The organism is Halalkalibacter alkalisediminis (genome assembly GCF_028610705.1).
GTDB lineage: Bacteria > Bacillota > Bacilli > Bacillales > Bacillaceae_D > Halalkalibacter > Halalkalibacter alkalisediminis.
In genome coordinates this window covers 1-51,837 of record NZ_JAQQWT010000004.1, presented here as the reverse complement: position 1 = coordinate 51,837, position 51,837 = coordinate 1, and the positions used below count along the sequence as shown (strand labels likewise).

Below are 51,837 nucleotides of genomic sequence, written 5' to 3'. Positions count from 1 at the left end.
GTGAGCGAAGCCATTGCAAACACCATAAGTACAGGGCGAATTAGGAGAAAGAAAAAAGGTCGAACTTTACCTTTTTTATTTCTATCTAAGCAATGAGCGAAGCCACTGCAAACACCATAAGTACAGGGCGAATTAGGAGAAAGAAAAGAGGTCGAACTTTACCTTTTTTCTTTCCATCTAAGCAGTGAACGTAGCCATTGCACCCTTAAAACGACAGACTTGAAGCGGGGAAGGAAGTGTGAACAGGTGGATGTCATCCCATTTGTAAATACCTGGCCATATGAGCGCCTGTTTAATGATATATATGTGCAAACATGTCCTTTCTGTGGGGCGGAAAATGTGTTAACCAATATGAAAAAATCAGAATTTAAGCGAGCGCAGGAAAGTATAAAAACCAATTTAATTATGCCGTGCTGCAATGGGAAAATGACCATTCTTGAAGCGGATGAAGATTACTTTTGGACTGATAAGAAGTTAAGAAAGGATTGAACCAATTTGCAATTCACAAAAATGCACGGATTAGGAAATAGCTATATTTATGTTGATATGTTTAAACAAACGCTTGATGAAGATAAATTGGCCTCATTAGCGATTGAAGTTGCTGATAAAAATAAAGGAATTGGTTCCGATGGAATGATTTTGGTTTGTCCATCTGACGTCGCGCCTGTTAAAATGCGTGTTTTTAACAACGATGGATCTGAAGCAAAAAATTGTGGAAATGGCTTGCGCTGTGTTGCGAAATTTGCTTTTGAGAATGGGTATATTGAAAAAGAAACATTTAAAATTGAAACAGTAGGTGGCTTGGTTGAAGCGACGGTTCATGTACAAAACGATAGAGTTCATACAGTGAGTGTCGATATGGGGCATCCTATCCTTGCGAGACAGGCGATCCCGATGCTAGGCGAAGAACAAGAGCAAGTAGTCGGAGAATTATTTACATTTGAGGATCAAGAATTAAAAGTAACTGCTGTTTCAATGGGAAATCCGCATGCGGTCATGTTTGTGGAACATATTGAAGAGGCGCCAGTGGAAACAATCGGACCTAAAATGGAAAAGGATGAGCGTTTCCCTGAATGGGTAAATGTCGAGTTTGTTGAAGTGGTATCCGAAACGGAGCTTCATTTTCGCGTGTGGGAAAGAGGTTCTGGTATTACACAAGCTTGTGGAACAGGAGCATGTGCTGCGGTAGTTGCTGCGGTTCTTAATGGTCACTGTCAAAAAGGGGAAGAAGTCATTGTTCATTTGCTCGGAGGAGATTTAGCGATCACTTGGCAAGAAGATGGGAATGTCCTTATGAAGGGGGCGGCTGAAGTGATTTGTGAGGGAACCTTTGAAAGAAAATAAAGGTTCATTTTGATGTATTTAGTTAACAGGAGAAAGGTAACCTTCATCGGTTACCTTTTTTCTTTATTCGCCTTCTTCTTCCTCAGCAATTCTATTGGTTTGGAAAGGTAATATTTCCCAGAAACTAGTATCTACAGATTCGATCGAACCGTCAGCAATGGCTCTAACCGTAGAATCAAGCGTCGCAATGGATTGTTTGATTAAATAACCATTGCTTTTTTGCCCTAATACATATGGTTCGTAGGAGTGGTCAGACATCCCACGCATTTCAAATAAAAGTGTGGCAATATCGTATCTTTCGGCAATTCCGTTTCGACCAATGTTTAAGCCTGTTCCTCCGTTGTATTTACCTAGATGGCCCCACCCTTTTGATTCAATTTCGTGATAAACAACGGCACCCAATTTCTTAGAGTTTTCAACTACTTCAGGGTTAATAGATGAATTAGTCGGATATAAAATCGAGCCAGATACATATTTTCCGTTTATTTCACTTTGGGTTCCTTGATGATGTAAATCAATCAAGTAATCAATGTCATATTTCTCAAGAACATTTTTGTGTAACGCATATGCTTCAGGTTGCATAGAAGAAACTTCTTTATCATGTTCACGGTTTAAGTCAAAGTTATTCGCATTCGTACGAGTAAGATGACGACCACCATCAGCAACATAATTCTCAGTAGAGAAGTTAACGTCTCCCATTGCACCATCAGCGTTTTGCATTGGAACGATTAGAACGTTTACATTCTCTAATACGCCTTTTGTTTTACCAGTACCGAGGTGTTTAATGAACTCCAAAGCGCCTTCAGTAGCTAGTTGCTCGTTCCCGTGCTGTTGAGTCAAAAAGAGGATCGTTGGATTAGCAGGATTCGAGATGTATTTAGCTAAATAAATATCGCGCCCTTTTACTGTTTGTCCAATAACCTCGAGTTCTAATGCTTCTTGCATTTTTTCTTGTTTTTTTAGATAATCAACCATTTCATCATATGTAATAAGCATGGAGGTCCGTATGGATTCGTTTCCGTTGTAATTTGGTCCATTTCCTACAGCTCCCACAGGAATTGCCGCCGTTGCAAGAGCACCAAACGCCATAGCACTTGCTAGAGAAACAGTAAGAATTTTTTTACTCATCTTCTTCATAAAACTCCTCCTCGTTAATAGAATTGCCTACAACAATATTGTAAATAAAGGAAGATAAGCTTGTAAGATTAGAAAAACCTATCTTCTGTAAATGTTTCGTATTACTAAATAACTAGGGTAAAAAGAAGAATGAAGTCGATCATTGTCGGGAGTAGAGGGGCTGTAGAGAAAAAGGAGGAAGTTGTCAGATAAAGCATTTTGAATAAATATCGCTAATAGGAGAGAAGTAATAGAGTGGACATGTTATCTTTTTTTCTTTTACAGGAGGAAAAAAGAAAAGCTAGGAGCGTTTTCTCCTAGCTTTTCTTTGATTATTAATAAGTCTTAATCACATTATAAAACGTATCGCGCTCAACTGGTGTTTTCCCGGCGCTCTTAATAAGATAGATGAGCTCTTCACGAGTAATTCCTTGCGAGGTTAACGCTCCAACAGCATGTGAAATACGCTCTTCGATTAACGTACCATGAATGTCGCTTGAACCAAATGTTAAAGCCATTTGTGTTAGCTGAACACCAATGTTAATCCAGTAAGCTTTGATGTGATCAAAGTTGTCTAACATTAAACGACTAATCGCCAATGTCCGCATATCATCATAGGCAGTTGTACGACGCTTAATTCCGGCATTGATACTACGTGGTTGCATGGCTAGTGGGATAAAGACCATGTACCCATTCGTGCGGTCTTGAAGCTTGCGAAGGCGATCCATATGAATAAGGCGCTCTTCTTTTGTTTCAATGGAACCATAGAGCATTGTTGCATGCGTCTTTAATCCTAGGTTGTGGGCAATTTCGTGAGCCTCTAACCATTGGTCCGTTGATGCTTTGTCTGGACTCATTTTTAAACGATAGCGCTCTGTTAAAATTTCAGCACCACCGCCAGGTAGAGTATCCAAACCAGCTTTCATTAATTCTTCAAGAACTTCTTTCATCGATAAACCTGAAATACGTGAGAAGAACTCAATTTCAGCACCCGTATAAGCTTTTACCGTAACTTGAGGGTAGTGCTTTTTTAACGTACGAATCGTGTTCAAATAATAGTCAAAAGGAACCTCATGATTATGTCCACCAACAATATGGAATTCACGGATGTTATCATTCCATCTTTTCTCCACATATTCAAGTAATGCGTCACTATCCATTGTATAAGCGCCTTCTTCACCTGGCTTGCGCTTAAAACCGCAAAAACCACAATTGGCTTCACAAACATTAGTCGGATTGATGTACATGTTTTCAATAAAGTAAACATGGTCTCCGTTTTTCTTATGGTTGACTTGGTTTGCTAACTGAGCAATACCAAGTAAATCAGGACTATCGAATAAGTATAAGCCATCCTCTATCGTAAGACGTTCGTCGTGGTTGACTTTTTCTGCAATGGTTTGCAGTTTTGTATCGGTTAACATAATTCCCATCAACTTGTCCTCCATTTCGATCTAAATAAACCGTTCATATTCTATATTGAAGTTCGAATTACAAGAAGGATTTTGCTTCTTTTTATAGAACTTAATAAAAAAGGTTTATATTCTTTCGTATTTGCCTACTATTATACTATCAGAATAGGATTAAAGAAAGAAATAGCATTTTTATGGGAAATCATCGGCATTACAAATTTCATAAATTTGTAAATTTTAATAAAAAAAACCTATTTTTAATAGTTAGCATATTGCATTAATTTCCTTTTGTTTGGTACTATTACTTTAATACTAAACTGAGGTGTGCGAAAGAGATTAAAAGCTGTCTGTGGAGAGGGTGATGGAGATGAACAAAGTATTGAAACAAGAAGCATGTCTGGAAAAAATTGAGGAACTACGTAACAAAATGGTTAATGCAGCAGGACAATACGGAATGAGTCATCCTATCGTACTTCATTATAGTCAAGAATTAGATCGTGCACATAATAAAATGATTCTGTTAGAAGTACCCAATAGATCAACTAATTGGCAACGTTCGTTTTCTTACTGAAAGAATTCCGCGAGTGGATCACTTGAGGTTCAAGGTCTGAAGGAGTATACTAATCGTAACAGCGATTAGGAGGGATGTTCGTGATTACATTAACGGATGCAGCAGTAAGCCAAATTAAAGACATGATGAAAGCTGAAGGTGAAAACAACTTAATGCTTCGCATTGGTGTAAAAGGCGGCGGCTGTAGCGGACTTTCATATGGAATGGGTTTTGATTCAGAGAAACATGATGAAGATACACTGTTAGATATAAATGGACTTTCTGTCTTAGTTGACAAAGAAAGTGAGCCAATCATTAATGGGCTTGTTGTTGATTACAAGCAGAACATGATGGGTGGCGGATTTACGATCGATAATCCAAATGCTATTGCATCTTGTGGATGTGGCTCGTCGTTCCGGACAGCAACGAATACAGGAACACCAGAAGAGTGCTAAATTTAATTTTATCAAGTCCTTGTAACGAGTCGTCCTCGTTATGAGGCTTTTTTTGTTTGAAAGGAACTATTCAGGTGGTGAAGGCTTTTGGCATTTATTTCGCGACTGAAAAGTGGATATTCACCATTTAACAAGCTCATATGATGAACTCTTCGAAATTATGAGCCTCAGGTTGGCTCCCTCTGGAATGCAAGAACCTTGTTAGACTGCCACTTATAATTGTAATGTCGTCATTATAAGTATATCTCATTGTTGAAACGGCTGACGAATAATAAAATTGTTTTCGTTTACATTAACAATAAGAAAATGTCAACAAGCTACATTCATTTGAAAAAAAAGCTTGATAAAATAAGAAAAGATGTTGAAAAATAAGAAGAAAAGCCATATTATTAGATGTGTATTTGTGAATTTTTTGCGAAATTATCATTTTTACTTACGTTTTACTATATCTTGGTTCGTGAAAAGAATCACAATGTTTACGGGGGAGCTTTAAAAAATAAAAAGAATATGGAAGTGATTGATTTGAAGAAGCCGAATATCGTTATACTTGGTGCCGGTTATGCAGGCATGATTACAGCATCACGCTTGTCTAAACAACTAGGACACAATGAAGCAAACATTACATTAGTGAATAAGCATGACTACCACTATCAAACAACATGGTTACACGAGCCAGCTGCGGGAACTTTATCCCCAGATCGTACTCGTATGCCAATTAATAGTGTTTTGGATTTGAATAAGATTAAGTTTGTGAAAGACAGTGTCGTTGAAATTAAGCGCGAAGAAAAGAAAGTTGTTCTTGAAAATGGAGAACTTGAGTTTGATTACCTTGTAGTCGGACTAGGTTCTGAAGCTGAAACATTTGGCGTACCTGGTGTTCACGAATATGCATTTAGCAAGTGGACTGTAAACGGGGCACGTGAAGTGAAAGAACATATTGAGTATATGTTTGCAAAATACAATAACACACCTGAGCCACAGGACGAGCTTCTCACGTTCATCGTTGCAGGTGCTGGATTTACAGGTATCGAATTTATTGGTGAGCTATCTGAGCGTCTACCTGAATTATGTGCACGCTATGATGTACCGCGTGAAAAAGTTAAAATGTATGTCATTGAGGCAGCTCCAACTGCTTTACCAGGTTTTGATCCAGAATTAGTTGAATATGCAATGAACCTTCTTGAAGGTCGTGGTGTTGAATTTAAAATCAACTGCCCAATTAAAGAAGTTACAGAAACAGGTGTTACGCTTGCAAGTGGCGATGAGATCAAATCTGAAACAATCGTTTGGGCGACGGGTGTTCGTGGTAGTGCGATCATTGAAAAGTCTGGTTTTGAAGCGATGCGTGGACGTATTAAAGTCGATCCTGACTTACGTGCACCTGGTCACAATGATATTTTTGTTATTGGAGATTGTGCGCTTCTTATCAATGAAGAAATCAATCGTCCATACCCTCCAACTGCTCAAATTGCTATGCAAATGGCAGAAGTATGTGCAAATAATATCAAGGCCCTTATGAAAGGTGACTCGTTAAAAACGTTTAAACCGGACATTAAAGGAACTGTTGCTTCGCTTGGTGGTAAAGAGGCAATCGGTGTTGTTGGAACAAGAAAATTATTTGGTTCTTCAGCTAACTTTATGAAGAAGATGATTGATAACCGCTACCTGTTCTTATTAGGCGGACCAGCACTTGTTCTAAAGCGTGGAAAGAATCCAATGTAATAAAAAAAGTAGAGGATGTATACTCTGCACAAAAAGCGAATGCATGTATTGCATTCGTTTTTTTGTACATGAAAAAGTAAGAATACGGACATAATTAAAAGAAATAACTTCATGTTTGCGCTTACATGAAAAAGTAAGATTATTTGACGAACTTTTATTTTTTGAATTATTCTGATAATATTTCTTTATCACTTTAAATGAAAATAAGGAGTGTTATAAATGAATCATTCATATACACAGACTAAAGCGGAACATTGTCCGTATTGCGAAGGAACGGGTTACTTTCAACTTCTTCTCGGAGGAAGTGAAACATGTAACCAATGTAAAGGGAATGGGCAAGATCATCAATCAAAGTAAGCGAATGTAGAGAGGTACCAGGTCCATAATGGATCTGGTCCTTTTTATATATGTTTATTTAAGAAAATAAATTGACACAAAGATTTCATGACATACAGTTGACTTAAAAGTCCCGTGTTAAGTAAACTTATAAAGAATACGGGGGTGCAAGACGTGAATTTACCGCAATTAGTTATTTCGATGGTTCTGTTTTTGATATTATTTTTTGGAATCGGTTTTTTGCTGAATATGGTTTTGCGATCAACTTGGATTATGGCCTTTGCCTATCCGATTATTGTTATATTAATCGTTGATAACGTTCGATTTTTTGATTATTTTACTGCACCTGTAACATCGTTCGCTTTGCTAGGAGCTGATTTGATGGCACTTCACTTAGTAGATATCTTAGTTCTAACGTGTGGTTTTATTGGAGCGATTATCGCAGGAGTCGTCATAAAGATGTTACGTGTCAGAGGTTATCAAATGTTTTAAGGAGTCTTCCAGTAGGAAGGCTTTTTTTTGTTATGGTTGGAATGAAAAAATGGTAAATAGTGAAACTGTCCGATCTTGTCGAAATTTATCGATATAATTATGTAAGAATATGTTAAAATTAAAAAATCATTAAAAAAGTACTAGAAAGGGATGCGGCCTTTCAGGGAGAAAAAATAAAAGTAAATACGAAGGATGAAATTGGAAGTCTTACCTCTTCTTTTACGAAAATGGTTCAACAGCTTCAAACTTTACTCTTTTCATTGCGTCAAGCGAGTGAAGAAATGACGAATTTCAGTTCGAATGTAAAAAGAGATACCGCTCAATTATTTGATACAAGCAAACAAGTGATGATTTCGATGGAGGAAATGGCTGCTGGAACAACAAAGGTGTCTGAAAACTTGCAAGATGCAGTCGTTTATGTGGAGAACTTGGAAAAAGTATTTGACGTGAATGTTGCATCCGTTGACCATGCTGTGAATTACGGTCAGGAAGTAGCTTCCTCCGTAAAAGAGGGAGAAGAGACGGTAGAGGAGCAGAGAGAGCTCTCAAAACAAAGCCTGGATGCAACCAAGTTCATATCTAGTTCGGTTCAGTCTCTTTCCGACAATCTTCAATCCATTCAAGATATGGCTTCGCTTGTAGCTGGTATTTCAGAACAAACCAATTTGCTTGCTTTAAATGCCGCAATTGAAGCTGCACGAGCTGGTGAGGCAGGCAAAGGGTTTGCCGTCGTCGCTGATGAAGTTCGTAAGCTTGCTGATCAGTCAGCTGAAGCAACTCGTTCGATTTTCTCGATGACAGCGGCGATTGAAACGAAAATGGTTGAAGCGAAGAAAGCAGTTGAAAATGGAGAATGGATTCAAGGAAAGCAACTGGCCATAACAGAAAGAACGGAAAGCGTCTTTCGTTCGATCGAGCATGGTGTGAAACAAATGACTGAACTTCTTGATCAATTGAGTGCAACAACAATAGAATCGAAAACAAGTGCTCAAAATGTATTAGAAGTAGTTGAAAGCATTAGCGCAGTGACGGAGCAAACCGCAGCTGGAAGTGAGGAAATATCAGCATCTAGCACGGAACAGCTAAAAATCAACGGAGGAAATTGTTGAAAATATTAAAAAGCTAGCTGAAATCAGTGAGCAACTAGATAATCAAATGAGACAATTTCGAACGGAATAAATCAGAGAGAGCTCTCTTAGTAAGGGGATATTGAATGTCGATAGCCTTTATTCTAAAGGAGCTTTTTCGCTTTTTGCTTCTATTGTTTAAATTTTCCATCAATTAATGCGTATATTTTCGTTTCTCTCTGGAAATGCTGTTTTCATGAGAGGAGTGAAATTTGTGGTAACTTTGAAAACTTTAAGTCGTAGAGTTTTTATGAGCGGCTTATTTATGATCGCGTTGTTTACAACGTTCCATACTTTCTCAGGAGTAAGTGCTGCTGAACTTCAAAAATGGATGATTGAAAATATCGAGACTAGCTCAGAAGAGGTGGTTAATACGGCTCGTGACAGTGCGTATAAAGGAACCTCTTTACGATCTAGATCCTTACCTATCATGCGGACGGAAGAACAATCGATGTCCCAAGACATTGTTGAATCAGAACCAGTTGCCCTAGAGGAAGCAATTGATTGGTCCATCTATCCTTCTCAAACGGTAGTCGCAACCGGCTACACAGCGGGTTATGAGTCAACAGGTAAAAATCCAGGGCATCCAGGTTACGGAATTACATTTTCAGGTGTGCAGGTGAAGCGTGATTTGTATTCGACGATTGCAGCTGATCCTAGTGTCTATCCAATTGGAACGGTATTGTTTATTCCTGGTTATGGGTATGGAGTTGTAGCAGATACTGGTTCTGCTATAAAAGGGCATAAAATTGATTTATACTATGATACTGTCAGTGAAGTCTTTAATGAATGGGGTAAACAGGAAGTGGAAGTCTACCTCGTAAAAAAAGGTGACGGAAGTTTGACGGAGGAAGAATTAAAGAGTTTAAATGAAGACGATGCTGTACAAGTGTTTCGAAATCAGATGAGTAATTAAAAAAAGAAAGTGACGTGCGTTCTGTATTGACAGTTCTGCACGTCACTTTGCGTTAGGTCAAACTTATTTTTTTTCTAGTAGTGGATCAAGACCATCGTTCTCAGGCATGATATCTGGGTGAAGGATGGCTGCCAATTGTTTTAATCCTAGAAGCAATCTCGGTGACGGACGGCAATATAGTTCTTCTTCTAAAATGTGTATCTGATTCATTTGAAGAGCCTCTAGCTCAGGCCAATTTGGTCGTTTCCAAAGTAATTCTGGCTTGACCTTTTCAGTTTGTACACCGACCCAAGCAAGGCAGATATGATCTGGGTTTTGCTGGTAAACATCTTCCCAGTCGGTTTGAACACTTGCAAGGTCGACATGATCGTACGCATTGCGTCCACCTGCTAACTGGCTAATCTCCGTTAACCAATTTCTTTTACCGGGTGTGAAAATGGGCTTAGGCCACCATTCCCAGTACAGTTTAGTAGGATTTACTTGGTAACACTTTTCCTCGTATGTATGTAAAAAGTGATCGTATTTCTCTAATATTTGTTTGGCTTCTGCTACTTTATCTGTTCGCTTTCCTAAATCAAGCAAATTCTCTTTAATATCTTTTAAAGAATTGGGGTTATAGACAACATGAGGGATCTCTCTTTTTTTGAGTTCATCCACATTCTTTTCCATGCCTGGTACACTTAAAGAAGCAAGAACAAGGTCTGGTTTTAACGCTTCGACTTCATCCATCCGAATGGAAAGATCAGGACCGAGTCGAGGTAACCCTTCAATGGATTTAGGCCAGTCAGAAAAATCATCCACACCAACTAATTGATTGGTTAATTGTAAATAAGCAAGGAGTTCTGTGTTACTTGGACAAATAGAAATAATCCTCATAGGGTATCTCCTTTCGATTAGATTAATGATTGGCGAAGCTTTAGTGAATAGCAACGTGAAGAATTAAAGTGAGGATGATCCCAAGTAAGGCACCAAAGAACACTTCAATCGGTTGGTGACCCAAAAGCTCTTTCAGTTCTTTTCGTTTTTCTAATTCTTCCTTTTTAGGCCAAGACTTTACTTCATCAACTAGCTTATTAAAATCAGTGACAAGTTGGTTGATAACAGTTGCATGGTAACCAGCATGACGTCTAATTCCGGTTGCATCAAACATGACAATGATTCCAAAAATGGCTGATATAGCAAAAAAAGAGGAATCTAGGCCAAATTCAAGTGCTATGGCTGTTGATAAGGCGGTCACTGCTGCTGAATGTGAACTTGGCATGCCTCCTGTACTTGTAAGTAAAGCCCATTCTAATTTTCGTGTTGCAATAAAGGCGAGTGGTACTTTGACAAATTGAGCAAATCCAATCGCAAATAACGCGGCCCATAAAGGGAAATTTTGAAATATTTCCATTGTTGATTATAACGTCCTTTCCAAACAAGTAAGAGTACTCTTTTAGTCCTTTATACCTTATAAAGTGGTGTTCAAAACGGAAACAAAAGAAACAACCTTTTAGCAAAAATGACTGTTTAGATTGTCATTCATTATAACATAAAATGAATTGTTGTTATTAGTGTTCGTTTTGCATTCGTGTTTTATCGGCAAAAAAATCATTTCGTTTATCGAAATAGATCGTAAACCGTGTATAATAAAAGAAGTACGTAATCTAAAGGAGCGAAAAAAATGTTTACCATTTTACCAAAGTTTGATGTAAGCAGCGAGCATGATGCCGTTGTGGTTGGAGTTTTTAACAATGAATCTTTCGGGCAAGATGTACAAACGATTGACGATGGATTAAAAGGTCAATTAACGAAACTAAAAAAAGCAAAAATTAAAGACGTAGAAAAAGTTTATACGCTTGGATTGCTACATTTTGAAACCGTGTACGTTATTGGGTTAGGTAAAAAGGGAGAGTGTACAACAGAAACATTGCGTGAAAACATGGCACTTGTCGCAAAACAAGCAAGAATCGATAAAACAAAGAATCTTGGTGTTTTAGTAGAGAGTTTTGTGGTGGACGACCGTATTGACGCGTCTGATGTCGCTGTTCTCATCGGTGAAGGTGTAGCTTTAGGATCGTATGAGGTGGAGGATTACAAAGAGAAAACGAATGAAGTCGATGTTAGCGTTGAGAGCGTAACCTTATATGGAGAGAACCATGAAACACTTAGAGAAGCGGTACAGCTTGGCTATACATATGGAATGGGAACAAATCGAGCTAGAAAGCTAGTCAATACCCCAGGTAATTTGCTGACCCCTACGGAACTAGCTGAAGAAGCAGTGGATCTAGCGAAAGAGCATGGCTTTGAATATGAGGTTCTTGAAAAAGCAGAGATGGAGAAGCTTGGAATGGGTGCATTATTAGCCGTTGCGGCGGGGAGTGACCAACCACCAAAAATGATTGTTTTAAAATACATCGGGAACAAAGAGTCGGACGAACTTATCGCCTTTGTGGGAAAAGGACTAACATTTGATTCCGGCGGGATTTCTATTAAAGGTAGAGAAAATATGCATGAAATGAAAATGGATATGGGAGGGGCGGCGGCTGTTCTAGGAGCGATGGACATTATTGGGCATGTGAAGCCAAAGGTCAATGTGTTAGCGGTCATTCCTTCTTCTGAGAACTTATTGAATGGGTCTGCTCTTAAGCCAGGCGATGTCATTCGTTCTTTAAGTGGAAAAACGATTGAAGTTCGTAATACAGATGCAGAAGGCCGCTTAATCTTAGCCGACGGAGTAACTTATGCGAAACAACTAGGGGCGACTTCGTTAATCGATGTTGCTACTTTAACAGGAGCGGTCTTAATTGCACTTGGAAACTGTACAACAGGAGCTGTTACGAATAACGAAGAATTAATGGAAGACATATTGGAAGCATCTGCAGAAACAGGAGAATGGATCTGGCAGTTACCAAACTACGAACCGTACAAGCAAATGCTCCGTACAAGTGACGTAGCAGATCTAAATAATGCACCTGGCCGCTTAGCTGGAAGCATCACCGCAGGTCTATTCATCGGTGAATTTGCCGGAAATACCCCATGGGTCCACTTAGATATCGCCGGAACCGCATGGCAACCAAAAGCAACCAACCTAGGCCCACTAGGCGGAACTGGAGCCATGGCAAGAACACTAGCACAGGTAGTAATGGATAGAGAGGTTTTATAAAAAGGGCGAACTTCCCTTTTTATAAAACCTCGAAGCAATGAGCGAAGCCACTGCAAACGGTTTTAAGCCTTTTGAGTGATCTTCTCAAAAGGCGGCAAGTAGAGTGAAGCCATTGCCATGTCGCATAAAAAAAGGGCGAACTTCCGAGGGCGCTGAAAAAGGTAAAGAACGTACCTTTTTCAGTGTCCTCCGAACTTCCCTTTTTATAAAACCTCGAAGCAATGAGCGACTTCATCCTTAGCGGATGAAGTCTTTTTTTGTCGCGGGCTTAAGCATTTGCGATTATAAGAGCGTTGTGTGGAGCATTAAGCTAGATCAGAAGTGTTAGTGAAGCTCAGGCTAGATTATAAGTTTTCTGTCTATATTAAGCTCGTATATCGTGTTTGAGGTGGGAAACTTCTTCCAGTATGATTATTACTATGTAGTTTTAAAAAAAACAGTCAAAAATGATGAAAGGAGGAGATCGATCATTGAACGTGCTGCGAACATTGGACCGTTGGCTAGTGAAAATCGAGGAACAGATTCTTAGTTATTCGATTATTTTAATAGCTGTAATGGTTATAGGAAATGTATTAAGTCGAGCCATTACAGGGTCGAGTTGGGCATTTCACCAAGAAGTAAGTAGATTTGCTGTGACCGTAGCCACTTTTATGGGGATCAGTTATGCAGCAAGAAAAGGAAGGCATATTAGTATGTCGGCATTTTATGACCTAGCGCCTTTTCCAATTCGAAAAGCACTTGCCATCATCATTCCAGCCATCACCGCTTTTGTCCTCTTCGTATTGTCTGTATTTGCTTATGATTACTTCATGTCACTTGTCGCATCAGGACGAGTCACAACAGCCATGCAAGTTCCGGTCTATTTATTTGCCGCATTTGTACCAATCGGATTTGTTCTCGGTGGAATTCAATTTTTACGAAACATGTGGGTAAATATTAAAGAGAAGGAAGTGTATTTGGCTCAAGAGAAGAAGGATTACTCTTAAATGAATTCTCAGAAATTAAAATAGACTGCGAGGAACAAAGAATGATAGCAACTATGTTAACGGTCATGATTGTGTTGCTTGTGCTCGGATTTCCAATGATGATTCCGATGACAGCAGCATCGATAGTTGTCGTGCTCTTCTTTATGCCTAATGTAAATCCTATGTTTCTTATTCAACAAATGATGGAAGGGATCTCTTCCTATGTTCTACTAGCGGTTCCGCTGTTTATCTTTGCAGCTGACATTATGTCTACAGGAAAAACATCGCAACGGCTATTAGACTTTGTTGGAGCGTTTGTCGGTCATTTACGTGGAGGTTATGCGATTACAACGGCCGCTGCTTGTACTTTGTTTGGTTCGATTTCAGGTTCCACACAAGCTACGGTTGTGGCAATTGGTAAGCCCATGCGTAAAAGGCTTTTATCAGTAGGTTACAAAGATTCGAGTGCGATCGCTTTAATTATTAATGCGAGTGATATTGCTTTATTAATCCCGCCAAGTATCGGGATGATCATTTACGCCTTAGCTGCACCGAGAGTGTCAGTAGGGGATTTATTCATTGCTGGTATCGGACCAGGTTTACTTATTTTCGGGATGTTTGCGATTTATAGTTACATCCATGCAAGAATTTACAACATTCCAAAAGCATCAAAGCAGTCGTGGAAAGAACGGTACAAAGTAACCGTAAAAGCTCTGTTTCCACTTGGATTTCCCGCTATTATTGTCGGTGGGATTTACTTTGGAATTTTTAGTCCAACAGAAGCTGCGGCTATTTCGGTTCTCTATGCTCTCATTTTAGAACTATTAATCTTTCGTACGATTAAGTTGCCGGATGTACCGAAAATTGCTCTTTCTACAGGACTTGTCACATCGGCCGTTTTTATTCTAGTGGCTGCAGGCCAGGCCTTCTCATGGTTAATTTCACGGGCAAGAATTCCACAAATGTTCTCAGAAGCCGTACTTGGAGCAGATCCAACAGCGTTACAAGTGTTAATCATCGTCGCGATTTTCTTCTTCATTGGTTGTATGTTTGTCGATCCGATTGTTGTGATTTTAATTTTAACACCGATCTTTTATCCGGTTGCGATGCAAGCGGGTGTGGATCCGATTCACTTAGGAGTTGTTATTGTATTCCAAGCCGCTTTAGGGTCAGCAACGCCACCGTTTGGGGTCGATATCTTTACCGCCAGTGCGGTCTTTAATAAATCGTATTTGGATGTCATTCGAGGAACACCACCGTATATTATTATGCTTCTGGTCGCGTCGGTGTTAATCATACTATTTGAGGAAATCTCACTTTTCTTATTGTAGAGTGAGACTCCTAAAATATAAATTTATAAAAAAAAGGGGGAATTTGATGTTTTTTAAAAAAAGAAATTGGAAAGCAATCGCATTAGCTGGAGCTGTGACGTTAGGACTTGCGGCGTGTGGAAGTGAAAGTGCTGGCGGAGATGGAACATATAACTGGCAGTTCGTAACAGAAGAAGTCCAAGGTCAAGTTCAATATGAGTATGCTGCTGAATTCGCTGAATTGCTTAACGAAAAATCAGATGGTCAAATTAACATTGATGTATTTGAGTTTGGTCAACTTGGTAGTGAGGTGGATCAAGTTGAGCAACTTCAAGATGGAATCGTCGAATTTGCGATTGTATCGCCAGGATTTACAGGTGGTATGGTAGCGGAAGGTCAAGTTTTTGCCCTGCAATTCCTTTTCCCAGATGATCAAGAAAAAACACAAGAAATCTTAAACACAAGTGAAGCACTACACTCACATCTTGCCGGCATGTACGAAGCCCACAACATTAAGCCACTTGCTTTCTTTACAGAAGGTGCGATGCAATGGACAGGAAGCCGTGAGCTTAGAACTCCTGCTGACTTTACTGGTTTCAAAATGCGTACACAAGAGTCACCTTTAATTATGGAATCATACCGTGCATACGGTGCAGATCCATCACCTTTAAGCTGGTCTGAATTATATACGTCACTTGATCGTGGTGTCGTAGATGGTCAAGAAAACCCAATCTTCTTTATTGAAGATGCATCTTTCCATGAAGTACAAGATTATATGACTATTTCAAATCATAATAACTATGTCGCGATGACGACGGTTAACCCGACGTTCTACAATGAACTTCCAGATGATATTCGTGCGTTAATTGATGAAACGGTTGAGGAGATGCAACCACGAGTATTTGAAATGCAAAAAGAAATGAACGAAAGCCTACTTGATTCAATTATTAATAACACAGATAACCCAACTGAAGTCATTGAATTAACGGAAGCTGAGCGTGAAGAATTCCGTGCTCTAGCTATACCAGTTCGTGATTTCTTCCGTGATGAAGTAGTTGGTGATAAAGGTCGCGAAATGCTAGAATTACTAGAGCAAGAAATTGCGGCACACGAATAAGAAAAAATAATAAATGGCTTACTGTTAAAAGCGTTAGGACTTGAAAAGGAGTCCCAACGCTTTTTTATTTTGAAAAATTTGGGTATTATACTATTGATTGTATGTTAGTATTAGTGTACTATTTAATTAATACAGTAATACAAGGAGGCAATAATATGAATGCATGGCTTCATTTATTAAAGAAAGAATTTCGCTTAGGGTTAACAGCTTTTTTAGTTCCGATTATTACGTATTTGGTTTTAACAGGGGTCGCTGCCTATATTGGCTCACGTAATGGTTTTAGCTGGGAAGCAGTTGTAGGTGTTTCGATCTTTGCCATAGGGCTTCAAGTGTTTTATGTACTTTATTATTTGTTAAATAGCTTGCAGGTAGAAAGAAAAAAGCTTCATCTCTGGATTCATACTCCTATGCCTGGATATGGCTTGTTGTCGGCAAAGATAGCAGCAGGTTTGATTTCGATGATCATGACATTGCTTCTTACAGGGGTCACCTTAATGGTTGCGGTCCATCAATCTCCTACCATATCTGAACAGGTTAAAATGGTACAGTTAGCAGATATGAGTCTTTTAGGTGGTATACATTTGATTTTATTTGCTGTAAGCCTTGCTGTGCTATTTATCTTTTTTTGGATAGTTTTCTTGTTATTTAACAGAAACCTAGGTTCCTTTGTCAGCTTTCTATCGACGTTTGTACTATTTATTGGAACGACGAGTGTATATAACTGGTTTAAAGAATCGATTGTCTATGAAAAGCTAACGAGTTGGGGCGAAATTCAGTTTTCAGGGATCGCTGAAAGTGTAAGTATTGAGGCGAGTATGGAAAGTGGTACAGAGGTGATAACGGAAGTGGGGACTTTTAGCCTTTTTGCTGGCGCCTACTTGTTTGAGACAGTTGTTGCATTGATTCTATTCTTTGCCGCTTGTTGGATGCTTGACCATAAAGTTGAGGTGTAATACATGACAGATACTTTTCAATCATCACAGCCTATTTATAGTCAATTAGCTGATCGAATCAAAAAGCAAATTTTAAGGGGAGAGTTAAAATCTGGTGATAAGCTACCATCCGTTCGTGAAATGGGCATTCTCGTGAGTGTAAATCCGAATACCGTTCAACGTACGTACCGTGAGTTAGAAGGGGTAGGTATCGTTGAAACCAAGCGAGGTCAAGGAACGTTTGTGACAGAAAGAGAGGAGATTTTCACTATGATGCGTGAGCAGCTTAAGCAAGAAGGAATCTCACAGTTTGTTAAAGGAATGCATGAAATGGGCTATTCGAACGAAGAAATTGCAGCAGGTCTCCAAGCCTTTTTGAAAAATGAAAGTGAGGGGAAAAAATGATCGCCTTTAATCAAGTAACAAAGAAGTTTATGAATAAATTTGCCCTTAGAGATGTTAATCTAGAATTACGCATAGGAAAAATTATCGGTCTTGTAGGTGAAAATGGAAGTGGAAAATCGACTACGCTAAAATTAACGGCTGGCCTCGCTCAACCTTCAAAAGGGACGGTTACAATCAATGGAGTGAAGGCCAATCGTTTAGCGAATCAAGTTGCTTATCTTTCCGAGCTCGATGTCTACTACGGGTTTTATAACGTTGGACAGACGATTGATTACTATGCCACTCAATTTCCTGATTTTAATAAAGAGAAAGCGGAAGAAATAAGGAGATTCATGAATATAGACCGTGACTCAAAGCTTAAACATTTGTCTAAGGGAAATCGTGGCCGCTTGAAGATTGTTCTCACTCTTGCTCGCGAAGTACCGATTATTTTAATGGATGAGCCGCTTTCCGGCCTTGATCCAATGGTGAGGGAGTCAATCGTAAAAAGTTTAATTTCCTTCATTGATCTCCAAAGACAACTAGTACTCATTACGACTCATGAAATTAAAGAAATTGAAGCTATTTTAGATGAAGTAGTCCTCATTAAAGATGGGGGCATTGTTGGACACCGAAACGTTGAACAGCTTCGTATTGAAGAAAACATGGGAATTGTTGAATGGATGACCAAAATCTATCAATAACAGTTGTACTTTTTTTGATCTGAATTCAGGTTTCTTATATAAAGGCTGTTAAGTCGATGAAGCCACTGAAGAAGGTAATTACCAACCTTTTTCAGTGGCTTCGTGACTTAATGGGATCTTTTTTCTTGTAAAATTCGTACAATTTCATCCCTTAACTTAAGGATCCCCATTGACAACTATCCCAATATAATGATAGTTTAGTTGAGTACTTTATTATATTAGTGATTTAGCAAGTTAAAGGATTTGGAGAGGATTTTTATGAATGCAGTTTTAGTAGCTGTTCTTGTGATGTTAATTTTGAGCTTAGTGCGGGTACATGTCGTTATCGCACTAGCAATCGGTGCACTAGTTGGAGGTCTGTTAGGAGGATTGGGCTTTGACCAGACGATAAGCGTGTTTACCGCTGGCTTAGGAGGCAGTGCAACAGTCGCTCTTAGTTATGCTTTGTTAGGAGCATTTGCTGTAGCGATCGCGCGCACAGGTTTACCTGAGGTGATGGTGAACTGGGTGGTAAAACTAGTCGGAAAAAAGGGAGATACGAGAAAAAAAGCTCTATCAAAAGCACTTATTTTCTTTTTACTAGCAATCGTTTCTTGTTTCTCGCAAAATGTCGTTCCAATTCATATCGCTTTTATTCCGATTCTTATTCCACCGATTCTAAAAATCTTAAATGAGTTGGGTGTGGACCGTCGGGCGATTGCGACGATTTTAACATTTGGTTTAACGGCACCATATATTTTCTTACCATATGGGTTTGGTGCGATATTCCACGGAATTATTGCTGATAATATGGATGAAAATGGCCTTATAGTAGAGCTATCTATGATCCCTAAAGCAATGGCATTGCCTACAATTGGCCTTGTGATTGGTTTACTCATTGCGGTTCTTGTTACGTACCGTAAAAATCGAGTCTATGAAGATCGCGCCATTGTAGGTGCGCGTAAAGAAAAGCAAGTGTATACAAATTGGTCGATTATCTCGGCGCTGCTTTCAATTGTTGCGACTCTTGTTGTTCAGACGCTCTCTGATTCAATGATTGTAGCTGCTTTAGCAGGGCTTGTTGTTCTTCTAGTTAGTGGGTCACTGAAATGGAAGGAAGCAGATGATGTGGTGACAGAAGGAATGAAGATGATGGCGTTTATCTCCTTTGTCATGTTAGCAGCTTCTGGATTTGCGGCAGTTATTCGTGAGACAGGACATGTCGACTTACTCGTTAGACAAACGTCTAATATTGTTGGAGAAAGTCAAGCTGCGGCTGCGTTACTGATGCTTGTAATCGGATTGTTTATCACAATGGGGATTGGTTCTTCTTTTGCAACGATTCCAATCATTGCAACGCTATTTGTTCCACTTGGGATGGCGGCTGGATTTTCACCAGTAGCGATTATTGCTTTAATTGGAACAGCGGGTGCGTTAGGAGATGCAGGTGCTCCTGCCTCTGATAGTACGCTAGGACCAACAGCTGGTTTGAATGCTGATGGTCAGCATAACCACATTTGGGATACATGTGTACCGACTTTTGTGCATTTCAATATTCCGTTGTTTATCTTTGGTTGGATGGCAGCGATGTTTTTATAATAGGTTTAAAAGCGTATTGGATGTTTAACATCTGATACGCTTTTTGGCGCATTGTGATCCTATACTGGCTATCATCTAAACGTTCTTTCCTGAGTTTTGACTCTAAAAAAAGGGGTATGTAAGTAATAGGAACTTCAAATTAATTACCAAAAATTTCAAAAAAAAACGAAACTTTTTAAATCGTTCACTCGTCTAATAGATAGAGATAAAATAAGGTGGGGTTTCGTTATGAAAAAGTCGGTGCTAGGGTGTTTGTTTTTAGTGGTTCTCCTTCCTGCATGTCACGATAATAAAGTGAATGAAAATGAAATTTTGTCTATTTATGATGATTTTCTTCATCATGTCACGGAATTATTTGCGTATCATACATTTGAAGAGGATGTTTACTTTAACGAAAAATATCATACAGAAGAATCGATTCGAACGTTACTTGATCCTTTTATGACGGATGACGGGATTAATCAAATGCTAGAGGATTTATATATGGAAGAAGATAATCGCTTTGTCTATCGAGAAGATTTTCAATCGTACTTAAGGAATAGTCAAACAAGGGAATCTTCTTATTACGATATCACACGCCAAACGGTTTTTAATCCTGGACTACGGATGTTAAGAAATGATTTACAGGTCATAGAAGAAGCGGAGCACATTGAATTGACGGCGGTTGCGGTTCCTGTTCAATTTTATTCAGAAGAAAGTACATATGGGGTTAGTCAATTTGGACAACTTGGTTACCCAGCAGTGGACCATCTTAGTTTAACAGTAACCATGGTGAAAGAAGAGGATGGATATTTCATACAGCATGTAGAGATACAGTCTTAATCAAACGTTTGCTTAAGACTCATCCATACATGAAAAACCGCTAAGCATTCAACTTAGCGGTTCTTTATTAGGCTACTTTTTCAGGGACACGATTTCGACTTCTGTTCACTGCACTATAAATTCTCGTTGAAAGAATAGCTGCAAAAATCGTTAAGATAATATCTTTCACAGCGGGTGCAGCCATCCAAGTCCAAACGATTTGATAGCTGACAGCTTCAAGCCCAGCGAGTAATTGAAAGGCGAAATACATATAATGAGTACCGAGGACGTAATTGATCACAAGTCCAGCAAAACAAGCTAGTAAAAAGGTTAATAAGTTCTTTTCTTTTCTTTTTTCAATAATAAGGCCAGTGACATAAGCTACTAAGATAAAAGAAAGGAGAAAGCCAAAAGTTGGGCTAATGAGTGTTCGGAGTCCACCTGAAAACTGGGCGAACACAGGAAAGCCTACGAGTCCAACTAATAAATAGACAATCATCGCTAAAGAGCCAAACCGGCGTCCAAGTAGTGCGCCAGCAAGAATGGCAAATAGAGTTTGCAGGGTTATAGGGACGGAACCGATGACAAGGAAAGATGTAAGGTTTGCACCGATCGCCATTAAAGCTGCGAACATAGCAACAAGCACAAGATCGACTGTTCGTAATTTAGATTTCAATATGTTCACCTCTATGTATTTTGTAAGTTAACAATAGGATAGTAAGAATAGGTAATAATGTCAACGTTTTTATATTTAAGGTTTACATTGGCTGTGATGGTGTACATTGCTTTCATATTCGGTCTATAATGGAATATACTTGTAAGGTTAAGCGAAAAGGAGGAATGAAGATGGTTGAACGTCCTGCGGGATTTTGGATCAGACTGGGAGCAAGTATCCTTGATGGTTTATTAATTAGCGGAACCCTGTTTATTTTAGCGGCATTACTCGGTTTTGATGGAACAGCGCGAGATGGTTTGGATGCTATTTTAAATTTACTTTATGGTTTGCTCTTACCTGTCCTATGGTATGGTTATACGGTTGGAAAGAGATTATGTGGAATCAGAATTGTCAAGATGGATGGAACCAATGTGGGAATTGGTACGATGTTACTACGCGTGATCGTAGCCGGTTTCGTTTACGTCATTACGCTAGGGATTGGCGTGATTGTCAGTGCTTTCATGATTGCTTTTAGAAAAGATAAACGCAGTATTCATGACCTACTTGCGAAAACGTATGTCACATACGAGAAACCTGAAGCCGCTAACCCTTACCAAGAAGCATAAAAAAAAGACTGACTCCTTTGCCGAGCTATTTAGGCTTTTGGGGATCAGTCTTTTTTTGTGTTTTCTTTGATCGCCTGAAAAGGAAAATCAAAGGTAGAAAAGCTAGGATATGCGAAGTGACTAAGCATTTGACTTCGGCTGAAATCCAGCTTTCCCTTCATTATTTTACAGATTCTTTTAGTTGCTTACCTGCTTTAAAGGCAGGAGTTTTAGTTGCTGCTATATCAATCTCTTCACCAGTTTGTGGGTTACGTCCTTTTCTAGCGGCACGTTCACGGACTTCAAAATTACCAAATCCAATTAATTGAACAGTTTCCCCTTTGGACAATGATTCTGCAATTAATTCAAATACTGCATTGACAGCGTTTCCGGCATCTTTTTTCGTTAGTTGTGTACGTTCAGCGACTGCTTGTACCAGTTCCGTTTTGTTCATCCCTGTCATCTCCTCATTTAAATTAGTTAACCAAGTTAACCGTGCTTTCTGCTACCATCATCTCCAGAATCTATTCTTTTATACGTCTAAGATAAGAAATGATTCTACAATTCTTTATTGATCTACCGTTTGATGCTTTTGTTGATAGAGAGTCGCATTAATTTCGCCACCAATCACAAGGATGATTCCCGTTAAGAAAAACCATAACATGAGAATGATCACCCCACCAAGGCTTCCATAGGTCGCTGTGTAGTTTCCAAAATTGCTTACGTAACTAGAAAAAGCAAGCGAAATAATTTGCCAGCCGACCGTTGCGGTCACAGCCCCAACGGTGACTTGTTTAAAAGTCAAAGGGATATTCGGAGCAATTCGGTAAAGCACCATTAAAACAAAAGTCATAAGCCCAATCCCAATAATCCAGCGTAATGTGTTTAACACATTGGCCGTTTCGTGTGGGAGGTAAAAATAGGTTTCTAGTGTTTCAATAATGACGTGACCAAAAACAGGAAGCAGTAGAGTAACGACAATGACAATGATCATCGCAATCGTCAATAAGATCGAAAGCAATCTTAATCTAACAAAATGACGTGTCTCCTCAATGTTGTAAGAGCGGTTCACAGCTCTAATAAGAGCATTCATCCCGTTTGAAGCGGACCAAATGGTTGCGAGGATACCAAACGATAGTAAGCCGCCCTGAGGTTCAGATATCACTTCAAGAACCGTCGTGGATAAAATGTCTGCGAGCCCTTCAGGAATATAATCATTCATAAATGAGTGAACGGTATTAAGATCAAAACGAAAATATGGGATCAGAGCTAATATGAAAATTAATAAAGGGAAAATCGAAAGCATGAAATAGTAGGCAAGTGTAGCTGCCCAATCAGGAATGGGGTCTGTTTTTAACTTAGTGATAAATATTTTCAAAAATGAAGATGTGTTCATGTAAACTCTCCTTTCTGTTTTACGTATACCCATATTTTTCACTTTGTGAAACTCGTGTATAATAAAATGTTAGAGGTGTCTTTATCTTTTACCTTTTTGATGAAACGAAACATAAGGAGTTGTCAGTGATGTACCGCGCCAATGAACCGAAATTTTTATGGGTTCTTTTATTTATTTTAACGATTACATATGCTTATGCTTTTGAAAATCCCATTCTGACATATGTAGCTTACGGACTTTCTTTTCTTTTTTTCACGGCGATGACACTTAGCTATCAAGTAGAAGTGAGAGAGCGTGATTTAGTCCGCACCATTTCGGTGTTCGGGTTTCCCATTAAAAAACAAATCATTCAAGCCGATGAAATGGAAAAGTTTGAGATCATTGAAGTAGGAGATCGTCAAATTGTCCTGCTTTATTTAAAAAAGAAAATGAGAATCAAGCTACACCGTTTTTCACCTGATGGGTTACCTGAGTCTCTAGCAACCTTTGCCACAGAAAATAACATTCCGAAAATAGAAAAAGGCAGTCGTTAAAAACAAACTGAAAGTCCAATCACTCTTAGTTAATGGTTGGACTTTTTATTTGTTCTAGCAAAACAGAAGAAGAGGAGATGTCCGCTTTAACGACTTCTTTCATCGTATGCAGAGCTCTTTGATTAATTTCATTTGTGTGTGAGGCTACACAATCTGACGGGATGAATAACGAGTATTTTCTCATATAAGCATCGTTTGCTGTAAATTGCACACACATATCGCCTGTGACCCCTGTAAGAATAAGGGAATTAACGTTTAAGTGAGTGAGCAATAGGTCAAGCGGTGTAGCGAAGAATCCGGAATATTGAGGTTTTAAAATGAAATAATCATCTTCATCTGGTTTCATCATTTCAGCAAGTGGTTTCCCTCTGACCTCTTCTTGCAAACAGTGGGACACGAGATGGCGAAAATCAGATTGCCACCTACCATAATTATCGTTGACATAAATAACGGGGACACCTAGTTTTTTTATTTGTTTTTTTAATAGAGCAACATGGTGAGCTGCTTCAAGCGCATGAGGCAATAGATCAACACCGCTTGGGAATTCTAAATCATTAATCAAATCAATCATTAGTAAAGCATACCGTGGTGTAGTGATCATAGACATTAAAACTCCTTTTTCATAAGCAAGAACTTAAAACTTGGTGAAATGGTCGTATGAGATAAGTTGTTTTTGAATGAAGTCAAATCTTTTTCTTAACCCATTCAGTGAAAGAAGAAAGAGCCTTTCTAGCTACGTTTCCTGTTGCTATTACCATACCCAAACAAATGAGTAAAATAAACCAAACTTTCTTCTCATGAAATTGGAAAAATGTTCGAATAATAAGAAAAAAGGAGATTCGTAACAATTGTTCGATATGTTATGATAAACAAAAAGATTAGATACCATACGCTTGATTAGGTGGAGGGAGTTTTAAAGATGAATGATAAAGCAGTTGAAGTGTTGCAAATTATAGAGAGTAACGGTCGAGTGACTGTACCGACACTTGCCAAAATGGTAGACGCAACAGAAGAAGAAGTGAACCAACTATTAAAGCAATTAGAGGACGATAAAGTGATCTTAAGTTATTCGGCTGTTATTGATTGGAGCAAAGTAAATAAACAAGAAGGTGTAACAGCGATGATTGACGTGAAAGTCACACCACAACGTGGAGTAGGGTTTGATGAAGTAGCTGAGCGCATTTACCGCTTTCCGGAAGTGAAAGCTCTTTACTTAATGTCAGGGGCTTATGATCTGCAAGTGGTGATTGAAGGGAATACGATGACAGAGATTGCTCGTTTTGTCTCTGAAAAGCTTTCTACCATTGATACCGTCATTTCAACGACAACTCATTTTCAATTAAAGAAATATAAGCATGATGGTGTCGTGTTTGATCAAGGAGAAGAAGATCATCGAATTGTGGTGACTCCGTAATGACTGAAGTGAAATTGAATCGACGTTTATCTGAACGTGTACAAAACATCAAACCATCTGGTATTCGCAGATTTTTTGATCTAGCTTCTAAAATGGATAATATCATCTCTTTAGGGGTGGGGGAACCAGATTTTGTTACACCTTGGAATGTTAGAGAAGCGAGTATCTCTTCTTTAGAAAGAGGATTTACGGCTTATACGGCCAATGCAGGTTTATTAGAGTTAAGAAAAGAAATTACCAATTACATGAGCAAGAGATTCTCGGTTGACTATAATCCGGAAACGGAAGCGCTTGTTACAGTTGGGGCGAGTGAAGCGATTGATATTGGAATGAGGGCCATTTTAAATGAAGGCGATGAAGTTATTATTGTAGAACCGAGCTTTGTATCCTACGTTCCACTTGTTCAAATGGCTGGAGGTGTGGCTGTTTCGATTGGCACGATTAAGGAAGATCAATTTAAAGTATCTGCTGATCAAATTGAAGCAGCGATTACACCGAAGACAAAAGCACTCATGCTTTGTTTTCCCAATAATCCAACGGGAGCGACAATGAACGGGAAAGAAATGCAAGAAATCGCTGATTTGGCTGAGCGTTATGATTTGCTTGTTTTTTCCGATGAAATTTATGCAGAACTAAGCTATGATGAGGATCATGTTAGCTTTGCTTCGCTTCCTAATATGAAAGAAAGAACGATCTTAATCTCTGGTTTTTCTAAATCGTTTGCGATGACAGGTTGGCGCTTAGGTTTCGTTCTAGCCCCTCCAGACTTGCTTGCTGCGATGTTGAAGCTCCATCAGTACAGTTTAATGTGTGCCCCTTCTATGGCTCAATACGGAGCGCTTGAGGCTTTAAAGAGTGGCATGGATGATATTGAACGAATGAAGCAATCCTATAAACAAAGAAGAAACTATATCGTCAAATCATTTGGCGAAATCGGATTACCTTGTCACACTCCAGGTGGAGCTTTTTATGCCTTTCCATCAATTGAGAAGACAGGACTTACGTCAGAAGAATTTGCAGAAAGACTTTTACTTGAGGAACGGGTAGCTGTTGTTCCAGGACATGTGTTTGGAGAAGGTGGCGAAGGACACATTCGTTGTTCCTATGCGACTTCAATGGATAACTTAGAGCAGTCAGTAGAACGAATTGGACGATTTTTGAAGAAGATTAAGTAAACGAGATAGTCAGTTCGCCCCTTCATATCGATTTTGCAGCGTAATTGTTTTGCGGTATGTTGTTTGAAAGGGAAGCTAAAAAAAATAAGCCTCCGCCAGAATGAAACCATGCTGATTGGGAAGCAGGTTCATTCATTCTTAAGCCTATTAGATGGCTTTTGGCAAAGGCCTAGATAAAAAAATTGGCAAGAGCAATGGCTCTTGCCTTTATTCGTAGGGGGAATACGATTGTAATAACCATTATGGTCATCTATCTGAAATATATACATAATCATCAGAAAATAGTTAAATTTGTTTTCAGAAGAGAAAAACGGTAAAATTTTTTAAAGGTTATGATATGTTGGAAGGTGTGAACGAAATGAGTATAGATCGTATTCGTCAAGAGAACCCATTGGTCCATTGTATGACCAATGTCGTTGTTACCAATTTTACGGCTAATGGCTTGCTTGCTTTAGGGGCTTCTCCTGTTATGGCTTATGCAAAAGAGGAAGTAGCCGATTTGGCAAGGATAGCGGGTGCATTACTTCTTAATATCGGAACGCTGTCTTCTGAACAAATAGACAATATGGTTGTCGCTGGACAAGCTGCAAATCAAGCTGGTGTACCTGTTGTTTTAGATCCAGTAGGCGCGGGGGCTACAACCTTTCGAACAGACATGAGTAAACGTTTATTGGAACAAGTTAAGATTAGTGTGTTACGAGGTAACGCAGGGGAAATTGCATCGTTAATGGGTGTGGAGGCTTCTGTCAAAGGTGTCGATGGTTCGATGGATGGGGATAAAATCGAGGTAGCTAAACAGGCTGCCAAGCAATTTAAGTGCATCTGTGTCCTAACAGGAGAGACAGACATTGTAACAGATGGAACGAGCGTCCACAGTCTTCATAATGGCCACCCGTGGTTAACAAAAGTAGTCGGAACTGGCTGTTTATTAGGGGCTGTCATTGGGGCATTTGTGGCTGTCAGACGTCATGATATGATCCATGCTGCAGCAGACGCGGTTGCTTACTTTGGGATTGCGGGTGAGCAAGCATTTCAGCAAACAAATGAAGAAGGAATTGGATCCTTCCAGCAAGCGTTTTTAAATCAACTATTTTCATTAACGGATCAACAAGTTGAACAGCTACGTCGGAATCAGGCGTAAAGAACAGAAAGAGGGAATATCATGAGCGAAACATTTTCGTTTAACGTTTTACCAAGTTTTTTAAAAGAAGCATTAACCGAGCAAGGAGTCAGTGAACCAACGGACATCCAAGCTAAAATGATACCAGAGGCGTTACAAGGTCAAAGCTTAATTGCAAGGTCGCAAACGGGAACCGGAAAGACACTTGCTTTTTTATTACCAGCTTTAGCAAAGATAGAAAAAGATAAAAAAGGCTTACAGGTCGTTGTGTTAGCACCAACTCAGGAGCTTGCGATGCAAGTCGTAGAAGTAGCCAAAAGTTTAACGAAGAATGAACCGATTGAAGTGGGTTCTTATATCGGTGGCGCGAATATTAAACGCCAAGTTGAAAAGCTAAAAAAACAAAAGCCACAGCTGGCAATTGGAACACCAGGACGGTTGCTTGAGTTAATTGAAATGAAAAAACTTAAACTTCATGAGGTCCAAGTGGTAGCTGTTGATGAAGCGGATCGAATGATGGCGGAGCATTCATCTTGGGAAGCGACGATGCAAATTGCCAAGCGCGCAGGACGTGATACTCAATTTTTATTCGTATCAGCTACGATTCCAAAAGATTTTGCGCAGCAAGTGGCAGATGCTGCTCCATTCGTTGTGGAATTACAAGCTGAAGGGGGCTTAGTAAATACAGAATCAGTCGACCACCTTTTTATTCGAGTTGATGAAAGAGACAAAATCGATGTAGCAAGGCGCTTAATTCACGCTGAGAACATTGAAAAAGGCATTGTCTTTGTGAACCAGTTAGATAAAGTAAGTGAAACAGCTGAGAAGTTTTCATATAAAGGAATTAAAACACTCGCCCTATCATCGGAGCAATCCAAGCATGAGCGCGAACATGCCTTAAAATCATTCCATAAAGGAGAAACGCACATTCTAGTTGCAACGGATGTGGCGGCGCGCGGTCTGGATGTCGATGACGTAACTCATATTATCCAATTAGATCCACCTGCTAGTCCAGATAGCTATTTACACCGTGCGGGTCGTACAGGAAGAATGGGGAAAAGTGGGTCAGTCATCACCTTTATTGATCGAAAAGACGAATACAAGCTTGATAAATACCGCAGAGATCTTAAAGTGAAGTTAGAAGAACGTATTTTAGCTCGTGGAAAATTAAATAGTAAATAATGGAAAAAAACCGCTAAAGGCTTAGCGGTTTTTTGTATGGAGTAGTTTCTTTTGTAACGGTGCAACACCAGTGAATTCAAGAAAAAAAATAATTCTCATTAAGCCGAATCGCTTGATTTTATTGGTTTTAATTAGTTGAAAATGAGGTATAACTACAAGGAGCCCATAGACAATTTTGCGTTAATGCAATAATTGTGTTAAAATTAAAAGGTTAAAAATTATCTAGGAGATGTATGTATATGTCAAATTATGAAGTAGGCAGTATTGTAGAAGGAAAAGTTACTGGCATCAAGCCGTTTGGTGCGTTCGTAGCACTTGATGAGAAAAAACAAGGATTAGTTCATATTTCAGAAGTAGCACACGGATTCGTTAAGGATATCAACGATGTTCTTAAAGTTGGAGACGAAGTGAAAGTGAAAATTATGAATGTTGAAGAGGAGTCAGGTAAAATCTCACTTTCTATCCGTGCAACGCAAGAAGCTCCAGAGCGTCCAGCTCGTCCGGCTCACAAGCCACGTCCTGCTGGCAACGCTGGTGGTGGCGGTGGACGTAAGCCACAACCACAAAAGCAACAACAACAAGGATTCAACACGTTAGAAGATAAGCTTAAAGAATGGTTAAAGCAATCTAACGAAATCCAAGCAGACTTAAACAAGCGCGCTAAGAAATAAGGAAAAAGCACCCGTTATGGGTGTTTTTTTTTACCTATCGATCGGGTTGAGAAAATCCTTACTGAATTGTCTCAAAAGTTAGAGGGAATCAGGTTTTTTTTGCAACAATACGAAAATCACTGTGACTTCTAAAATATAATGCCATATATTAGCGACTTCTCTTTTATTGGTGACTTTTCACTAAATCTCAGCAACTTTTTAATATTTATAGCAAGCTGGCTCTTGTTTTTAGCTACTTTTGTTTTATGAACAAGAAGGGACGTTACGATCGGCAAGCCTGACGCCACAGCGTATTTTTAATAAAGAAAGGCCTAACTCAAAAGGGAGTTAGGCCTAAGCCATCATATTAACGTTGTGTTTCTGGAACACGTTCAAGCTCTTCATCTGGCTTGAATAAAATGGAAATACAATATAGACCTGCTAAACCAACTAGGGCATAGATAACACGTGAGAAAGCTGCTGCTTGACCACCGAAAATGGCTGCAACAAGGTCAAAACGGAAGAAACCGATAAGTCCCCAGTTGATTGCACCAATAATCGCTAGAACTAATGCTGTACGTTGAATACCGCTCACAATATTCACCTCCAGTTATGGTTTTAGTCATTTTTAAATGACCTAGACAACTCTTGAAAATCGGTTTCGATTTCCTGAAATGTCCGTACACAACTCTAATTGTTGTGTCTCACCCATTATCATGGTTAGAAACGTTTGAAAATATGCATGAGATTCAAGTGCCAATCGTTTACATTTACAGATGTATTGGTAATAATAATAAAGAAGGTATACGAGGAGGAATAGCAATGGATCCATTTGTATTTCAAAACCCAACGAAATTAATCTTTGGCAAGGGCCAAAATGAAGCACTCGTAAATGAGGTAAAAAGTTATGGCAACAACGTTCTTCTTGTTTATGGCGGTGGAAGCATAAAGAGGAATGGATTATATGATCTCGTTGTAAGCAAGCTGAAAGAGGCCGGTGTCAACATTACTGAGCTAGCTGGAGTCGAACCGAACCCACGCTTAACAACGGTACATAAAGGAATTGAGCTTTGTCATCAACATCAAATCGATCTCGTTTTAGCTGTCGGCGGAGGAAGTGTAATTGACGCCTCAAAAGCGATTGTAGTAGGGGCAAAGTATGATGGTGACATATGGGATGTTATTACGAAAAAAGCAGAACCAACTGAGGCTCTTCCGTTAGGGGCGGTCTTAACGCTAGCAGCAACGGGTTCAGAAATGAATTCTGGCTCTGTTGTAACCAATTGGGAAATTAACGAAAAATTAGGGTGGAGCCATCCTTTGGCATTCCCTAAATTTTCAATTCTTGACCCGAAAAATACGATTTCCGTTCCAACGGATCAAACGGTATATGGCATCGTTGATATGATGAGTCATGTCATTGAAGCCTATTTCCATAAAGCCGATCATACCCCTTTACAAGATCGCATTATGGAATCGATTTTACTAACGGTTATGGAAACGGCTCCGAGATTACTTGAGGATTTAGAAAATGAAAATCTAAGAGAAATCATCCTTTATTGCGGAACGATGGCTCTTAACGGAATTACACAAATGGGATTACGCGGGGATTGGGCTACGCATAATATGGAACATGCGGTCTCAGCCGTTTATGACATTCCTCATGCTGGAGGCCTGGCTATTCTATTCCCTCACTGGCTTCACCACACACTAAATGAGAGAATTAGCCGCCATGTTCAACTTGCGACAAGAGTTCTTGGAGTAGATCCTGCAGGGAAAACGGAGGAAGAGGTTGCTCTTGAAGGCATTGAAAAGTTATCAGCCTTCTGGACATCACTTGGTGCACCGAATCGTTTAGCTGATTATGACATTGACCGTAGTCAAGTAGAACGAATGGCTGACCTTGCGTCTAATCGCGGAGTATTTGGTAACTTCAAACCATTAACAAAAGAGGATGTAACAGAAATTTTAACGGCAGCCCTTTAAAGTAGGCGAGAGGACCAAGTAGTTGGTCCTCTCGCCTATTTGATCAGCTAAAAAGGCAGAAAACCTTTAAATTGCCTTTTTTAATTAAAAGGCGAGCTTGATTCTTTCTGCCTCTTTCGATAAAGTGAAGAAGGAGAATCTCATATTAAGGTATGGAGGATGAAATCATGGAAAAAGTACGTTTTGACTACACAAAAGCATTAACATTCTTTAATCAACACGAAATTGACTATATGCAAGGGGCAGTTACAGCTGCACATGAAGCATTACATAACGGAACAGGGGCAGGTAGCGACTACCTAGGGTGGATTGACCTTCCGAAAAATTATGATCGTGAAGAATTTGCTCGAATTCAAGCGGCGGCCGAAAAAATCCAAAGTGATTCCGATGTCTTACTCGTAATCGGAATTGGCGGATCTTACTTAGGGGCTCGAGCAGCGATTGAAGCTTTAAATCATACGTTTTATAACAACCTTTCAAAAGAAGAGCGTAAAACCCCTCAAGTATTCTTTGTCGGTCAAAACATTAGCTCAACGTATTTAAAAGATCTTCTAAACCTGATTGAAGGCAAAGATATATCGGTTAATGTGATTTCTAAATCAGGTACAACAACAGAGCCAGCGATTGCGTTCCGTGTGTTCCGTGATTACTTAGAAAAGAAATATGGACAAGAAGAAGCTCGTAAACGTATTTACGCAACAACAGACCGTACAAAAGGTGCGTTAAAAACACTAGCTACAGAAGAGGGATATGAAACATTTGTTGTTCCTGATGATGTCGGTGGCCGTTTCTCTGTATTAACAGCAGTTGGGCTTTTGCCGATTGCCGTGAGTGGTCTTGATATTGAAGCCATGATGAAAGGGGCAGCTGCGGCTAGTGAAGATTTCTCTAACCCAAATCTTGCGGAAAACGAATCGTACCAATATGCTGCAGTTCGTAATGCTCTTTACAACAAAGGCAAAACAATTGAATTAATGGTTAACTATGAGCCTTCCCTTCACTTCGTATCTGAATGGTGGAAGCAATTATTTGGGGAAAGTGAAGGAAAAGATGGCAAGGGAATTTTCCCGGCATCTGTAGACTTTTCAACTGATCTTCACTCTATGGGACAATACGTACAAGATGGTCGCCGTGACTTAATGGAAACTATTATTAATGTCGATAAAGTACGTGAACATGTAACGATTGAAGAAGCTGCAAGTGACTTAGATGGTTTGAACTATCTTGCTGGTGAAACGATGGATTTCGTCAACAAAAAAGCGTTCCAAGGAACGATGCTTGCTCATACAGATGGAGGCGTACCAAACCTGATTGTGAATGTACCAGAACTAAATGAGTACTACTTCGGTTACTTAGTGTACTTCTTCGAAAAAGCGGTTGGCATTAGCGGATACTTATTAGGCGTGAATCCGTTTGACCAAGAAGGGGTAGAAGCTTACAAAAAGAATATGTTTGCTCTCCTTGGCAAGCCAGGGTTTGAAAAAGAAAAAGCAGAGCTAGAAGCTCGTTTGAAATAAGAAAGAAGACTGTTAAGAGTAGTGACTCTTAGCAGTCTTTTTTGTTCAGGGAAGCTGTACATAAAAAGACGCAGGCGAGACACACTAGTAGCAATCATACTGTGAAGTCACGAAAGGATGAGGGAGATGATTACTCTTCGATCTGCCGTTGAAGGGAAACAATTTAAATTAAAAGAATTAGAAGATAAACTGAAGCCTCTTGGATATGCGATCGGAGGAGGATGGGAATACGACCATGGATGTTTTGATTATAAAATTGATGAAGAAGAAGGGTATACATTCTTACGTCTTCCATTTAAAGCGGTCGATGGGGAGTTAGACCAAAGAGGAGTTACCGTTGAAATAGGCACTCCCTTTGTTTTAAATCATGTGTATCAAGAAGGGCTTGATGATAATCCAGATGTGTTTAACGGATTAGTTGGGATGAATTTAAATAGCTCTTTCAACCAGTTTCAAGAACCCGTTGATAAAGACAGCAATGTTGATCCTAAATACATGCCTACTGCACAGAGCTTAATTCAAGAGCTCGAACTTACTTTGTTGGACTAACAATGACAATTAATTGATCGTCCGTCTGAAGTTCAAGGGAAGCGGGTGGATGAATGAAAATCTGCTCGCCTCTTTTAATCCCTAAAGGCAGGTCGCCATTTTGATAAGCTTTAGGCCATACCTGAACAAAGGGTTCCCCGATTAAAGAGTGGTCTAAAGACCTGAAGGAAATTAAGCTCATTCGCTCAAATTCAAACAATTCTCTAATGACCTCACTTGTTTTAGGATGAAGAAGAGTCGAAGTCAAAAGATCTCCTGTAAGCAAGGTTGATATAATGCATGTGTCCGCTCCTGCACGCTTAGCGTTCGCCACTTGGTCTTTTGTCAGTAACTCCACGATTGTATACACAGAAGGATTTTGTCCCTTGACCGCAAGCGTGGTTAAAACCGAACGAGCATCGGCAGAGAATTCATTCGCTTGAGTATTAGCCGTAACCAAAACGACGGACGCGAGACCAATATTAGCTTGCTTCAAAACAGCATCTTCACTACTATTTCCTTTTACAAAATGAATGTTTTTATAAAATTTAGGGAGCTCTGTTAATGAATCGTCAATTAATACAATCTTCAGATGAGGCTTTTCTTTGTTGATCGTTGCGATGGTATGACGACTTCGTTCATTCCAACCAATGATGATCACATGCCCTTCACCGACAAAAGAAACATCTCCTTCTCTTGTCGATAGATTGATCTGAACAGCAGCCCCTGCAAACGAGGTAACTAGTAAGGTCATAAAGCCAACACCGACAAAAATAAGAAGAATCGCTAGCACTCTCGTCATCGTAGACTCTGGGACAAAATCACCATAGCCAACAGTTGAAACTGTAACAAAAGCCCACCAAATTCCATCAAACCAAGACGGAAATTTATTGGGTTCAAGAATATGAACAACCGCCCCCACGCTAACTCCTGTACTGATAACGGCAAAAGCCAATTTTACAACAAGAGGAATATGAGCTAATAACGTTCGAATGAGGATCCACTGAGACAACAGAACACCTCCCTTTTTGGACAAGTGAATACAATTAGTATAGCCAATTTCTTGCTCTAGCAATCCTAGCTTGTTATGATAGAAGATGAAATATGAATTAGGGGATTGGATACATGTCTACAATTGTCTTTGCCTTTGCTATTTTCTGTGGCTGGCTTGTCTTTGATATTGTTAAACATAAAAAAATTACGTTGGAGTCGGTTTTAAGCTCGCTTGTCGTAGCCGTTGTCGCAGGTATTTTTTGGTGGATATTAGAGTGGATTTTTTGAAAAAGTGGTGAATAATAGTACTTGTCACACGCGCTCGAAAGACATATAATAGAGTTACCGTTTAAACACGGGGCATTAGCTCAGCTGGGAGAGCGCTACGCTGGCAGCGTAGAGGTCATCGGTTCGATCCCGTTATGCTCCATTCTTAAAAAGACATGATTCTAAGAATCGTGTCTTTTTTGGTGTATTGTAAGCTAGCGATTGGAATTGGAGGAGCGGGGACATTAGGGCCGTAATTTGTGTGGAGTGTTGCTGTTTGGAGGAGAGCGGACATTAGGGCGGTAATTTATCTGACCTGCTGCTGTTTGGAGGAGGGAGGGACATCAGTGCCGTAATTTGCCTAACCTTACTGTTTGGGAGGAAGCGGACATCAGATCCGTTAATTGCTTGAAATGTGGCCATTTTGGAGGTTGAGCGGACATCAGATCCGTTATTTGCTCATCATTCAAAAAATTAGAACCGATTTAGAGCGAATAGCGGATCCTATGTCCGGGAAGCCCTTCAAAACGGAGGTTTTTTCAAAAATAGCGGATCCTATGTCCGCTTCGGCTTCTGTCTGGGGCTTAATCATTTAAGGAGATAGGTTCGCACCCGCTCTTGGCCACTTGCTACACGGAGAATTTGCAAGTTAACCAACTTATGTAAGATACGTCTAGCATGACGATCGCTGATTCTTAAGTGGGCACTAATTTCTAATGGAGTAATAGGACGGAGCAAGCGACGGGCATATCGAACAACTTCTGCTTCAAGTGAAGATAAGTGTGAGGGGGTATCAGTTGAGAGGAATTTTCCGATGAAAGCCAGAATAAGCTGTTGGCATTGTTTTGGCTCATGTTTAATCGATAGATAAGCTATAGGTAATAAGGTCCATCCATCAAGAGCCAATAAAGAATGGCGCCAGCATAAATCCTTAAACCTTCTTACATCAAGATCGCGTGCATGAGGCCCATAACCTTGAATTTCAATACAGCCTTTAGCATCCCCAGGTCGATAAGCGAGATCAAGATATCGGTAACCATTATTAAAATCTCGTACTTCCCACTCTGGGAACAAATGATCAAAATTTCCTACCGTCGGAAACCAGATGGAACGTAGAAATTCGATCGTGCCGTGACCAAGTCCTTTTTCTAGGATTTCTCGCCTCCTAGAATTCCTTTCTTCCAAGAGGTTGAACTGAACCCACTTATTTAATGCTTGCTCAAATTTTTCCATTTTGAAAACACATCCTCTGAAACTCTTTTAAAATGAATATAAAACCCCCATACCCTTACCGCAATCACTCTGTTAGAAATCATACTGAAACTTCCCTATATAAACAAAAAACCGCATCCTCTACCTTAGAGGATACGTGAAAATTAACTTATTGATTTATAGGTTGTTTTTCTATCACTAGTTCTCTTCTAGCTAATTCTTCTTCTAACAAAACAATAAATTCGGAGTCTATTTCTTGTATGGTTAAAACTAAGTTATAGAGCTCTACGAATTCTTCGTTGCTTAATGTTAAAAAAGATGATGAATGAGGAATAAAGTCCATAGTAAATAGCCTCCTACAGCAAATTTACTCAGGCCGGTTGCACCACCTGCTCCAATCTACCATAGGCGCCCATATGTAGGTAGTTATCATAGCTTCCATAAGTAATATAATTATATCATAAAATCATTATGATTGTATAAAATTAACGAATTATTAAAATTTATCTGAAAATCATTTAAGTTTAGAATTGGACATAGTAAAGTGGAGAAGGAAGTGTAACTGGTTAGAAAACAAATTAAATTTTGATTAAAATAGTGATAAGGGTGGTTGACTTTGTATATTAAGAAAATAGATCCAAGAGTTTCAGAAACCGACGGTGCTGGGCACATTAACAATACAACCATTCCAATCTGGTTCGAGTCTGGTCGTGATGAGATTTTCAAGCTGTTCACACCAAACTTATCTTTTGATGAATGGAAATGTGTGATCGTCAAAATGGAGGTCGAATACATAGCTCAAATCTATTATGGAAAAGAAGTTACAGTGAAAACCTGGTTGTCTAGATTAGGGAAATCCAGTTTTGATGTCTATGAAGAAATCCATCAAGATGGGACGATACGCGCAAAAGGAAAGGCTACGTACGTTAACTTTAATTTTAATAGGCAAAAAAGTGAATCGATTCCTGATCCTATTAAAATCGAACTTGAAAAACATCTTTATAACGAGGGAGATCAATGATCAATTAAAGCAATAGCACAAGTAATCTAGCCTTCTGAATACTAATCAATCAGAAGGCTTTTTCATATGAATATATAAGACTAGTATAGAAGCGTCCATTCCTGGTCACAATGACTATTACAAAGCTTCAGTTGGAGGGAATGGCGATGAACAAACAATCAAAAGGTGAAACGGTGACATATGCTTTAAGCGTGATTCTATGTATCGTCTTTTTGGTAGGCGTCCTTGCGTATAATGTCATAAAGTTCTAATTAAATGGAATGAAAAAAGTGGAGAAAGCGACATCTATGTCCTTACTTTCCAATATATTAGTGTAATGAAATCCTTAACCAGTTCAAACGATTTTTATGAAATTTCCAATTAGTCCGGAAGATTTGGTTGGCCAGTCTGTGTATTCTTATTTTGATGGAGAAAATAGAATGAAAATGGAGGAGCATTTAAGAAAAGCTAGTGGTGGAGAACATCAGCACTTTGAGGTGTCGACCAGAAAACCTAGTGGAGAATGGCTTGATCTAGCTGTGACTCACATTCCTATGTGTGTAGAAGGGAAAGTCGTAGGAGTATTTGGAATATCCAAAGATATCACAGTACTAAAAAAAAGCGAAGAAAAGATCCATTACTTAGCGTATCATGATTCCCTTACCGGTTTACACAATCGAGCATTTTTTGATGAATGTTTAAAACAAGAGATCTATAGTATGGGAAAAATGATTATGGTTTAGCGATCATCTTAATCGATTTTGATCGATTTAAAATGATCAATGATACTCTTGGGCATGATGCAGGAGATGAGTTACTTGGTGTAATAGCAGATAGGCTTCGTTCGAGCGTTAGGAAGGGAGATATTGTGGCTAGACAAGGTGGAGATGAATTCACGCTTTTAATTAAGAACATCACACAAACCGATGATATCGTCAGTTTGGTGGATAGAATGATGGCTGAATTGAGCCAATCCTATAACATTAAAGGCCAGGAATTTTTCACAACACCTAGTATCGGTATTTCTTATTATACGAAAGGGGATGAAACCGCTTTAAGTTTAATGAAACAGGCGGATCTAGCCATGTATGCGTCAAAGAAAAACGGGAAAAATCAATACACTTTTTATGAACAAAAATTGGAACAGACGTCAGCCAACCAATTGTGGGTAGAAAGTGATTTACATCATGCTATTAAAAATAGAGAATTTGTGCTCCATTATCAGCCACAGATCGATTCAAGTAATCAAAAAATTTATGGTGTAGAAGCATTAATACGTTGGCAGCATCCCGAATTAGGCCTATTAGCTCCAAGTCATTTTATTAACATAGCAGAAGAGACCAATCTGATTTTGCCAATAGGGGAATGGGTATTACGTGAAGCGTGTAAGCAAGGGAAGAAATGGGACGATCAAGGTAACCCATTGAAAATCTCTGTGAATATATCTCCAAGACAATTTCAGTCGCCTGACTTAGTTAAGATGATTGCTGATATTATCAAAAAATCTGGATGTGATCCCAAGCTTCTTATTCTAGAAATAACAGAAGCTGTTGCTATGAATAATATTGAAAAGACGATTGACAAGCTAACCCAAATTAAGGAAATGGGGGTTCGCATTTCAATTGACGACTTTGGAACCGGTCATTCCTCCTGTCCTATCTAGCTCAGCTACCGATTAATGCATTGAAAATTCCGCGTGAATGTGTTGGTGAGTTAGGGGTGGAAGCAAACAATGCAATTGTTGATACCGTTATTACATTAGCAAAGAATCTGAAATTAGATTTGGTAGCTGAAGGAGTTGAAACGAGTTCTCAGCTGTTATTGCTAGAAAAAATGGGCTGCTGCCGTATGCAAGGATATCTTTTTGGCAAGCCAGTTGCTGTAGGCGAACTAGAAAGCCTTCTTCATCGAGATTTAATGGACAGGTTAAATTAAACAAGGGATGCCTTAAGAGGTATTCCTTGTTTGTCTATAATTTTCCTTATTTTTTAAAAAAAGTCTATCTTCTCGTAAAATTTTAATAGTTTCTTTTCTGTATAAGTTTTACAATAGAAAATATGAGTTTTAAGATTTCAAAAATAAGGGAGTCTTACAATGAAATCCTGGTATCTTAAAATAACTCTTTTCGTTTCATGTTTGATGCTAGTAGGCTGTAATCAAGTGCTGAATACAAATGAAACAGAAGATCAGATAAAAGTGGGTGTGCTTTTAGCGGATGATGGTTTAGGGGATCACTCGTTTAATGACACAGCTTTTTTAGGGTTAATGAAAGCAAGAGATGAATTAGGTATTATGTTTGATTACCGCGATCTTAGTATCTCAACTTCTTTTAAAGATGGATTATTGGAATTGATAGAAGGTCAGTATGATTTAATAATTGGTCTAGGTTATACAATGAAAGATGATTTTGAAGCCATTGCGCTAGAGTTTCCAGAACAGGTTTTTTTATATATTGATGAAACCGTTGATTTACCTAATGTGACTTCCATTACGTTTAACGAGTATGAGGGAAGTTACCTTGTAGGAATCATTGCTGGAATGAAGACAGAAACAGATTCGATTGGTTTTCTCGGCGGAATGGACGCTCCTGTCATTAATCGATTTAAAGAAGGATTTATAAGTGGAGTTACTGCTGTAAATGCCAATGCAAGGATAAACGCCGAGTATGCAGGTAGTTTTGGTGATCCTGAAATAGGACGCCAAATGGTTTCAACTATGGTAGATGAAATGAATGTCGATGTCGTTTTTCCGGCCGCTGGCTATACCGGTCTTGGAGCTCTTGAGGAAGCTGTTGCGAAGGGAATCTTTGCAATTGGAGTTGACACGGACCAGTATTATCTCGCTGAAAAGGCTGTTATTACATCGATGTTAAAAAATGTTGATGTGGCTATTTATACGGTCATTAAAGAACTTGTTGAAACAGGTGGAATAGCGAAAAAGCATATTCAATTAGGGATTGTAGAAAATGGTGTTGGTTTATCACAAATTCGATTGATCTCTCTCTCGGAGCAAGAACAAAAACAACTAGATATCTTGACGGGACAATTAATTCATAGTACAGGAACCTTGTTCCGAATTGAAGAATAGGAGGTCACGATTTTGTGAATTTACAGATGAAGTTTCTACTACATACGGCTGTCTCTATCCTGATAGCTTTGATTATCATGTCTCTCATTATTTTAAAGTTGTTTGAAATGCAAGTGACCGCTAGCGAATTTTCGAACAAGTTGCTAGATGTGGAGCAGTTGAATAGTTCGTTAGTAAGTTACCAACAATCTCTTGAAAATTACGGGAAAAATCCAACGGAGAGTAATCGCTTAAATACGATTTCGAAATTTAATACGTTTTTAGTCGAAGTAGAAAATAGTAATCAACTACAGGTAACGGATGAAAGAGATCAAGAAAGAATTGAATTGTTTCTAAAAAAGGTAGCGCGGATTACAGAAAAAATGCAAGTGGTTACCGAGGATGAAAATGTAACTGTAGCCATTCAACTGTCATCGATTATTAATGGAGTTATAAATGATGTTCATATACTTAGCCACTCTCTTCAACATCAGTATGATGTATATTCAAAACAGAACAATCGAGAAATCATATCTCTTTTTATTGTTAGTGGAGTCACCCTTTTACTTGTCGCTAGTATCTATACGTATATTTTAACAAGAAAGATTGTGAAACCGATTCAACTGCTCAATGAATATTCCAAGAGAATAGCGGATGGAGATTTAGAAATTAAAGAGCTCGAACTCAAGAGCAAGGATGAGATTGGGCAATTAACAAAATCCTTTAATACGATGAGACAAAATTTATTCACCCATGTTAAAAAGTTGCAACAAAATGCAGATGAGCTACACACCCTGGCAAATACAGATGAACTAACGAAGCTATACAATAGAAGATATTTTATGAGTGCCGTAAAGCAGATGGAAGGTCAGTCCTTCTCCGTTATTCTTTTTGATATCGATAATTTTAAACGAATTAATGATACATACGGACATATAGTTGGAGATAAAATGATTGTTCATGTGGCCACGATTTTAAAGAGTGTTGTCCCAGAGGAGTGTATTTGTGGGCGCTTTGGAGGAGAGGAATTCATTGTTTTGCTTCCAAAAGCAGTTAGGATAGAAGCGATGAAGCAAGCAGAAAATTTACGATTTATTATTGAACAATCTACGGTGTTAGTTGATGAAAAATTATTATCTGTCACATGTAGCTTTGGTGTGGCGGATTCCACAAAAACGAACGACGTCTTGAGTGTAGTTCAACAAGCGGATACAGGGCTATACTTAGCAAAAGAAAATGGAAAGAATTTAGTGGAAGTGGTTGTGTAAGCGCAGGTTCAGTCGTTTTAATCAAACATTTATTTAAAAAGATATTAATTTAATTATTGCACCGTTGTTGTTGATAAATACTTGAACCGCCCTACTATGACTTCTCTTAGCAAGGCGGTTCGTTTGAGTTTAGCTTATGCATCTAAAGCGATTACAGATCGGTAACTGCCCCTTTTGAGGCTGATGAAACGAGCCTAGCATATTTGTTTAAAATACCTCTTGAATAGCGTAATGGTGGGGCCGTCCATGCGGATAAACGAGCTGACATTTCTTCCTCAGTTAGGTCAACAGAGAGTTCTTGTGTCTCGCTATTAATCGTAATCAGATCCCCTGTTTTGATCAGGGCGATGGGTCCACCAACTTGAGCCTCAGGGGATACATGCCCGACAACTAGTCCGTGGGTTCCTCCTGAGAATCTTCCATCGGTGATGAGTCCCACTTTTTCGCCTAATCCTTTTCCGACAATGATACCAGTAATGGAGAGCATTTCAGACATTCCCGGTCCGCCTTTTGGACCTGCATATCGAATGACGACAATGTCGCCTTCTTTGATTTCATTATTTAAGACAGCCTGTGTCGCTGCTGGTTCTGAATCAAACACTTTTGCGGGCCCTGTAATGTTTGAGATTTTTAAACCGGACATTTTAGCGATTCCACCCTCAGGTGCTAAATTGCCTTTTAAGACAAAAAGAGGGCCAGATTCACGAATGGGGCGATCAAACGGGCGAATAATGGTTTGCCCTTCTTTTAATGGAGCTTGATCGGCTAGATTTTCTGCGAGAGTTTTCCCCGTTACTGTCAAACAATCTCCATGAAGAAGACCTGCTTCAAGTAACATTTTCATCACGCCCGATACCCCGCCTACAGAATGGAGATCATGCATCACATATTTTCCACTAGGCTTTAAATCAGCTAGGTGAGGTACCTTTTTACGAATACGATCAAAATCGTCAAGCGTGAGATCAACATCCACAGAATGAGCGATGGCTAATAAATGTAGAAAGGCATTCGTAGAGCCACCGAGTGCCATCACGACCGTTATGGCATTTTCAAATGCCTTTTTCGTCATAATATTCTTCGGATAAATCCCTTTGCGCAGTAGTTCAACAACGGCTTGTCCGGAATCGTAGCAGTCGGTTAGCTTATCAGAAGTTTCAGCAGGGTTAGAGGCACTCCCTGGGAGGCTCATCCCCATCGCTTCAATAGCAGATGCCATCGTATTGGCCGTGTACATCCCCCCGCAAGAACCTGCGCCAGGACAAGCATGGCATTCAATATCTTTTAAATCTTCCTGATCGAGCATTCCAGCGCTGTGCTGCCCAACCGCTTCAAAAACAGAAACAATATCGATATCCTTGCCGTGTTTGGACTTACCCGGAGCAATGGTCCCTCCATAGACAAAAACAGCCGGAACATTTAGCCGTCCAATCGCAATCATACAGCCAGGCATGTTTTTATCACAGCCACCAATGGCAACTAGTCCATCAAGACGTTCGGCTCCCATTACCGTCTCGATTGAGTCAGCGATCACTTCTCTACTAGGCAAGGAGTAGCGCATGCCTTCATGGCCCATTGAAATGCCATCGGATACAGTAATTGTATTAAAAATTAAAGGTGCTCCATCTCCATCTTTCGCTCCTTCCTTCGCTTTCAATGCGAGATGATCAATATGTACATTACAAGGTGTCACTTCACTCCAAGTACTGGCAACACCAATCATAGGCTTTTTAAAATCATCGTCGGTAAAGCCAACCGCTCGTAACATCGCTCGATTAGGGGCGCGGTTTTCTCCTTCGCTAATGTCAATGCTGCGAATTCGTAAGTCTTTGTTCTTATCGTTTATCATAAATGTCCTCCTGTTCTTTCTATCTACATCATCAGTATCAACAAAACAAAGCAATTTCATAATCATAACAGGTCGAGCTGAGAGGTTGTTTCCATTTATAAAAGGAAATTTTGACTATTTAGTAAGTGTACAAAAGCTAGTGTAGGTAAAGACTGGTTGGGAAATTCAAAGTTTACGAACTAAAAAGAATCGCTCTTTTTTTAGAGAGCGATTCTTTTTTTGTTATAGCAAAGTAGCATTTAGACAGCTTGGGGATCTTTGTGCGATTGTATCGTGATTTCTTCCGTACCTGAATCGGGTAATGGACGTTTAAACCGATTGGTTAAGAAGCCTAAATAAATCAATCCGATTGTGATCCATACAAATCCGCCGATTAAAGTAGGGATATCTAATAAAGCTAGTAACCAAATAATGAAGACCGCTCCGACTAGAGGAGAAATCAAGTGAACAAGTCCTTGTTTTAAAGAAAAGGATTTTTGCTTTTGTTTGTCTTTGAAATACAATGTGATTACACATAGATTGACGAAAAAGAAGGCAGTTAAAGCTCCAAAATTAACAAATCTTAAGGCAGCATCAATCGTGATCACGATGGCGAGTAAAGAGACAATCGATGTAAAAACAATGTTTAACACAGGTGTTTTAAATTTTGGATGAATGTAACCGAAAAATCGACTAGGCAATATTGAATCTCGTCCCATCACATAGAGCAGTCTAGATACGGCTGTCACAGAAGCAAGTCCTTGTGTGAAGATAGCAGCAATTAAAACAGTGATAAACAATGAACTAAGTAAACTACCACCAACAAGCCCAACTAATTCTAGTGCAGCTGAATCGGGATTAACAAAGGTGAAGGTAGGAACGATTAATTGAATGAAATAAGAGGTTGTCACATGAAGGCTACCTACAATGGCGATCATGATGAAAATGGCTTTAGGAATGGTTCGCTTTGGATCTTTCGTTTCCTCCGATAAGGTTGTCATTGTATCAAAACCGAGAAACGAAAAGATCACGATAGAAGCACCAGCTAATACAAGAGATAGAGACAAGTCAGAATCAAGGAATGGTTGAAATGAGAGGAGTGTTCCGCTCCCTCCACCATTTAATAAGCCATGGATCATAAAGGCGCAGAAGACAATGATAAAAATGATCTGTAGCATGACAAAAACAGCACTAATGTTAGCTGAAGAATTAACACCAAGTATGGATATGGTTGCAAGGAGCAGTGTTAGAGCAATGATCCATACGTATGGAGGAATAGAAGGAAACTGAGCATTCAGGAAAATGCCAAATGTAATACAGGCAATAATCGGAGCAAATAAATAATTAAGTAGAAGCACCCATCCGACAATAAAACCTAGATTTGGGTTCATGGCTTTCTTGACAAACGTATAAGCAGATCCAGATATAGGCAATTTCCTTGCCATAACCGCATAACTAGCCCCGGTAAAAAGTACAGCCAGCACGGCGACTGCATAAGCGGGTGTTAAAAACCCACTTGCCCCTTCAAACGCTACCCCAAAAACAGAAAAATAAATCATTGGCGTATTCCATGCAAGCCCCAACATGACAACTTGAAACAACGATAATGTTCGTTTTAACTCAGTACCTTCTCTCATATAGATGAGCATGCTGCTGTCGTAAAGAAACTAATAGAAGCTGGTGCGATTCCAGTTGGAAAAGCCAATTTAGATCAATTTGCGACCGGTCTTGTCGGGACACGAAGTCCTTACGGGGAAACTCATAACTCTTTACGACCGTGAATAAGCGGGGGTTCAAGTGCTGGTTCAGCGGTTTCGGTAGCGCAAGGTCAAGCCGTGTTTGCTCTTGGAACAGATACGGCCGGATCTGGCCGTATTCCAGCTTTATTAAATAACCTAGTTGGATATAAACCGAGTCTTGGCGCATGGTCGACGATTGGAGTCGTTCCAGCCTGTGAAAGTCTTGATTGTGTAACGGTTTTTACGCACGCTTTGGATGAAGCCCTTTTAGTCGATCAACATGCAAGAGGAGTAGAGGCGAGCGATCCTTGGTCACGAGAGCTTCCTCAACCTGTAGCAAGTCTCCCTGAAAAACTGTTGTTACCGAAAGACTCTCTTACTTTTTTTGGCCCGTTTGCCGCGGATTATAGTGAGGCGTGGGAAGCGACGGTTAGACAACTTGAAACCTTACAACTACCTATTGAATATGTTGATACGTCATTCTTTAAAGAAGCAGCTTCTATATTATATGACGGCCCAATGGTGGCCGAACGCTGGGCTGCTCTGGGACAATTTGTAAATGAAAACCCAGGCGCGACCTTTCCTGTAACCGAGCAAGTTCTTCGTTCTGGTTCGGCTAGTCAATATGATGCGGCTTCCGTTTTCCAAGCAAATCACAAACTCCAAGCGTATAAGCTTGAGGCTAAAAAGTTACTTGCGAACTCTGTTCTAGTGATGCCGACTTCAGAGGGAACTTGGACTCGCGACCAGGTTAGGGAGAACCCGATTTCGACTAATAGTGATATGGGAAGATATACGAATCATTGTAATTTACTCGATTTATCAGCAGTGGCGATCCCAGCAGGTGAGGCTAGTGATAAAGTGCCATTTGGTATTACTTTTTTTGGTCTAGCAGAAGAGGAAAGTTTCATTTGCGGAGCTGCTGATCTTTTTCTTGAATCTACGCGAAATACGGATCAAGATATAGATGGAGAAACAACATTGGTTGCTGTGTGTGGATTACACATGAGAGGTTTCCCGTTAGAAAAACAAATGAAAGAGTGTCAGGCTGAATTTGTTCGAGAAGCTGTTACTGCTCCTAATTATCAAATGGTGAAACTTCCATCCGAGCCGGCGAAACCTGGTTTGATTAAACAACCAACCGGTGGAGCTTCGATTCAATTGGAAATATGGCAGATGCCGCTTTCAAAGTTTGGCCTGTTTACAGCATCGATTCCTGCTCCGCTAGCATTGGAAAAGTGGGACTTGAGGACGGATCTGAAGTTCCAGGTTTCATTTGTGAAGCGTATGCGGCAAAGGAGGCAGAAGATATTACCAATTTAGGTGGATGGCGAAACATACTAATATCAAATTGAACAAAGGTAAAAGGACGTGGGCTGGGCTCACGTCCTTTTACCTATAGGTTTCATTTAACGTCAACAAGTGCTCCATCCCTTTCGGATACCGTAAGACCGAGGCGATGCAGGTGCTTACGAATCCCACTTCGTTCCCATGTTTTAAAAATAGGTACGTTTAAACTATTTTTGGGATAAAAGATACCAATGTCCGTTATTTCTTCAAATGTAAGTCCTTTTCTAACGTATTGTTCAATGGTGTGATCGCGCTTATCAATTATTTCTAGATAGGTTTCCATCTCATTTTGGAATTCTTGCTTCGTGAAAATTCCTTTTTGATGTCCTGTTATATATGTATTTGCATCGAGACTGAGCAGGCGCTTTCCAGATTCAATGAACTCCTCAATATTCCCATCCTTTCCGTTATACCAAGGGCCAAATGAAGTCATGTCATAATCACTGACATAAGCAACCCCTAGATCTGAAAAATAAGGAGAGGAGAGACCTTTTGTGTGACCGGGTGTATGTAAAAAGGTAACGTTAACGTTGCTAAAAGAATACTCAGTTTCATAATCATAAGTCCCTGAAATTTCTTCAATGTTTTGAATCCATTCCTCTGGGAGATTTGTTCTCCACATCTTAACGCCAGCTTCTCCCCATTCTTGGTAAATGCCATTTGCTTCTGCAATCCGATCAATGCTTTGGATGGTCTCAAATTCAATTGGATTAATCCATTTTGCCGCTTGCGGAAATAAAGAGTTATGTTGTATATGATCAGGGTGGTAATGAGTATTTAAAATCAGTTCAATTCCTAACTCCCTCTTTATGTCTAATAAAGCGCGTTTGTCTGCTCCACTATCGATGAGAACTTTTTCTTTGCAGTCGATGTATAAGCTTCTTGAAAAAGGGACCTTACTTTTATTTGGACCTTCGACAATAACGAGGGGGCCAATGCGTTCCATCATATTCACCTCTTATCATAGGATGTTTCTACAGAATTAACGAATGAATGTTCATTCATTGTAACATGAAAATGATTTATTTTATATAAGTCCGTTTACCTTGCGACAAAATTTATTTCGATTTTGCCCACCAACTCAAGTTGAATGGTGGGCCTCCATTTTATTTAGCGTTTTTTACCAATAAGGACGAGGGCGAGGCCCGTATCCATGGTGGCCATGGTGGCCATGATGCCCGTGATGTCCGTGATGGTGGTGTCCATAATGTCCGTACCATGGATATCCAAATCCTCCTGGTCCATATGCACTGTAACCAGGTCCTACATATATTGGACTAAACGTACCAAACCCAGGCCCTACTAATTGCCCTCCTAAAAATCCTAAACCTGCACCGAGAATACCTGCGCCGACAGGTCCAATTCCTCCTGGGCCAAATCTAGTATCTTGATGCTGATAAACTGGAGTGCTGTAATCGTTTCTATACATTAAAATTCCCCTCTCGTTCAGTAATCATTTTCACTCTAGCCTATGACATTTGGGGAGATGTGGAATGGGTAAATACCCTTTTCTGTTTGATTGATGAAATAGCCTATACAAAAAACAGACCTTTCTAATGGAAATGGGTGCATCATAAGTGAAAGTTATACACAGGCCAATTGTGGACAGAGTGGATAACTACGAACAAACATTCGACAAAATTCAGACTTGAAAAGACAATTTTCGGCTTTTTGTATGAAGAAATTAATTGTGAAAGTGGTTATTTGTCAAATCAATGTGCATGCATTTCGAAAAAGAAACATAAAACGTATGAACATGACAAAGACTGGAAAGAGGATGAAGTAAATGGGAGGAGTACAATGTTTGTATGGAAACAATGGTGTGTAGTGAGCTTATGTTTGACGATCATTTTATTTGGTTTTAATCCGTTTGGTGAAGTAGTTAATGCAACTAGAGATCAATCCCCTGTTAAAAACGTCATTTTTATGATTCCAGATGGGTTTTCTAGTGCCTATGCCACGAATTATCGAATTTTCAATGGAAATGAATTTATTTTAGATTCGATGCTAGTTGGAATGATGAAAACACATTCAGCTAGTAGTTGGGTAACAGATTCAGCAGCGGCAGCAACCGCGATGGCGACAGGTGTTAAAACGAAAAATGGTATGATTGGTGTTGATTCAGAGGGACAGCAATTAAAAACCATTCTTGAAGCGTCGAATGAAGCGGGGAAGTCGACAGGTTTAATTGCGACGAAGGCCATTACAGATGCTACACCGGCAGCGTTTGGAGCCCACGTTATATCAAGGACTCAAGAAGAGGAGATTGCCAGTCAATTGCTTGAACAAGTTGATGTGCTCTTTGGTGGGGGGAAGTGTCATTTTCTACCAAGCAGGCAGGACAAGCAAGATTTAATAGAAGAAGCTAGGTCAAATGGGTATCAGCTTATAGAGACGAGAGAAGAATTAATAGCCTTGCAAGGGACTGAAAAGAAAGTGTTAGGATTATTTGCTGATCAAATGTTAGCAGCAGAAATAGACCGTGATCAAACAGATGAGCCTAGCTTGGCAGAAATGACTGAAATGGCTATTGAACTATTAAGTGAGAACGATGAGGGTTTTTTCTTAATGGTTGAAGGAAGTAAAATTGATCGAGCCGGTCATGCTCATGATGCAGCTTGGGCCATGAATGACATCGCTGCTTTTGAACAAGCAGTGATAAAAGCAAAGGATTTTGCGGAAAAAGACGCTCAAACCTTATTGCTTGTAGTTGGTGATCATGACACCGGAGGCCTATCGGTAGGTGGCTACAATGAATATGTGGCCAAGCCTGAAATGTTAAGGAATGTAAAAGCATCCGCAGCGTTTATTTCAGCCCAAATCAATAATAGGCGTACCAATGTTCAAGAAGTCATGAAAGAATATACAAATTTTGATTTCACCAAGAAGGAAATTAAAAAAATAAAAACAGCTTCAACCAAAGAGGTTCCTTTTGTCATAGGTGAAATTATTAGTGAGAAGGCTTATATTGATTGGGTAACAACAGAACATACAGGAGTTGATGTCCCGATTTATGCATTTGGTCCGAAAGCTCATTATTTTCAAGGTCATTTAGATAATACTGAGTTACCCAAGAAAATAGCCCAAGCTATGGAGCTTACCTTTTAGTGAGAACTCTCGATTTAACGAACGTTATTTGAGTTTTTTTATTTCAATGTTCGCTTATAGGAAGAAAAAACTTGAAAAAACACGTCACTCTCCTTTATGATAAGAGAAAATAAGGATTTTGATGGGAGAGGCGCATTTGATGAATTCTACAAAAACGAAAAAAATGTTACTACTTGGTTCAGGTGAATTAGGAAAAGAAGTAATCATAGAAGCGCAGCGATTGGGGGTTGAAACGGTTGCGGTTGATCGTTACGCCGATGCTCCTGCTATGCAAGTAGCGCATAGATCTCATGTTGTTGATATGCTGGATGCTAAGGCGTTGAGAAGTGTCATTGAACAAGAGCAACCTGATTTGATTGTACCAGAAGTTGAAGCGATTCAAACTCAAGTACTTGTTGAATTAGAAAAAGAAGATTATGTAGTGGTTCCGACTGCATCAGCTACAAAGCTAACGATGGATCGGGAAGGAATTCGCCGGCTTGCAAATGAAGAGTTAGGCTTACCTACAGCTGGATATGAATTTGCAAATTCTTACGAAGAGTTAAAAGTAGCCGTAGAGAAAATGGGTACACCTTGTGTCATTAAACCTCTAATGAGTTCTTCAGGGAAAGGTCAAAGCTTATGCCGTTCTAATGAGGATATAGAAGCATCTTGGAATTTGGCATTAGAAGGTGGACGAGGAAAAAGCACTCGAGTGATCGTTGAAGAATTCATTCATTTTGAATCAGAAATTACATTACTTACGGTTCGTTCAGCTTCTGGTACTTCTTATTGTGCACCAATTGGACATGTTCAAAAAGACGGAGACTACATCGAATCGTGGCAACCACATCAAATGACGGAGACACAAATCACTGAAGCGCAAGATATTGCTAAAAAAATCACGGATGCACTAGGCGGATACGGATTGTTTGGAGTTGAGTTGTTCCTGACTAAAGACAAAGTATATTTTAGTGAAGTATCACCAAGACCTCATGATACAGGGATGGTGACACTCGTTACTCAAAATTTATCGGAATTTGCTTTACATGTTCGAGCGATTCTAGGTTTTCCTATTACTGAAATTACGCTCCATTCGCCTGGAGCAAGTCATGTTGTGAAAGCGTGGGAGGAAAGTTCGGACTATCAAATAGTTGGAGTGAGTGAGGCTTTAACGATTCCGAATACGCAAGTTCGTATATTTGGTAAGCCAGAGACAAAGGTAGGCCGGAGAATGGCTGTAGCTTTAAGTACCTCAGATGATACACAAACGGCTCGGAATCTCGCGAAAGAAGCAGCCGAGAAAATGAAAGTTATCTACCATCAGGAATAAGGTCTAGTAAGAAGACGATCTGAGAAAAGTTTCTCAGTCGTCTTTTTTGCATTAATACGTATTAAGAGATGATTTGGACATAATAAAAACGAATCTAGAAAGGAAGTGAAATTGAATGAAGATACTAGCCATTCTCTTACTATTTATAGTTGTTACCAGTTTTGGATTGAAAGAGTTGGGCTTCGCTCAATCGCTTGATTACTCTAATGCTCCTATATTAATGACTGTTGAAGATGTAGAAAAGACTTTAAAGGATGAGAACAGGCTAATAGTAGATGTTCGAAAAGAAGGTTATGCATCTGGTCATATACCGGGTGCTATTTCATTTGATATGGAACTCTTGATAGACAAAGAGCATCCAGTAGAGGGTCACTTGATTCAAGAAGAGGCTTTTGAAAAGATCATGAGGGAACATGGAGTGAATAATGATCAGACCGTTATCATTTATGATCAGGGACGAGAAACCGATGCAACTAGGCTATTCTATGCTTTAGAGTATTTTGGTCATAAAGATGTAAGAGTTTTAGATGGAGGGTTTACAGCGTGGGAAGCGGCAAATAAAAAAACGGAAACACAAACGTTTGATGCTGAACGTGGAGATTTTAGTGCTAAAGAAAACCGGGAACTAAGAATGGAGAAGGAAGAAGTCAAGCAAGTGATCGGAAAAGAAAATGTGGTTCTTCTGGATGTGCGTTCTCCGGGTGAATATAAAGGAGAGGATGTACGTTCAAAAAGGGGCGGGCACATTCCTTCCGCTGTAAATCTAGAGTGGACGAATGTTCTGACTGAAGAGGATGTCTCGCGGTTCAAGTCAGCTGATGAAATCGAGACACTGTTAGAAGCGGAAGGCGTTAAGAAAGATAAGAAGGTCGTTGTTTATTGTCAAAAGGCAAATCGAGCTTCTCATATGTATTTTACTCTAAGGTTACTCGGTTATGAGGATCTATCAGTATATGAGGGATCATGGGAAGAGTGGGGGAATGATCCGAAGACTCCTATTATAGATCCAAGTAAAGTAAATCGAGAGTTACGCTCATTGTAAATGTTTAAATGGAGAAGGTGGATGCAATCAAGAATTTGTTGCATCTATCTAATACTAGGCAAAGTTTAATATTAGATGACTGGTGGTATAATCTTTAAGGGAAAAAAAAGAAAAAACTATTGCGTAGAATTTTTAGGTGTGTTATATTTATTTCTGTTGTCCCAACAAACGGTCTTTACGAATGTTGTTATAAAAAAACATTTAAAAAAGATGTTGCGTTGAGGATGGCGATGTGTTAAGATAACATATGTCGCTAACGAGAGACAGGATTTACTGAAATGCGTTAATGACAAAAGAGTTCTTTGAAAACTGAACAAAAGACAAGCGAAAAGAGAAAACATGATTTTCTCGTCAATTTTTAGCAATTTAGTAAAATTGCATTTGTTATATCGCTAGCGTGATATAACTTGAGCTATCAAACACTTTTATGGAGAGTTTGATCCTGGCTCAGGACGAACGCTGGCGGCGTGCCTAATACATGCAAGTCGAGC

General features: G+C 39.4%; 52 protein-coding genes, 1 tRNA gene, 1 rRNA gene, 2 pseudogenes and 1 riboswitch. Of the genes and pseudogenes, 40 read left to right on the top strand and 16 right to left on the bottom strand.

Features of this window, described 5'->3' with window-relative positions; genetic code table 11:
• The first annotated feature begins 246 nt into the window (after positions 1–246).
• Positions 247–489, top strand: a complete 243-nt coding sequence (locus PQ474_RS07455) for a hypothetical protein (protein ID WP_273841476.1) — start codon at positions 247–249, stop codon at positions 487–489.
• Between the two features lie 21 nt (positions 490–510).
• Positions 511–1,344: a diaminopimelate epimerase gene (gene dapF / locus PQ474_RS07450; protein ID WP_273842129.1), complete on the top strand. Its 834-nt coding sequence runs from the start codon at positions 511–513 to the stop codon at positions 1,342–1,344.
• Positions 1,345–1,407: 63 nt separating this feature from the next.
• Here dapF and PQ474_RS07445 read toward each other — a convergent pair whose 3' ends face one another.
• Both PQ474_RS07445 and mqnE read right to left on the bottom strand, forming a co-directional pair.
• Positions 1,408–2,472 (bottom strand): M14 family zinc carboxypeptidase, encoded by a 1,065-nt coding sequence (locus tag PQ474_RS07445; protein WP_273842127.1) that lies wholly within the window; start codon positions 2,470–2,472, stop codon positions 1,408–1,410.
• Between the two features lie 323 nt (positions 2,473–2,795).
• On the bottom strand, positions 2,796–3,890 hold the full coding sequence (gene mqnE / locus PQ474_RS07440; RefSeq protein WP_273841475.1) for an aminofutalosine synthase MqnE: 1,095 nt from the start codon (positions 3,888–3,890) through the stop codon (positions 2,796–2,798).
• Between the two features lie 346 nt (positions 3,891–4,236).
• Here mqnE and PQ474_RS07435 point away from each other — a divergent pair, with 346 nt between their 5' ends.
• The 7 genes from PQ474_RS07435 to PQ474_RS07405 all read left to right on the top strand — a co-directional run bounded on the left by PQ474_RS07435 (position 4,237) and on the right by PQ474_RS07405 (position 9,467).
• The gene (locus tag PQ474_RS07435; protein WP_273841473.1) at positions 4,237–4,440 is read left to right on the top strand and encodes an aspartyl-phosphate phosphatase Spo0E family protein; all 204 of its coding nucleotides are present in this window, start codon (positions 4,237–4,239) and stop codon (positions 4,438–4,440) included.
• 80 nt (positions 4,441–4,520) lie between these two features.
• Positions 4,521–4,874: a HesB/IscA family protein gene (locus PQ474_RS07430; protein WP_273841471.1), complete on the top strand. Its 354-nt coding sequence runs from the start codon at positions 4,521–4,523 to the stop codon at positions 4,872–4,874.
• 507 nt (positions 4,875–5,381) lie between these two features.
• Positions 5,382–6,596, top strand: coding sequence for an NAD(P)/FAD-dependent oxidoreductase (locus PQ474_RS07425; RefSeq protein ID WP_273842125.1), 1,215 nt, complete (start codon positions 5,382–5,384; stop codon positions 6,594–6,596).
• Between the two features lie 219 nt (positions 6,597–6,815).
• Positions 6,816–6,953, top strand: coding sequence for a YuiA family protein (locus tag PQ474_RS07420; protein ID WP_273841469.1), 138 nt, complete (start codon positions 6,816–6,818; stop codon positions 6,951–6,953).
• Between the two features lie 153 nt (positions 6,954–7,106).
• Positions 7,107–7,424 carry a YuiB family protein gene (locus PQ474_RS07415; RefSeq protein WP_273841467.1) on the top strand — a complete coding sequence of 106 codons (318 nt, stop codon included), beginning with the start codon at positions 7,107–7,109 and terminating at the stop codon, positions 7,422–7,424.
• 281 nt (positions 7,425–7,705) lie between these two features.
• Positions 7,706–8,533 (top strand): methyl-accepting chemotaxis protein, encoded by an 828-nt coding sequence (locus PQ474_RS07410; protein WP_273841465.1) that lies wholly within the window; start codon positions 7,706–7,708, stop codon positions 8,531–8,533.
• A gap of 232 nt (positions 8,534–8,765) precedes the next feature.
• Positions 8,766–9,467, top strand: a complete 702-nt coding sequence (locus tag PQ474_RS07405) for a 3D domain-containing protein (RefSeq protein ID WP_273841463.1) — start codon at positions 8,766–8,768, stop codon at positions 9,465–9,467.
• 63 nt (positions 9,468–9,530) lie between these two features.
• Here the strand turns inward: PQ474_RS07405 and PQ474_RS07400 are convergent, their stop codons facing one another.
• Together PQ474_RS07400 and PQ474_RS07395 are read right to left on the bottom strand one after the other, a co-directional pair.
• Positions 9,531–10,343, bottom strand: coding sequence for a cobalamin-binding protein (locus tag PQ474_RS07400; protein ID WP_273841461.1), 813 nt, complete (start codon positions 10,341–10,343; stop codon positions 9,531–9,533).
• Between the two features lie 40 nt (positions 10,344–10,383).
• Positions 10,384–10,860 carry a divergent PAP2 family protein gene (locus PQ474_RS07395; RefSeq protein WP_273841458.1) on the bottom strand — a complete coding sequence of 159 codons (477 nt, stop codon included), beginning with the start codon at positions 10,858–10,860 and terminating at the stop codon, positions 10,384–10,386.
• A gap of 270 nt (positions 10,861–11,130) precedes the next feature.
• On the opposite strand from PQ474_RS07395, the gene PQ474_RS07390 reads away from it, so the two are divergent.
• The 9 genes from PQ474_RS07390 (at position 11,131) to PQ474_RS07350 (ending at position 20,424) form a co-directional block, all read left to right on the top strand.
• Complete coding sequence (locus PQ474_RS07390) at positions 11,131–12,612, top strand: leucyl aminopeptidase (RefSeq protein ID WP_273841456.1); 1,482 nt, start codon at positions 11,131–11,133, stop codon at positions 12,610–12,612.
• 476 nt (positions 12,613–13,088) lie between these two features.
• Entirely contained in the window at positions 13,089–13,598 is a 510-nt protein-coding gene (locus PQ474_RS07385) for a TRAP transporter small permease (protein ID WP_337956351.1), read from the top strand.
• A 41-nt stretch (positions 13,599–13,639) separates the two neighbouring features.
• Positions 13,640–14,908: a TRAP transporter large permease gene (locus PQ474_RS07380; protein ID WP_273841452.1), complete on the top strand. Its 1,269-nt coding sequence runs from the start codon at positions 13,640–13,642 to the stop codon at positions 14,906–14,908.
• A 46-nt stretch (positions 14,909–14,954) separates the two neighbouring features.
• The gene (locus tag PQ474_RS07375) at positions 14,955–16,004 is read left to right on the top strand and encodes a TRAP transporter substrate-binding protein (RefSeq protein ID WP_273841450.1); all 1,050 of its coding nucleotides are present in this window, start codon (positions 14,955–14,957) and stop codon (positions 16,002–16,004) included.
• Between the two features lie 155 nt (positions 16,005–16,159).
• A complete protein-coding gene (locus tag PQ474_RS07370; protein WP_273841448.1) occupies positions 16,160–16,957 on the top strand; it encodes a hypothetical protein in 798 nt (265 codons plus the stop codon).
• Between the two features lie 3 nt (positions 16,958–16,960).
• A complete protein-coding gene (locus tag PQ474_RS07365) occupies positions 16,961–17,341 on the top strand; it encodes a GntR family transcriptional regulator (RefSeq protein ID WP_273841446.1) in 381 nt (126 codons plus the stop codon).
• A complete protein-coding gene (locus tag PQ474_RS07360; RefSeq protein WP_273841444.1) occupies positions 17,338–18,024 on the top strand; it encodes an ATP-binding cassette domain-containing protein in 687 nt (228 codons plus the stop codon). Before PQ474_RS07365 ends, PQ474_RS07360 begins: the two co-directional genes overlap by 4 nt.
• Before the next feature lie 258 nt (positions 18,025–18,282).
• Entirely contained in the window at positions 18,283–19,602 is a 1,320-nt protein-coding gene (locus PQ474_RS07355) for a Na+/H+ antiporter family protein (RefSeq protein ID WP_273841442.1), read from the top strand.
• A 228-nt stretch (positions 19,603–19,830) separates the two neighbouring features.
• Positions 19,831–20,424, top strand: coding sequence for a hypothetical protein (locus PQ474_RS07350; RefSeq protein ID WP_273841440.1), 594 nt, complete (start codon positions 19,831–19,833; stop codon positions 20,422–20,424).
• A gap of 67 nt (positions 20,425–20,491) precedes the next feature.
• On the opposite strand, the gene PQ474_RS07345 is transcribed toward PQ474_RS07350, so the two are convergent.
• Positions 20,492–21,088 carry a biotin transporter BioY gene (locus PQ474_RS07345; protein WP_273841438.1) on the bottom strand — a complete coding sequence of 199 codons (597 nt, stop codon included), beginning with the start codon at positions 21,086–21,088 and terminating at the stop codon, positions 20,492–20,494.
• 155 nt (positions 21,089–21,243) lie between these two features.
• Between PQ474_RS07345 and PQ474_RS07340 the strand changes: the two genes are divergently transcribed.
• Positions 21,244–21,684: an RDD family protein gene (locus PQ474_RS07340; RefSeq protein WP_273841436.1), complete on the top strand. Its 441-nt coding sequence runs from the start codon at positions 21,244–21,246 to the stop codon at positions 21,682–21,684.
• 160 nt (positions 21,685–21,844) lie between these two features.
• On the opposite strand, the gene PQ474_RS07335 is transcribed toward PQ474_RS07340, so the two are convergent.
• Positions 21,845–22,117, bottom strand: a complete 273-nt coding sequence (locus PQ474_RS07335; RefSeq protein WP_273841434.1) for an HU family DNA-binding protein — start codon at positions 22,115–22,117, stop codon at positions 21,845–21,847.
• A gap of 114 nt (positions 22,118–22,231) precedes the next feature.
• Positions 22,232–23,059: a YihY/virulence factor BrkB family protein gene (locus PQ474_RS07330; protein WP_273841432.1), complete on the bottom strand. Its 828-nt coding sequence runs from the start codon at positions 23,057–23,059 to the stop codon at positions 22,232–22,234.
• 128 nt (positions 23,060–23,187) lie between these two features.
• Here PQ474_RS07330 and PQ474_RS07325 point away from each other — a divergent pair, with 128 nt between their 5' ends.
• Positions 23,188–23,592 carry a hypothetical protein gene (locus PQ474_RS07325; protein ID WP_273841430.1) on the top strand — a complete coding sequence of 135 codons (405 nt, stop codon included), beginning with the start codon at positions 23,188–23,190 and terminating at the stop codon, positions 23,590–23,592.
• Between the two features lie 25 nt (positions 23,593–23,617).
• On the opposite strand, the gene PQ474_RS07320 is transcribed toward PQ474_RS07325, so the two are convergent.
• Complete coding sequence (locus tag PQ474_RS07320) at positions 23,618–24,199, bottom strand: cysteine hydrolase family protein (RefSeq protein WP_273841428.1); 582 nt, start codon at positions 24,197–24,199, stop codon at positions 23,618–23,620.
• Between the two features lie 312 nt (positions 24,200–24,511).
• Here PQ474_RS07320 and PQ474_RS07315 point away from each other — a divergent pair, with 312 nt between their 5' ends.
• The 5 genes from PQ474_RS07315 (at position 24,512) to yugI (ending at position 29,154) form a co-directional block, all read left to right on the top strand.
• Complete coding sequence (locus PQ474_RS07315) at positions 24,512–25,006, top strand: Lrp/AsnC family transcriptional regulator (protein WP_273841426.1); 495 nt, start codon at positions 24,512–24,514, stop codon at positions 25,004–25,006.
• Complete coding sequence (locus tag PQ474_RS07310) at positions 25,006–26,181, top strand: aminotransferase (protein WP_273841424.1); 1,176 nt, start codon at positions 25,006–25,008, stop codon at positions 26,179–26,181. Before PQ474_RS07315 ends, PQ474_RS07310 begins: the two co-directional genes overlap by 1 nt.
• A 358-nt stretch (positions 26,182–26,539) precedes the next feature.
• Positions 26,540–27,322, top strand: a complete 783-nt coding sequence (gene thiM / locus PQ474_RS07305; protein WP_273841421.1) for a hydroxyethylthiazole kinase — start codon at positions 26,540–26,542, stop codon at positions 27,320–27,322.
• Between the two features lie 21 nt (positions 27,323–27,343).
• Positions 27,344–28,483, top strand: coding sequence for a DEAD/DEAH box helicase (locus PQ474_RS07300; protein ID WP_273841419.1), 1,140 nt, complete (start codon positions 27,344–27,346; stop codon positions 28,481–28,483).
• Between the two features lie 239 nt (positions 28,484–28,722).
• Complete coding sequence (yugI, locus tag PQ474_RS07295; RefSeq protein WP_273841417.1) at positions 28,723–29,154, top strand: S1 domain-containing post-transcriptional regulator GSP13; 432 nt, start codon at positions 28,723–28,725, stop codon at positions 29,152–29,154.
• Between the two features lie 346 nt (positions 29,155–29,500).
• Here the strand turns inward: yugI and PQ474_RS07290 are convergent, their stop codons facing one another.
• Positions 29,501–29,728 (bottom strand): DUF378 domain-containing protein, encoded by a 228-nt coding sequence (locus PQ474_RS07290; protein ID WP_034626543.1) that lies wholly within the window; start codon positions 29,726–29,728, stop codon positions 29,501–29,503.
• A gap of 227 nt (positions 29,729–29,955) precedes the next feature.
• On the opposite strand from PQ474_RS07290, the gene PQ474_RS07285 reads away from it, so the two are divergent.
• The 3 genes from PQ474_RS07285 to PQ474_RS07275 all read left to right on the top strand — a co-directional run bounded on the left by PQ474_RS07285 (position 29,956) and on the right by PQ474_RS07275 (position 33,185).
• The gene (locus PQ474_RS07285; protein ID WP_273841411.1) at positions 29,956–31,119 is read left to right on the top strand and encodes an iron-containing alcohol dehydrogenase; all 1,164 of its coding nucleotides are present in this window, start codon (positions 29,956–29,958) and stop codon (positions 31,117–31,119) included.
• A gap of 164 nt (positions 31,120–31,283) precedes the next feature.
• Entirely contained in the window at positions 31,284–32,636 is a 1,353-nt protein-coding gene (locus tag PQ474_RS07280) for a glucose-6-phosphate isomerase (RefSeq protein ID WP_273842123.1), read from the top strand.
• 126 nt (positions 32,637–32,762) lie between these two features.
• A complete protein-coding gene (locus PQ474_RS07275) occupies positions 32,763–33,185 on the top strand; it encodes a YugN-like family protein (RefSeq protein ID WP_273841409.1) in 423 nt (140 codons plus the stop codon).
• On the opposite strand, the gene PQ474_RS07270 is transcribed toward PQ474_RS07275, so the two are convergent.
• Entirely contained in the window at positions 33,169–34,176 is a 1,008-nt protein-coding gene (locus tag PQ474_RS07270; RefSeq protein WP_273841407.1) for a potassium channel family protein, read from the bottom strand. The genes PQ474_RS07275 and PQ474_RS07270 overlap by 17 nt on opposite strands.
• Positions 34,177–34,289: 113 nt before the next feature.
• On the opposite strand from PQ474_RS07270, the gene PQ474_RS07265 reads away from it, so the two are divergent.
• Positions 34,290–34,445 (top strand): hypothetical protein, encoded by a 156-nt coding sequence (locus PQ474_RS07265; protein WP_273841406.1) that lies wholly within the window; start codon positions 34,290–34,292, stop codon positions 34,443–34,445.
• A 69-nt stretch (positions 34,446–34,514) separates the two neighbouring features.
• A tRNA-Ala gene (locus PQ474_RS07260) sits at positions 34,515–34,587 on the top strand.
• Positions 34,588–35,012: 425 nt separating this feature from the next.
• Here PQ474_RS07260 and PQ474_RS07255 read toward each other — a convergent pair.
• Both PQ474_RS07255 and PQ474_RS07250 read right to left on the bottom strand, forming a co-directional pair.
• Positions 35,013–35,657: a transcriptional regulator gene (locus PQ474_RS07255; protein ID WP_273841402.1), complete on the bottom strand. Its 645-nt coding sequence runs from the start codon at positions 35,655–35,657 to the stop codon at positions 35,013–35,015.
• A gap of 148 nt (positions 35,658–35,805) precedes the next feature.
• Positions 35,806–35,979: a hypothetical protein gene (locus PQ474_RS07250; protein ID WP_273841400.1), complete on the bottom strand. Its 174-nt coding sequence runs from the start codon at positions 35,977–35,979 to the stop codon at positions 35,806–35,808.
• Between the two features lie 23 nt (positions 35,980–36,002).
• Positions 36,003–36,085: riboswitch (cyclic di-GMP riboswitch) on the bottom strand.
• 167 nt (positions 36,086–36,252) lie between these two features.
• Here PQ474_RS07250 and PQ474_RS07245 point away from each other — a divergent pair.
• The 5 genes and pseudogenes from PQ474_RS07245 (at position 36,253) to PQ474_RS07220 (ending at position 40,970) form a co-directional block, all read left to right on the top strand.
• The gene (locus PQ474_RS07245) at positions 36,253–36,657 is read left to right on the top strand and encodes an acyl-CoA thioesterase (RefSeq protein ID WP_273841398.1); all 405 of its coding nucleotides are present in this window, start codon (positions 36,253–36,255) and stop codon (positions 36,655–36,657) included.
• Between the two features lie 347 nt (positions 36,658–37,004).
• Positions 37,005–37,379, top strand: coding sequence for a PAS domain S-box protein (locus PQ474_RS07240; RefSeq protein ID WP_273841396.1), 375 nt, complete (start codon positions 37,005–37,007; stop codon positions 37,377–37,379).
• 32 nt (positions 37,380–37,411) lie between these two features.
• Positions 37,412–38,571: pseudogene (locus PQ474_RS07235) on the top strand (putative bifunctional diguanylate cyclase/phosphodiesterase).
• A 159-nt stretch (positions 38,572–38,730) separates the two neighbouring features.
• The gene (locus PQ474_RS07225; protein WP_273841391.1) at positions 38,731–39,723 is read left to right on the top strand and encodes a BMP family lipoprotein; all 993 of its coding nucleotides are present in this window, start codon (positions 38,731–38,733) and stop codon (positions 39,721–39,723) included.
• Positions 39,724–39,737: 14 nt separating this feature from the next.
• Complete coding sequence (locus tag PQ474_RS07220) at positions 39,738–40,970, top strand: diguanylate cyclase (protein ID WP_273841389.1); 1,233 nt, start codon at positions 39,738–39,740, stop codon at positions 40,968–40,970.
• A 151-nt stretch (positions 40,971–41,121) separates the two neighbouring features.
• Here the strand turns inward: PQ474_RS07220 and ilvD are convergent, their stop codons facing one another.
• Together ilvD and PQ474_RS07210 are read right to left on the bottom strand one after the other, a co-directional pair.
• Complete coding sequence (gene ilvD / locus PQ474_RS07215; RefSeq protein WP_273841387.1) at positions 41,122–42,816, bottom strand: dihydroxy-acid dehydratase; 1,695 nt, start codon at positions 42,814–42,816, stop codon at positions 41,122–41,124.
• A 239-nt stretch (positions 42,817–43,055) separates the two neighbouring features.
• Positions 43,056–44,432 (bottom strand): APC family permease, encoded by a 1,377-nt coding sequence (locus PQ474_RS07210; RefSeq protein WP_273841385.1) that lies wholly within the window; start codon positions 44,430–44,432, stop codon positions 43,056–43,058.
• On the opposite strand from PQ474_RS07210, the pseudogene atzF reads away from it, so the two are divergent.
• Positions 44,433–45,889, top strand: a pseudogene (gene atzF / locus PQ474_RS07205) (allophanate hydrolase). It abuts the gene before it with no gap.
• A gap of 50 nt (positions 45,890–45,939) precedes the next feature.
• Here the strand turns inward: atzF and PQ474_RS07200 are convergent.
• Both PQ474_RS07200 and PQ474_RS07195 read right to left on the bottom strand, forming a co-directional pair.
• Complete coding sequence (locus tag PQ474_RS07200) at positions 45,940–46,830, bottom strand: MBL fold metallo-hydrolase (protein ID WP_273841382.1); 891 nt, start codon at positions 46,828–46,830, stop codon at positions 45,940–45,942.
• 174 nt (positions 46,831–47,004) lie between these two features.
• Positions 47,005–47,313: a hypothetical protein gene (locus tag PQ474_RS07195; protein ID WP_273841380.1), complete on the bottom strand. Its 309-nt coding sequence runs from the start codon at positions 47,311–47,313 to the stop codon at positions 47,005–47,007.
• Positions 47,314–47,684: 371 nt separating this feature from the next.
• Between PQ474_RS07195 and PQ474_RS07190 the strand changes: the two genes are divergently transcribed.
• From PQ474_RS07190 to PQ474_RS07175, 4 genes are all read left to right on the top strand, one after another.
• A complete protein-coding gene (locus PQ474_RS07190; protein ID WP_273841378.1) occupies positions 47,685–48,992 on the top strand; it encodes an alkaline phosphatase in 1,308 nt (435 codons plus the stop codon).
• A 139-nt stretch (positions 48,993–49,131) separates the two neighbouring features.
• Complete coding sequence (purT, locus tag PQ474_RS07185; protein ID WP_273841375.1) at positions 49,132–50,304, top strand: phosphoribosylglycinamide formyltransferase 2; 1,173 nt, start codon at positions 49,132–49,134, stop codon at positions 50,302–50,304.
• A 115-nt stretch (positions 50,305–50,419) separates the two neighbouring features.
• Complete coding sequence (locus PQ474_RS07180; protein ID WP_273841373.1) at positions 50,420–51,346, top strand: sulfurtransferase; 927 nt, start codon at positions 50,420–50,422, stop codon at positions 51,344–51,346.
• 424 nt (positions 51,347–51,770) lie between these two features.
• Positions 51,771–51,837, top strand: a 16S ribosomal RNA gene (locus PQ474_RS07175); the annotation flags it as partial.

What these genes read in the sequence shown, in the direction of transcription:
- dapF (WP_273842129.1), top strand. Translation starts at nt 511, where the DNA reads ATGCACGGATTAGGAAATAGCTATATTTATGTTGATATGTTTAAACAA.
- PQ474_RS07445 (WP_273842127.1), bottom strand. Translation starts at nt 2,472, where the DNA reads ATGAGTAAAAAAATTCTTACTGTTTCTCTAGCAAGTGCTATGGCGTTT.
- mqnE (WP_273841475.1), bottom strand. Translation starts at nt 3,890, where the DNA reads ATGGGAATTATGTTAACCGATACAAAACTGCAAACCATTGCAGAAAAA.
- PQ474_RS07435 (WP_273841473.1), top strand. Translation starts at nt 4,237, where the DNA reads ATGAACAAAGTATTGAAACAAGAAGCATGTCTGGAAAAAATTGAGGAA.
- PQ474_RS07425 (WP_273842125.1), top strand. Translation starts at nt 5,382, where the DNA reads ATGGAAGTGATTGATTTGAAGAAGCCGAATATCGTTATACTTGGTGCC.
- PQ474_RS07420 (WP_273841469.1), top strand. Translation starts at nt 6,816, where the DNA reads ATGAATCATTCATATACACAGACTAAAGCGGAACATTGTCCGTATTGC.
- PQ474_RS07410 (WP_273841465.1), top strand. Translation starts at nt 7,706, where the DNA reads ATGACGAATTTCAGTTCGAATGTAAAAAGAGATACCGCTCAATTATTT.
- PQ474_RS07400 (WP_273841461.1), bottom strand. Translation starts at nt 10,343, where the DNA reads ATGAGGATTATTTCTATTTGTCCAAGTAACACAGAACTCCTTGCTTAT.
- PQ474_RS07395 (WP_273841458.1), bottom strand. Translation starts at nt 10,860, where the DNA reads ATGGAAATATTTCAAAATTTCCCTTTATGGGCCGCGTTATTTGCGATT.
- PQ474_RS07390 (WP_273841456.1), top strand. Translation starts at nt 11,131, where the DNA reads ATGTTTACCATTTTACCAAAGTTTGATGTAAGCAGCGAGCATGATGCC.
- PQ474_RS07380 (WP_273841452.1), top strand. Translation starts at nt 13,640, where the DNA reads ATGATAGCAACTATGTTAACGGTCATGATTGTGTTGCTTGTGCTCGGA.
- PQ474_RS07375 (WP_273841450.1), top strand. Translation starts at nt 14,955, where the DNA reads ATGTTTTTTAAAAAAAGAAATTGGAAAGCAATCGCATTAGCTGGAGCT.
- PQ474_RS07370 (WP_273841448.1), top strand. Translation starts at nt 16,160, where the DNA reads ATGAATGCATGGCTTCATTTATTAAAGAAAGAATTTCGCTTAGGGTTA.
- PQ474_RS07365 (WP_273841446.1), top strand. Translation starts at nt 16,961, where the DNA reads ATGACAGATACTTTTCAATCATCACAGCCTATTTATAGTCAATTAGCT.
- PQ474_RS07360 (WP_273841444.1), top strand. Translation starts at nt 17,338, where the DNA reads ATGATCGCCTTTAATCAAGTAACAAAGAAGTTTATGAATAAATTTGCC.
- PQ474_RS07355 (WP_273841442.1), top strand. Translation starts at nt 18,283, where the DNA reads ATGAATGCAGTTTTAGTAGCTGTTCTTGTGATGTTAATTTTGAGCTTA.
- PQ474_RS07350 (WP_273841440.1), top strand. Translation starts at nt 19,831, where the DNA reads ATGAAAAAGTCGGTGCTAGGGTGTTTGTTTTTAGTGGTTCTCCTTCCT.
- PQ474_RS07340 (WP_273841436.1), top strand. Translation starts at nt 21,244, where the DNA reads ATGAAGATGGTTGAACGTCCTGCGGGATTTTGGATCAGACTGGGAGCA.
- PQ474_RS07335 (WP_273841434.1), bottom strand. Translation starts at nt 22,117, where the DNA reads ATGAACAAAACGGAACTGGTACAAGCAGTCGCTGAACGTACACAACTA.
- PQ474_RS07330 (WP_273841432.1), bottom strand. Translation starts at nt 23,059, where the DNA reads ATGAACACATCTTCATTTTTGAAAATATTTATCACTAAGTTAAAAACA.
- PQ474_RS07325 (WP_273841430.1), top strand. Translation starts at nt 23,188, where the DNA reads ATGTACCGCGCCAATGAACCGAAATTTTTATGGGTTCTTTTATTTATT.
- PQ474_RS07320 (WP_273841428.1), bottom strand. Translation starts at nt 24,199, where the DNA reads ATGTCTATGATCACTACACCACGGTATGCTTTACTAATGATTGATTTG.
- PQ474_RS07315 (WP_273841426.1), top strand. Translation starts at nt 24,512, where the DNA reads ATGAATGATAAAGCAGTTGAAGTGTTGCAAATTATAGAGAGTAACGGT.
- PQ474_RS07310 (WP_273841424.1), top strand. Translation starts at nt 25,006, where the DNA reads ATGACTGAAGTGAAATTGAATCGACGTTTATCTGAACGTGTACAAAAC.
- thiM (WP_273841421.1), top strand. Translation starts at nt 26,540, where the DNA reads ATGAGTATAGATCGTATTCGTCAAGAGAACCCATTGGTCCATTGTATG.
- PQ474_RS07300 (WP_273841419.1), top strand. Translation starts at nt 27,344, where the DNA reads ATGAGCGAAACATTTTCGTTTAACGTTTTACCAAGTTTTTTAAAAGAA.
- yugI (WP_273841417.1), top strand. Translation starts at nt 28,723, where the DNA reads ATGTCAAATTATGAAGTAGGCAGTATTGTAGAAGGAAAAGTTACTGGC.
- PQ474_RS07285 (WP_273841411.1), top strand. Translation starts at nt 29,956, where the DNA reads ATGGATCCATTTGTATTTCAAAACCCAACGAAATTAATCTTTGGCAAG.
- PQ474_RS07275 (WP_273841409.1), top strand. Translation starts at nt 32,763, where the DNA reads ATGATTACTCTTCGATCTGCCGTTGAAGGGAAACAATTTAAATTAAAA.
- PQ474_RS07265 (WP_273841406.1), top strand. Translation starts at nt 34,290, where the DNA reads ATGTCTACAATTGTCTTTGCCTTTGCTATTTTCTGTGGCTGGCTTGTC.
- PQ474_RS07255 (WP_273841402.1), bottom strand. Translation starts at nt 35,657, where the DNA reads ATGGAAAAATTTGAGCAAGCATTAAATAAGTGGGTTCAGTTCAACCTC.
- PQ474_RS07250 (WP_273841400.1), bottom strand. Translation starts at nt 35,979, where the DNA reads ATGGACTTTATTCCTCATTCATCATCTTTTTTAACATTAAGCAACGAA.
- PQ474_RS07240 (WP_273841396.1), top strand. Translation starts at nt 37,005, where the DNA reads ATGAAATTTCCAATTAGTCCGGAAGATTTGGTTGGCCAGTCTGTGTAT.
- PQ474_RS07225 (WP_273841391.1), top strand. Translation starts at nt 38,731, where the DNA reads ATGAAATCCTGGTATCTTAAAATAACTCTTTTCGTTTCATGTTTGATG.
- ilvD (WP_273841387.1), bottom strand. Translation starts at nt 42,816, where the DNA reads ATGATAAACGATAAGAACAAAGACTTACGAATTCGCAGCATTGACATT.
- PQ474_RS07210 (WP_273841385.1), bottom strand. Translation starts at nt 44,432, where the DNA reads ATGAGAGAAGGTACTGAGTTAAAACGAACATTATCGTTGTTTCAAGTT.
- PQ474_RS07200 (WP_273841382.1), bottom strand. Translation starts at nt 46,830, where the DNA reads ATGGAACGCATTGGCCCCCTCGTTATTGTCGAAGGTCCAAATAAAAGT.
- PQ474_RS07195 (WP_273841380.1), bottom strand. Translation starts at nt 47,313, where the DNA reads ATGTATAGAAACGATTACAGCACTCCAGTTTATCAGCATCAAGATACT.
- PQ474_RS07190 (WP_273841378.1), top strand. Translation starts at nt 47,685, where the DNA reads ATGTTTGTATGGAAACAATGGTGTGTAGTGAGCTTATGTTTGACGATC.
- purT (WP_273841375.1), top strand. Translation starts at nt 49,132, where the DNA reads ATGAATTCTACAAAAACGAAAAAAATGTTACTACTTGGTTCAGGTGAA.
- PQ474_RS07180 (WP_273841373.1), top strand. Translation starts at nt 50,420, where the DNA reads ATGAAGATACTAGCCATTCTCTTACTATTTATAGTTGTTACCAGTTTT.